The following is a 56,755-nucleotide window of genomic DNA, read 5'->3' as shown; positions in this document are numbered from 1 at the left end:
CTCCTGAATCAAACTTAAGGTTTTCTCAGGCAGTCTATCGACCGTCTTTCCCTCCAGATGCAATCGGGCATCTTCATGCACGGTGGTCATGAACTTGATCAGGCGCATTTCGTGTTGCATTTTTTCTTCAAAATCCTCGGCTTCCCACATCTGGTTGAGCAGGTATTTCGCGTGATGATGGATCGTGAAGGCGACCGCCTCGGGCAGATGCGCGTAACTCGTCCGGATTGAAGATTTAAGCTGATCAAGTGAATCCAGATACTGTTTGTAATCCTTGGTGTCCTGTTGGCACTTAGTTTTCAGCATGGCCAGTTCGGCATCATGCCGGGTTCTGAGCAAAGCGATGTCATGCTCCAGCTGCACGTTGCGCTTTTTCAAGTCGGCTTCCAGCGTTTTCTCGGCCAGCACTTGGGCGTGCCTGAGTTTGGCTTGCTGTTCCTGATTGGCACTCTGCCAGTCGAGGTTTTCTTTTTTTACCGTATGAAAAAGATTGACGAGGTTAAGTACCCAGTTTTTTAAAACAGACATAAGCGTTAGACGAGAGTGGCGATTTTTTGCTGAAGTTTTAACAGGGCTTCAATATCCTGCCGTTTGCGATAGCGGATATTGTCCTGCCGCAATTGCTTGAAAGTGGTTTTCGGCAATTCTTTTTTGATAGACAGCAGATCTTTATGAATGGATTTCGATAAAGACCGGATATGCTTGCGGTTGTTTGCCTTTAACAGGCGCTTCCTGCGCATTTCACTCAGGTATTTTACTTTTAACGTTCTGAAATGAAACAGCTGCCTAACGTGCTCCTGCCGGGTTTGAACGAACATCAGCCGGCGCTGCTGGCGCTCTCCAGCCGAAAAGTATTTGAGCGCGGCGCGTATGACTAATTTAGGTATGGCCAGCAATGCGGCCATGACCAGGATGAGCAGCGCGCTCAACAACATGGCTGATCCAAATCTGGCAATCAACTCAGGCAGACCGGGAATTTTCAGCCACAGCAACACTTCCGCCAGCACCAGGACTGGCAGCGAGAGCAGGAACAGTAAAAAGGAAACTCTGATAATCAAGCAGGCAACCGTAACAGACGTATTTTAAACGGCATTGTATCGGACTTTGCCGAAGCCGCGCACATGGCTGATGTAGTCCCCCGAATGGATGCGGGCCAGCCCGGCGACTGCGCGATTGTAAATATAGATCCATGCCTTGCTGACATCGCCGCTGTTTGTTGCTATATCCACCTGCTTTCTGACATACTCATGCGGCTTCGGGTACTTTGCCGAACACTGCTCATAGTCGTCCAGCAGCCGAAAAAGCTCATCTTTGTTGATGATGCGGTAGAGTTCTCCCTGCACCCGGCTGCGGCAATGGGGCGGCGCAATAACGCCGGGATAATCATCGACTTGATAAAGATGGCCGTATATGCTGCCCTGGCCGTGGAATCGGCAATGTTGTTTCATCAAATCATGCACGGGCAATGCAAATTCCTGCCTTAAAGTGCCATAAACAAATAAGAACTCATCAGGCATGATTAAAAAGGCACGTTTCTGGAAACCATGTTGTCGAATACCGTGGCAATACGCTCATCAAAAGCGAAATCTTCGGCGCGGCCCGTTTGTTGAAATAATCTGTCTTTCTCAGCATCTGCCCGGTTTTTTACCTAATGTCATTTAGTCACGCATCAGCTGGCGAGCGCCAGTCAAACGGATCATTATTCATCATGAATTCAATACATGCGAAGGCTTAGCGATGCATTATTGCCAAGCAATGTACTTAACCCTCGTATTTTACGCTAAATGGCATTATACATTGTAGCTTCTGTTGGCGGGCGGATTGACTTACAATCCTTTTAATTCATCGACTTCTATTTCAATCGGGTGCTTTCATGAGCGGTCGTCATTTGGCTACGAGGATCAAATGCGTTTTCACATTGCTGCTATTGATGATATTGGATATTGGCCCAGTTCCGATTACCGCGACTATAGGTCTGTTTATCGTGCTGTTTAGGCCCCGATGGTTTAAGAGTCTGGTTGATACAATCTATAGCGGTAAGGATACGAATTGATTATGGCTGTAGCGCGCCGCTGCACGGCTTATTTTGAATTAGCGGCATTCCGAGCAGTCATAGCGCTTGAAAAACATCGATATCGATTCAACGAAATTCGACAGCCATAGGCCAGCTCATGAATCTCAATATCATCGATTATTTCAAAGAAGACATCTGGGTTCGGCGCGAACAGCGGCTCTCGCCATTCAAGGCGAAAATGCTGAAATTCACAAAAATCATTCTCTTGTCTTATGAGGGATTCAATCGCGACCTAGGACCTTTGAGAGCGTCCGCCTTGACGCTTTATTCGCTATTGGCGATAGTGCCGGTTTTCGCCCTGTTGTTTGGCATCGCGAAGGGCTTCGGCTATGAAAAAACAGTGAAAGAACAACTGCTCGAGCAGATGCCCAGCCATGATACGCTGGCACTGAAGTTAATCGATTTTGCGGAAAATCTGCTGGCCAGTACGCAAGGCGAAGTGGTGGCCGGTATCGGTATCATTGTTTTGTTTTGGACTGTGATCAAATTGATCGGTCATATCGAGAGATCCTTTAACCGTATCTGGAAAATAGACAAAGACAGGGCGTTAGGGCGTAAGTTAACCGACTATCTGTCAATCATGTTGCTGGCTCCCATCTTGCTGGTCATTTCCAGCGGTATTACCGTATTTCTGAAAACACAGATAACCTGGCTGGTAGACGCCATCAACCTGCCGGAGATGGGTACATGGGCGGTGCTCAGGCTATTGGGGTTATTGCCGGTCGTTATTTTGTCTGCGCTCTTCGCTTTTACCTTCATTTTTATGCCTAACCTCAAAGTGGATTACAAGGCGGGCATCATTGCCGGCGTGATTACCGGCGTTGTCTATCAATTGGCACAATGGGGCTATCTGACCTTGCAAATCGGCGTGTCCAGCTATAACGCCATTTACGGCAGTTTCGCCGCCTTGCCCTTGTTCATCATCTGGCTGCAGATCGGCTGGATGATCGTCCTGTTCGGCTGCGAGATCAGTTTTTATTTGCAGAACTATGAGGATTACCAAGGCAAGAACAAGGTCGAGGATTTAAGTGTTTTTCTGAAAAAGGTTATCGCGCTGAAAGCGGCACATTTAATCATCAAGAATTTCGTGGCACGGCAAGATCCCTTAAGCGCACTTGAAATAGCATCCCGGCTGGCTCTTCCAGCCTATGTTATCCATGGCGCTTTAGCCGAACTGATGGCCTGCCAAATTGTTGTCCAGGTTAAAACCGAGGGTGATGCCGATGAGGTTTATCTGCCTGCCGTCGATGTCAATCAAGTGACGGTAGCCTATGTCATCAATGCGCTGGAGCGGCGGGGGCAGAATCATCTGCCGGATATCGGGGAGGATGAGCAGTTTATGAATGTCGTCAATGAATTCAGGCAGTGTATTGAAAATGCCGAGCAAAATCGCTTATTGAAAGACATCTAATTGTCCAGGATCCGGTCCACGTCCATAAGCAAACATTTTGAGAGCATTGACGAACGCGGCCTCAACGATATAAAACAAACCGTTGACCATCCTGATCAGAATTTTGGTTGTGATGGTGGTTTTAGGCAGCATCGGCAATAGCCTGCCTGATCTGTACAATCGCCTCTGTATCCAGTTGCGCGATGCGGTTATGCTGCTGGCATAATGCGCCTCTAAAGCCCAAGTAATCGGCTTGGTAGGGCATTAAGCCGGGGATATCCGCCAGCCTGAGGGAACCTGCCAGTCCGCACAGCAATTGGCAGGCTTTAGTTTGTTCCACAAACTGCCCGATAGTCGTTTCGTCCATGACTTGCATCAAGGAGCCTTTTTGCTTGTCCATAGTATCGAGCATGGCGCCTTTGAAGCCGGCGTCTTTGAGATAGGCAATAATGGATAGGTCAGGCTGCGCGTCGGCGAACAATACTGCAATCAAGGCATGCTGTCCGGTCAATGCCGATAATTTATCTACGGTTCCCAGCCAATCGCCGCCGGGGAAAAAGCCGATCTTTATGTAATCGACGCCCGTTTCGGCCATCGCTTTGACGGCCTCAAAAATGATCTCCGGCTGCATGGGCAAATCGCCGACCGTCGCGCTGACGGGGCGGCGCCTGTCTATGGCGGCCACGATTTGCCTGACGAGTCCCGTTTCCAAAGCGCCCAGGGCGCCTTGCTCAGGCTGCTTCAGGTCAATGATGTCGGCCTGTAAGTTCAGTACCAGTGCGGCTTCGTCCAGGCTGTTGACGCTGGCAAGCATTCCGGTCATGCATTCTTCTCCTTTTTATGCGCGTCGATAACGGTCATCAACCAGCTCCAGGCTTCCAGTTCCCGGTCGCCGGCGGTTTTCTCGAGGCCAATGCGCAGATAGTCGATTTCGGATTCAATTTTTTCCAACGGGAGCCTATGCAGGCGGCTGATCAGGATCGCGGCCTCCAATACCGAGAACTGGGCGCGGTTGAAGCCCTGAAACGGTGCATGATTAACGCTATGAATAACTTTGCAGAACAGTTTCGGCCTGACCGGGTCTTCTTCCACGCGCACTAGTTCGACTTCGGCATGGGCCAGGGCCGCCGCCAGCGCCTGGCCGTTGATTTTCTCGGCCGGCTTCAATGGCCAGTCGCGCCGTCCGGTCAGGCAGCCGGCAAAAATGCGCACATCATCGCAATAGTTGATCACGGCTGTTCGGCTGGACAGCAGGTTGTCGAGCGTTGTCGAAGGCCGGAACGGCAGGATAACTACTTCGTCGGCTTTCGGCCGGCTTGAAACATGGATGCCCATGGGTGCGATGTGCGCTGTCCCAGAGCTGTTTACGGTGGTGACTATGGTTTCTTGGATCATTATTTTTTTTGTAGGGTAGTGCCTGCCGGCTTGAAGGTGTGCAGGTCGACGGTAGGTTCTGTCGTGTTGGCGGCGCAGCCCCAGGTCAATGGTTGGTCCTGACTGAAGCGCTTGCCGAGCTGCCAGGCGATTTCGGCGCGCGCCAGCTCTACGCCTAAATAAAAGGCATGGCCGCCGTCGTTTTCAACCTGCAATTTGGGATACAGATCGAACGGATCGGTCGCGCTGTGAAAGCCGTCGCGGTTGAAAATATGCAGTCCTTCAGCGCTGATCTGGATGCGGAAACTGGGGTCGCGGATTTGCGCGGCGATTTCCTTGATTTCTTCCAGTTGATACGGGAACGGCGATATCTCGTGCAGGGCCATTAGGCCCGGATCGATATGCTTGGGCAACATGTTGTGCTCCTTGGCTGCAAACATGATGCGGCGCGCCAGATCGGCTTCCTTGACGGCGCGGCAGGCATGCTTGCTGACTTCGGTAGCCAGAATGCTGTTGATGTTGAGTTCAGAGCAAATGCCCAGCAGCAGGGCATTCATGCCTAGGGTGTCGGCATGCGTCAGCTCGGTTATGTTGCCGACGCCGAGCATCATCTCGATGTCGGGATATTTCTTTCTGACTTCATGATAGCGCATGATCGAGGCTGTAAAGCCGAAGTGGATTGGGTCCAGAATCGGGTCGACGATAAAGGCCCGGTTTTTGGCCTGCATGCCTTCAATGGCCCGGTCCAGAGAAGCCAGATCTTCATGTTTTTTGGGGATCAGAATCGGTGTTGACTCTACTTCATCGGCGATCCAGAGACTGCTTTCGTGCAGGCTGAGCAAGTAGTCCGCGCCGGCCTTGCCGCCTCTGAGCAGATCGTCTTCCTCGAGCGAGTCGATGCTGACCGTGAAGCCTTCCTGCTTCAGCGTGCCGATGACAGCCTCCATGTGCGGAAAATCGGTGCTCGGCAGGCAGCCTATGTCGATGACGTCAGCGCCGTTTTGTTTATAGTAATAGGCACGCTTGATGGCTTCTTCAACCGTAATATTGGGCGCGTCGGTAATTTCGGCGAAGATTTTGACGCTGTAGCGGCTTAAATCGATTTTGTGAGCTTCTTTTCCGAAAAACTGCGGCAAATCCTTCAATTCTTCCGGGCCGCGTTCCACTGGTATGCCCAAATCCTTCGATAACGCCTCCAGATCGCCGCGGCAGCGCCCCGGAACGAGGACGCGGTCGGCGCCGAACGTATCGGTCAGACGCCGGGCGATCATATCGGCGGTCATTAGAGCGGCGACTTTTAGGCCCAGTTCATGCACCGTATAGGTAAATTCCGGCTGCATTTTTTCGAGGATCGCATGCAGCTGTTTTTCCGCCAGCCTGCCGGTCAAAAAGAGTATATGTTCGCTCATTTTAGGGCCTTAAGCCGTTCATTCACTTTGATGATCAGTTCGTCGACACTGTCGACGACCGTCGTATATTCGAATGTGCGCAGTTTTTCGGTCGCTTCCAGATCGATCCGGCGCGGATAAACCATAACTTTTCCGCCCGGCGCCGTCGTTTCCATTTCCGGCGCGGTATCACAAGGATAGACAATGCTGGGCACTCTGCATTTCCCGGCCTGCGCATATAAATTGGTCGCGAGCGAATCGGCGATGCCCAGCACGCACTTGGCGACCGTATTGGACGTGGCCGGCGCCATCACGAAGGTATGGTAATGGCCCTTGTAGAAATGCCCGACCGGCGGCGCCGAGGCGGCTTTATCGCGATAGACCGGCATTTTCGCGCGGATATCGCTCAGATCGATGCTGTACATTTTTAATACTTCCTCGCCGGCCTGGCTGATATACAAGTCGACATCATCCAGGGTCAGCAGGAAGTTCAGGCATTCTTCTATGTAATGGCCGGAGCCGGTGATAGCCCAGGCTAAACGTGGTTTAATCATTACTCGGAGTCGGAAGATTTCGTATAATTAATGGTTTTTCTATTATACCTGAATAAATACACTGCAATACGCACAGGAGCTTAAGCATGTTCGGCCATATCGATAAACCGCTGATTATGGGGATTTTGAATGTCACGCCGGACAGTTTCTCCGATGGCGGCAAGTATTCGGACGTCGATGCCGCTGTCCGGCAAGCCCGGCGCATGCTGGACGAAGGCGCCGACATCATCGATATAGGCGGTGAATCGACCCGGCCGGGTTCGGAACCGGTTGCCGCCGATGAACAGATACGGCGCGTGGTACCGGTGGTTGAAGCGATCAGGCAGCAGGTGTCGGCCGATATTCCGATCAGTATCGATACGACGTTGAGCGCAGTAGCCAAAGCGGCGCTCGAGGCTGGCGCCGGCATCATCAACGATATTTCGGCCGGCCGCGATGACGAGGCCATACTGGCGCTGGCCGCAGAAACCGATGCGCCGATCATCCTGATGCACAGCCAGGGCACACCGAAAACCATGCAGGACAATCCCTATTACGATGATGTCGTGCAGGAAGTGCTGGCGGCACTGCATCAGCAGATTGATGCGGCATTAAAGGCGGGCATTAGAAGAGAGAGAATAGCCATCGATCCGGGCATCGGATTCGGCAAGCGCAGACAGGACAATATCGATCTGCTGGCGCATCTTGACTCGTTCGTGGCCACAGGTTATCCGGTGCTGCTGGGCACCAGTCGCAAGCGCTTCATGGGCGCTATCTGCGCCGTATCGGAACCGTCTGAATTGGTGACTGCCACCGCCGTAACTACGGCTTTAGGCATTATGGCGGGCGTGCAGATATTCCGTGTGCATGATATCAGGGAAAACCGTCAGGCGGCGGATGTGGCGTGGGCGATTAAGCAGAGCAGGCAAGGGTTGTAATTTGCAACAGATTTAAATTGAGAATTGGCACTTTGCGCTGCCTCTGCGTGAACAGAGAATCAACAACGATTGTTGGTTTTTCAACAAACTACCGCCGCTCGATAATCTGAAAGCATTGATAGAACTGAAGATACAAGTTGGCAAGATTATTGCTTTAACAATAATTAAGTCACGTCATGATGCGTTACTGGTGCAGGGAGCTGTTCGTAAGCAGAGGTTGTTTCCAGGCTGAATGGTAAACGGGTGTTTTCAAAATTACGAAAAGTGCTCATCATGGAAAAACGTGACTTTGGCTTTAGGTGCATGGAGAACTATCGCTAGACCTATCTGTAATAGAGTATACCTTCCTGGTGAAGAACAAGCGGGTCCTTGTTTGTTCAACTTTTTACCTGCCTTCGGGCAGGTTTTTTTATCTTGAATCTACATCAGTTATAATAATCTAATCGATTTACAGGGCGGCAAGCCCGGCAGTACGCATGATGTACTGTTTTCTGACAATTCCTTCTGAATTACTCACTGAATGCAACCACAAGACCGAAATTTTGATTCCCTAATAGAAAGATTTGAGCAAAGAATCTATGGTACGCGCAAGGGCGACTGGCGGCTTAAGCTGGTCAAGGAAGATCTTGACAGCTTTTACCGGAATGAGCCATTGACAGTATGGGACGCCGGCTGCGGATTTGCTCAAATTGGTCTGTGGCTTGCAGGGCAGGGGCATCAACTGACATTGTGCGATTTGTCGGAAAAAATGCTGGCACGGGCGCAGCAGCAGTTTTCCGAGGCCGGCTTGCCGGCGCAGTTTCATCATGCTGCCGCGCAGGAACTGGCGCAGCAATTGCCCCAATTTGATCTGGTGCTGTTTCATGCCGTGCTGGAATGGCTGGCCGATCCCATGCCGTCTCTGCAGACAATAGCGGATCGGGTCAAACCGGGCGGTTCATTATCGCTGCTGTTTTATAACCGCAATGCCATGATTTATACCAATGCCCTGAAGGGGGAATGGCGCCTGAAGCGCCTGCTCGACGGCTCTTATTTGGCCAAAGGCAAGAATTTGACGCCGCCCAATCCGCAGTATCCTCATGAGGTTATCGAACAGCTTCAGCAATGGGGCTTTACCGTAACGGCCCATACCGGCATTCGGGTGTTTCATGATTACATGACCAGGGCTATTCGCGAACAAAGTGATCTGGATGAAATATTCGAGTTGGAATACCGCCATTGCCGGATGCCCACCTATCGCGAGATGGGGCGTTATATTCATTTGGTTGCACGAAGGGACTGAATTTTAAGGCGATATTTTAATTTTCCATGCCGCCAACTGCTGCGTAATGACATAAAGCACGGGCACGAACGGTATGGCCAGAAGCGTTGACGACAACATGCCGCCAAAAACCACCGTACCGATAGCCTGCTGGCTGGCCGCGCCTGCCCCCGAGGCGCCAAGCAAGGGCACGACGCCAAGAATAAAAGCGAACGAAGTCATGACGATGGGCCGGAACCGCCGACGGGTGGCTTCCACCGCGGCTTCCGTTACGGACATCCCTTCGGCCTGCAGTTGCCGGGCGAATTCGACGATCAGGATGGCATTTTTGCAGGCCAGGCCGATCATCAGGACCAGCCCCACCTGCGTATAAATATTATTGTCGAATCCCCGAATTAACAGCGCCAAGAGCACTCCTACCAGGGCCATAGGTACGACCAGCACAACGGCCAGAGGACTGGTCCAGCTCTCGTACAGCGCAGCCAGAACCATGAATACCAGCGTGATCGAAAGGGCGTAGATAAAGTAGGCTTGATTGCCCACCTGTTTTTCCTGAAAGGATGTTGCCGTCCAATCGATACTCATTCCTTTGGGCAGAATATTTTGGGTTAACTGTTCCATCAGGTTCAAGGCTTGGCCGGAGCTGAATCCCGGAGCCGCCGCACCGTATATTTGCGCGGAAGGGTAGAGGTTGTAGCGCATCACCAGTTCGGAACCCAGGGTCCGCTTGGTGTCCAGCAGAGTGCCCAGTGGCACCATTTCGCCCTGCTCATTCCGGACATACAGGTTCTTGATGTCTTCCGGCCGCAAACGGAACGGCGCGTCAGCCTGAACATAAACCTGAAAGACCTGGTTGAATTTGTTAAACAAATTGACGAAGGAGGAGCCCAGGTAGGCTTGCAGTGTGGAAAACACATTATTTAACGGAATATTCAGCGATTCCACTTTGGTTCTGTCAATATCCAGGAAAAGCTGCGGACTCGTGGCGCTGAAGGTGGAGGTCAAATGCTGCAGGCCCGACTGCGAATTACCCGCGCTGATGACTTCATTGACCGCTTTCTGCAACTCGCCAAGGCCAAGACCCTCGCGGTCTTCCACGATCATCTGGAACCCGCCTCCCTGGCCCAGGCCGCGGATAGGAGGCGGGATCAGCACAATGGACATCGCTTCCTCTATTGATGAGAGTTGGTGGTGCAAGCTGTCGATGATCTTGTCCTGGCTTAACTCGCTGCCACGTTTGTCCCAATCCTCATAAACGATGAACGTCGTTAGCATATTCGGGACGTTCGCGCCGTCGATTATGGACAAGCCGCCGATGGTGACCCAGGCTTCCAATCCGCGTGTTTTGCCGAGAATGCCATCCAGCGCCTTGCTGACGGCGGCCACCCGGGGCTGCGAAGAGGCCTCGGGAAGCTTGGTGATCACCATCGCATAGCCCTGGTCTTCGTTAGGCAGAAAACCTGTCGGATGAACGGCGAACCGCCAGGCGCTCACAGCAATGATCAATATGAACAGAAGGAACATGAGAAAAGCCCGCTTCACCATCCAGGCGACTAATTGCACATAGGCGTGTTCGAGCCAGCCGTAAGCTTTGTTAAAGCCCCGTGAGAACCAATTGGCTTTCTTTTCCCGGACCGGGCGCAGCCAGAGCGCGCACTGGGCTGGCTTGAGCGTCAGGGCGTTGATTGCGCTGATGACGGAAGTGGAGGCAATGACCAGGGCAAATTGGCGAAACAGCTGCCCGGTAATCCCCGGAAGAAAAGCCGCCGGCAAAAACACGGCCGTCAGTACCAGAGTGATGCCCATGACTGCCCCGGTGATTTCCTGCATCGCCTTGACTGTTGCTTCTTTAGGCGCCATTCCCTGTTCGATGTGATACGAGGCATTCTCGACAATCACGATGGCGTCGTCGACCACGATGCCCACTGCCAGAATCAAGGCAAACAAAGTCATCAGATTGATGCCGAAACCGAGCATGAACATGGCGGCGAAGGCGCCAATGAGGGTGACTGGAACGGTTGTCGCAGGCACCAGCGTGGCTCGCCAGTTCTGCAGAAACACCACCACCACGATAAGCACCAGGATGCCGGCTTCGAATAGCGTCCTATAGACGTCATCGATCGCGCTGCGGACGAATTTCGTGGTGTCGTAATGAATGTCGTATTTCAGGCCCGGCGGAAAATCCTTGCTCATGACCGCCATGGCCTGCCGGATTTTGTCCGCGACATCCAGCGCGTTGGCGCCGGGCAAGGTAAACACCGGCATTAACGCCGCCTTGTGGCCGCTGGACTTGGAAAAATTGCTATAGCTTTGCCGGCTGAGCTCGACGCGCGCGACATCACGGACGCGCACGATATGCGCCGACTCAGCGCGCGCGCTCTTGATGACGATATGCTCGAACTGCGCCGCATCCTCCAAACGGCCCAGCGCATTAACGGTGAATTGAAAGCCCAGGTTTGCAGGCGCAGGAGGGGCGCCCAGTTGCCCGGCAGCGACTTGTAAATTTTGGCGCTGGATGGCGTTGATCACGTCAAGCGCGGTCAAGCTGAAATAGTTGAGCTTTTCCGGATTCAGCCAGACCCGCATACTGTAAGGCCCCGCGCCCCGCACGGCGATCTGGCCCACGCCGGGCAAGCGGGCCAGCGGATTCTGCAGGTTGATGACGGCATAGTTGGAAAGAAACGTTTCATCAAACCGCTCGTCATCCGCATAAAGCGATACCACCAGCAAAATATCCGTGGACACTTTTTTTACTGTCACGCCTTGAGGCTGCACCGATGCGGGAAGCTGGGGCAGGGCGCTGTTAACCAGGTTCTGTACCAGCGTCATGGAGGTATTCAGATCGGTTCCGACGTTGAAGGTGATCGTTAGGGTATAGCTCCCGTCGCTGGTGCTCGTAGAGGACATATAGAGCGAGTTTTCCACGCCATTGACAGCCTGTTCGATAGGTATGCCCACCGTGCTCGCGACCACTTCAGCGCTGGCGCCTGGATAGCGTGTAGTGACCTGAACGGTCGGCGGCACAATAGATGGATATTGCGCTACGGGCAGATTCATAAAGCAAATCAGGCCCAAAATGATGGTAATGATTGCGATAACGTTGGCAAAAATAGGCCGTTCGATGAAAAATTCAGAGATCATGGCGCAGAGGCCTTCGGCAGGGACCCGCTTGCATTGTTCTCGCCACCGGTTAAAGGCTGCTGTACGGGATTCACCTTGTTGCCCGGAATGGCGTGAAGGAGCCCGTTCACAATCACCCGGTCCTGATCGCCGAGCCCTTCTTCGATTACCCGAAGGTCGCCCGCTGCAATGCCCAGTTTGACTGAGCGGCGTTCAACGACGTCATTATCGTTTACTGTCAACAGGTACGAACCGAGTTGGTCATGGCCGACGGCTGTTTCCGGCACGAGCAACGCCATTTTTTCGGAGTTGACTACGAGGAGCCGCACGCGAGCGAACAGCCCGGGCAAGATCGTATTATCGGCATTGGGATAAATGGCGCGCAATAACAGGGTGCCTGTTGTCGGCGTCACGGAAATGGCAGTGAAATCCAAATAACCAGTGTGAGGATAGCCTTTCTCGCCGGAGAGCGCGAGAAAGGCTGGAATCTTCATTTTTTCCGCTTCGTATGGCCCAATATGGGTCTTTTTGATAACTCTCAGCAAGTCCGTCTCGTTGATCGTGAAGTAGGCGTAGATAGGGTCTACCTGGTTAATTTGAGCCAATGGCGTAAATTCACCAGCGCCCACGAGGTTGCCCGGATCTTTGAGGCGACGGTCGATGCGCCCGGCAAAAGGCGCGGAAACTTGCGTGTAGCTCAGGTCCAGTTTTGCCAGATCCCGATTGGCTTCAGCGGCGGCCAGTGCGGCCCGGGCGTTATCACGCTGAAACTGCCAATTGGTCACATCGGTCTGAGCCGCCGCACGTTGCCGGACCAGCTCTGTGAACCGCTCCAATTCAGTCTGCGCGTGATTGAGACTGGCTTTTTGCTGGAGCACCTGAGCCTCCGCCTGTTTTAGCTTGGCCTGATAAGTGTTCTGCTGGATCAGGAACAGCGGCTGGCCCTTTTTGACGCGATCGCCATCGTTGAAAAAAACCTTTTCCAGATATCCTTCCACGCGCGCCACAAGCTGCACTGTATTAAAAGCTTGGGTGTTGCCGGTAAGTTCCAGATAATCGCTGACCTGTTGATGAAGGGGGTGGCTCACTGTGACTTGTGGGGGAGGTGGGGGCGCATAGACGTTCTTTTCTTCACATCCCGAGATAAAAACCATCATCATTGATAGCCATCTTGCACTATTGCGCTTCAGCATGGCTCTTTACCTGACATAGAGGCCGCCTTACTGGTGATCTGACCGTAATTGAAAATATTCCATTGCAATGCTGGCCAAAGTTAGCGCTCCTGCTTTTCCAGAGAAACCTATCGCCCAGGCTGAATGTGCCGACATCGGTGGATGGCAAACCGAATGCGCCGGTGAGCGAGAGAGCGTGATGCAATTGCATTTTTATTGATAGGCTACGCATAGGTCCTCTTCTCTGTCTGCGACTTCCTGTTTCGATAATGAAGCCAGTGCGCTGCGGTAACGCTTTAAATCAGTGGCGGCAGCGCGCCATTGATATTTATGGCATGACTTCATTAGCACAACCTTTCAGTCATGCGTAGCCGCATCAGCCAAGGCCCAATTGTGGTGTAGGCCAGAATTTGGGCAACTTTTCGTTCAAATCGATAGATAATTTAAGCCTGATAATGGTTTGCGTGTTTTCTGAAATTGAAGATAGACAGTAGCAAGGGTTGAGATAGATAGTCAATACGGAAAAAACATTGCAATACCCGTAATTTGATCAAGACAGACCTTGCTGCAAGAGTGAAGATCATGCCTTCCTTGTAAAGGCTCGGTGGGAACTGGGAGTGACGCTTCTTTATCTTTCGATGCCGGCCTTTAAGACTTTTAAAATACGGCATCGTATTGAGGCGCAATCCTTGTGTTCTTGGCAATCATCTATTTTCTGCTCTTCGGTCTGATAATAAAGAATACTATGATTGCTTTGGTACATTCATAAAATTGAGCTTGAGTCTTGATAAATGTCATTTATCGTGTATAATGTTTGGATCAGTCGGGTGCTTAGCTCAGCTGGGAGAGCATCGCCCTTACAAGGCGAGGGTCGGGGGTTCGAACCCCTCAGCACCCACCAGACTTAAAAAGGTTTCTTATCGTTTGGAAGGTCAACCTTCCAAACGGCAAACATTTCCCCCGAACAATTCCTTCAAGACAAACAATCCGCATCATTATGCACGGGGTTGTTCACCCGATTGCTGACCGGCGTCAGCAGCATGTCGCGATAAGCCTCTGACTGATCAAAAGACAAAACATCGACCGCTTCGGTTTTTTTATCCAGCCAGTCAGCATAGTGTTCGGTCCTGACGATGACGGGCATGCGGTCGTGGATTGATGCGATTTTTGTGCCGGCGCCAGTGGTGATGATTGCGCAGGAATAGATCGTTTCCGATTCATTTTCCCAATGTTCCCAGATGCCTGCAAAAGCGAACAAGCGATTATCCGGATAATGGATGTGGTAAGGCCTCTTGCCTGATTCGGTACGCTGCCATTCATAAAAACCGGTCGCTGGAATCAAGCAGCGGCGTTTCCTGTAAGCCGATCTGAACGCTGGCTTTTCGGCCAATGTTTCTGCCCGTGCATTGATCATTCGATTGCCGATGCTGCGGTCTTTGGCCCAAGAGGGAATCAATCCCCAATGCAGATAGGCGGCCTTGTTGCTGCCGTCTTCCAATTGAACAATATTGAGAATTTTTTGTCTTGGGGGAATATTATAGTCAGGCTGATAATTGGCCAGACGCCGCAGGCTGAAATGCTCAATAATCTGCTGCTCTGAGGCTATCAATACAAAACGTCCACACATAATGCACCCGCAACTGATTCAACTGGAACAAACCTTCGACAAGTCCATTCTATCAAGAATTCATGATCCATTGCTTGAACGCCATGAAATCGAGTTGTGGATCAAACGCGACGATTTACTGCATCCGATCATCTCCGGCAATAAATGGCGAAAGCTCAAATATATTCTGGATCAGGCTTTGTCGTCAGGCGTGCATACGATCATCAGCATGGGCGGCGCTTATTCCAACCATTTGCATGCACTGGCTTATGCAGGGCGTGAATTGGGATTGAAAACGACAGGGCTTGTCCGTGGCGAACAGCCGGATGCATTAAACCCGACGCTGGCCGACGTGCAGAATTGGGGCATGGAGCTGAAATTCGTGTCTCGTTCCGATTACAGAGCGCTTCGCCACCATAAAGGCTGGCAGGATCTGCCAGGCATCGAGCCGCAGCAATACTGGCTGCCGGAAGGGGGCGCTCAGGCCTTGGCGTTGAAAGGCGTGGCGGAACTGGTTCAGGAAATCGACATACCTTATGACGTGCTCTGCGTGCCTTGCGGCACCGGCACGACGCTGGCCGGCATTGTTGAAGCCGTCCCGGAGAATGTAGCGGTTATCGGTTTTGCGGCATTGAAGAACGCGAATTTTTTAACGGGAGATGTCGAATCGCTGCTGAGTCGGCCCTATACTAATTGGCAAATCAATCTGGATTACCATTTTGGCGGTTTCGCGCAAGTCGATGCCGAATTGATGAACTTTATCGCCGCTTTCGAGCTTAAGGCACCTATTTCGCTGGAGCCGGTCTATAGCGGCAAAATGCTTTACGGGCTTTACAATTTGATTGCCAAAGGCTATTTCAAGCCCGGCCAGCGAATTATTGCTGTCCATACCGGCGGTTTGCAGGGAAAAAGAGGATTTTGCCAATGAAAAGAGTGTTGGAACCGGAATTGATGGAAGATGAAGCGCAGGTCAGGGCCTATGCCGAAGCCGACTTTGAAATACCGCACAGCCAGTTCATTGAGCGCCTGCAGGTTTTCGTTAACGAACCCGACTTCAGCGGCACGGCTTTGGATTTAGGCTGCGGCCCCGGCGATATTAGCCGCCGTTTTGTCCAAGCCTATCCATTGTCCGAAGTATATGCTGTCGATGGTTCGGCGGCGATGATAAATTATGGTAAGTTATCGATAACTGATGAACTGAAATCGCGCATCAAGTTTATTCATGGTTTATTGCCTTATGTAAGCTTGCCGCAAGCCAGCTATGGCATTATCTTCAGCAATAGCCTGCTGCATCACTTGCCGGACCCTATGGTGCTCTGGGATGTCATTAAAAAATATGCCGCGCCGGGAACGCGGATAGTGGTCATGGATTTATTGCGCCCGGACAGCATTGACGAGGCATTAGCGATGGTTCAGGCCTATGCAGCTGATGAGCCGGACATTCTCAAACGGGATTTTTATCAATCGTTGCTGGCGGCGTTTCGCATGGAAGAAATCGCCGAGCAAATAGCACAGGCTGGTTTGGATCTAAACATTGAACAAATCAGCGATCGACATGTTTTTATCACAGGTATTGCAACCTGACAGCTTAAGGTGTAGTAAAAAATGGACATAACTGAAACAGACGAAATAATAGATCTTCAAAAACCTGAGCTGTATATCAATCGTGAATTAAGTTTGCTGGAGTTTAACAAACGGGTCCTGGCGCAGGCAAAGGATGAAAAGGTGCCGCTGCTGGAGCGGCTCAATTATCTATGCATCTCCAGTTCCAACCTGGATGAGTTTTTTGAGGTCAGGGTAGCCAGCGTGTTGCAGATGGCGACTATGGACCCCAAGGCGATAGGGCCGGACGGCTTGACCCCGCATGAACAATTGGAGCAGATTTCGGTCAATGCCCATCAGCTGGTTGACGAGCAATATGAAGTCCTGAATGATATGCTTATCCCGCTGCTCAGCGAGCAGAATATCCATTTCATCCGCCGCAGCAAATGGACTGAAGCGCAGCGTAAATGGCTGGAAAACTATTTCAATGATGAACTGCTGCCGATTCTGACGCCTGTCGGCCTCGATTCGGCGCATCCTTTCCCGCGCATACTCAACAAGAGCTTAAATTTCATTATCTCTCTGACCGGCAAGGATGCGTTCGGCCGCAATAGCGGCAGGGCGATTTTACAGGCGCCCCGCGCATTGTCGCGCCTGGTGCAATTGCCTGCCGAGGAGACCGGCAGCGGGCCTGCTGATTTCGTGTTTTTGTCATCGATTATTCATGCCTTCGTGGGCGATTTGTTCAATGGCATGACGGTCAAGGGCTGTTATCAGTTCCGCGTGACGCGCAACAGCGATTTCTTTGTTGATGACGATGCGATAGACGATTTATTGCTGGCTGTTGAAGGCGAGCTGGCCATGCGTAACTATGGCGACGAGGTGCGTCTGGAAATCGATGCCAATTGCCCGGAAGAAACCGTGAATTTCTTACTCGGCCGCTTCGGCTTGACGCGCGACCGCCTGTATCTGGTGCACGGCCCAGTCAATCTGAACAGGGTGCAGGAGATTATTGACTTGGTGGAGAGGCCCGATCTCAAGTTCGTGCCGTTCAAGCCCAGCGTGCCGCCGCAACTGGCGCGCAACAAGGACATTTTTGCGGAGATCAAGCGCAATGACATCCTGCTGCATCATCCGTTCGAATCGTTCTCGCCGGTTGTCGAGTTTCTTCGCCAGGCGGCCGCCGACCCGGACGTATTGGCGATCAAGCAGACGCTGTATCGCACCGGCGCCGACTCGCCCATCGTCAGCGCTTTGGTCAAAGCGGCCAGAGCCGGCAAGGAAGTGACTGTCGTCATCGAATTGAGGGCGCGCTTCGACGAAAAAGCCAACATCAATCTGGCATCCAAGCTGCAGGAAGCGGCCGTGCATGTGGTGTACGGCGTGGTTGGCTATAAAACTCATGCCAAGATGTGCCTGGTGCTGAGAAGGGAAGGCAGTCAATTGTGCAATTATGTCCATCTGGGCACCGGCAACTATCATCCCAAGACGGCGCAGCTTTATACCGATTATGGCCTGTTTTCCTGCGATAAGGAATTAGGCGAAGATGTCCGGCGCGTGTTTGCCCAACTGACCAGCTTAGGCAAAGTGACCAAGCTGAATAAATTGTTGCAGTCGCCGTTCACCTTGCATAGCGGGCTGATCGACAAAATCGAACGCGAAATACGCCACGCCAAAAACGGCAAGCCGGCAAAAATCATCATCAAAGTCAACGCCATCGTTGAAGAGCAAAGTATTCAGGCCCTTTATCGGGCTTCGCAGGCCGGAGTTGTCGTTAAGCTGATCGTTCGGGGCGTCTGCTGTTTGACACCCGGAATTTCCGGAGTTTCTGAAAACATAGAAGTTCGATCCATTATCGGACGCTTTTTGGAGCATGGCCGTGTGTACGCGTTTGAGAATGACGGCAGCCGGGAAATTTATACCTCCAGCGCCGATTTAATGAATCGCAACATGTTCCGGCGCGTCGAGATCTGTTTTCCCATCGAAAACAAAAAACTACATGACCGGATTTTGCATGATCTGGATCTGTATCTGCAGGATAACACGCAGGCATGGATACTACAGCCCGACGGCAGCTATCAGCGGCTTACGCAAACGGCTGATGAGGAGCCAATACAGGCTCAGACCATGCTCCTGAACGAACTGCTGTCTTAAGAGGTTCACCATGCGCGAGATTGTCCAATTGGGTGCCGAGGTACTAAGAAAAAAGGCGGAAGCGGTTGGTGATGTGCATGACGATGATATCCGGCGGATAATCGCCGATATGCAGAGCACGCTGGCGGGTACGCAGGGCGTCGGCATTGCCGCGCCCCAGATCGGCGAGTCAAGACGGATCATCATCGTGGCATCGCGGCCTACGCCTCGCTATCCCCATGCGCCGCAGATGGAGCCAACAGTCATGATCAATCCGGCATTTGAACCCTTGTCGGATCATAAAGAAAAGGACTGGGAAGGCTGTTTAAGCATTCCGGGCATCCGCGCCTTGGTGCCGAGGTATCGGGAGATCCTGATCCGTTACACTGATCAGCAGGGAAATTTCGTGGAATTAAAGCTGGATGGCTTTGTTGCCCGGATTTTTCAGCATGAGTATGATCATCTGGAGGGCAGGGTGTATCTGGATAGCGTTGAGAATAATCGGGATATTTTTTCCGAGAAAGAATATTTCAAACTGATGGAGGGCCGTTAAGTAAAAAACGTATCCCTTTGCCAGTATTGGCTGGCTATCCACTCAAGTATTAATGCCAAAACTTAAGTCAGAAAATTTTTTGCCAGTTTCAGATTAACAATCGAAACATTAAGTAGTCTATGATGCCTAAGTATTAAGACCTAAGTATTAACACTGGGAGAACATCATGAGGACATTTAAACTTGACGATGGTACTGAGTGTTTGACGAAGGATTTTGTCGATGGCTATTCTAAATTTACGCTTGATGACGGTACTGAGTATTTGGCAGAAGATTTTATCGATGGGTATCTAATTGATCCGCTCTTGTTGGAGGAAAGACCGATACCAAAATCGCCTTTCATCATGCGTCATATCAGTCATAAATTTTCAGTGCATTATTTAATTAGGGGATGCATCATCTGTTTGGGTATATTTGATAATTTTGAAGATGCCCTGGGCTACGCTAAAAATATGCCTTTCAAGCACAATTAGGCCCAAGGCTTAGCACGGTTTTAAACTGCTTTACCCAACGGTAACTTCCGGGACGGTGCGGGAAAATAAAAACTTAAGTCAGTCAGCTACAGATTAACAATTCTGGGACTAAATGGTCATCATGATTATGACTAAGGTTAAGGCCTGGGGGTAATCATGACTAAGTTTAAACTTGACGATGATACTGAGTATTGGGCTGAAGATTTTGTTGATGGATATTTGATTAATCCACTCTTTTTACCCAATGTATTGACTCCCAAATCACCTTTCATCATTCGCACTGAACATGGATTTTCGGTTCATTACTTAAATACCGGCGCTGGTGAGCAGTTCATGTGTTGGGGCGTTTTCGAGAGTCTTGATGATGCTCTAGACTGCATCAAGAACGGGTCCATTTTTCGTAATGGACATTAATATTGGCGCAATTATTAACCACGTTTTCTCCTTTTCCTTCTTCTGCGTTTCGATGGTGCCGCCTGGCTAGACTTTAGCGGAGCAGAACTTGAATTGCAGATGTAATATCTATATCAAATCATCTTTTTTTAAAATAAACATCAAAAATGATGATATTATAAAGAGCTAATATTTGAAGCTCTTATTAAAGCTACAGCTCAATAAAAACTATAAAATACTTGGATAAAATTTCAGGAAATTGCATTGAATCCCAACCATTTACTTACTTTCGCCGTCGTTGCCCGTTTCAAGAGCATCACGCTGGCCGCGCAGCATCTGCATCTGGGGCAGCCGGCCGTCTCGGGACAGCTAAAGTTGCTGCAGAGCGAGGTCGGTGAGGCGCTTTACGAGCGCAAAGGCCATCAGATCGAATTGACGCCGGCCGGTAAAGGTTTGCTGGAATATGCCCAGAAAATGGATGCCGATTTTAATCAGGCCATTGATTATGTGCGTTGTTTGCAGCAGATCAATACCGGTTTTCTGCGTTTGGGCTCCACGACTACGATCGCCAGCTTTTATCTGCCTCAGCATGTCGTGCAACTGCAGAAGCTGTATCCGGGGGTACAGGTATTTATGAAGACCTGGGATACGGCGGAAATCATCCGCAATCTGGGCGACCTTGATCTGGGCTTTATTGAAGGGCCGGTGGACGAGGATGAATTGCCCGGAAACTATGAGGTTGTGCCGTGGCAGGATGATGAAATCGTGCTGGTTTTGCCGGAAGATCACAGCGTAGCACAGGAGTATCCGGAAAGCGTGCCTTTGGAGGTTTTTACCCAGCATCCGGTGATCTGGCGCGAACCCGGTTCGGGAGCCAGACATGTGGTCGAGCGAGCTTTGGCCACAGCCGGCATTGTGGCGCCTGTCAGTATCGAAGTGACCGGCGTTTCCGGCATCAAAGAGTCGGTCAGGGCTGGGTTGGGCATCGGTTTTGCCTCTTCGCAGGCGCTGCGCCATGAGGCGAAAGGCCTGGTGGCGCGGCGCATCAATCCGCCGGACGGTCTGTTCTGGCATTTGAATATTGTTGCGCCCAAGCAGATCATTCAGTCCAGGGTGACTAAGGCATTTCTGGAATTATGCCTTAAATGAATAAATTTCAGGTTTTTACCAGAGGATAATATGAGATTTTTGTTTGCTTTAATTCTGTCGGCAGGTAGTGCCTATGCAACAGCTGTACAGGTCCTGTCGGTAACGGAAGTTGCTCCCGGCATTTATACGCATAGGGGTGTGCATGAATTGCCCGATACTAAAAATCATGGCGCTATCGCCAACATCGGGTTTATTGTCGGTGAACGCTGTGTAGCGGTTATTGATACGGGCGGCAATCCGCAGCAGGGCGAGTCCTTGAAACTGGCGATCAAACACGCGACTTCCAAGCCGGTTTGCTATGTTATCAACACACATGTCCACCCGGACCATATCTATGGCAACAAGGCCTTTAAAGAAGCCGGGGTCAAGTTCGTAGGTCATGAAAAACTGGCCCGGGCCATGGCGACACGCGGCGCTTACTATATCGATAAGGCAGCCGACCAACTCGATGTCAAGCTGACTGCCGACGATATTATTCCGCCTGATATAGTCGTCAAAGATCACCTGGATATCGATCTGGGCGGACGCACATTAAAGCTGACAGCCCATTCTGCGGCGCATACCGATAATGATCTGACCGTCTATGACGAACAGACCGACACCTTATGGATATCGGATTTGCTGTTTATAGAGCATTTGCCCGTGATAGACGGCAGCCTGAAAGGATGGTTGGCCGAGCTTGAAATACTGGAAAGTCATCCTTACAAGACCGTGATTCCGGGGCATGGGCCGATAGTCAAGGATTGGCCGAAAAGCATGCAGCCTGAAAAAGACTATCTGGAAATGCTGCTGACGGAAATCAGGGCCATGATCAAGCAGGGCAAGTATCTGGAAGAGGCCGTGGAAACAGTCGGCTATTCAGCGAAAGGGCAGTGGCAGTTGTTCGATCAATTCCACCGCAAAAACGTCACGACCGCTTTTGCCGAGTTGGAATGGGAAAATTGATTTTTACGATATCGGCAAGAATCTTGCCGGTGTTTTATTTAGCGATTGGAGTTTTATAGCATGAAAAAACAGAAAACAAGATCCTGGCTTCTTGCTTTGCTGCTGATGCCGGCGCTGGCTTTGGCGGAAGGCGATGAGACCGAATGGACCAGCAAGATAAAGAATCAGTATTTTGCCGGCAAATCGATCGAGGAATCCAATGACATCATCGAAATCGAGGCGCCTTATCGGGCAGAAGATCCGGCGCTGGTGCCTATCAAGATTGTCAGCAAGATACCTCAAACTAAAGACAGCTACATTAAAAAAGTCCTGGTGCTGGTCGATAAAAACCCGTTTCCGTATGTCGGCGAGTTTGAATTTACGCCGGAAAGCGGCAAGGCCGATCTGGCGATGCGGGTTCGGGTCAATACTTACAGCAATATCCGCGCTATCGCTGAAATGAATGACGGCAAGCTGGTCATGACCAAGAAGTTCGTTAAAGCCAGCGGAGGCTGCTCCGCCCCGATAGGCGCCGATCTCGATGCCGCCATGCAGCGCCTGGGCAAGATGAAATTCAGGCTCGATGAAGGCGTTAAAATCGGCGAGCCGAACCTCACTCAACTGCTGATCAGTCATCCGAACATTACTGGCATGCAAATGGATCAGGTTACACGGTTCGTGAAGAAATCCCATTTCGTCAAGGAAGTGCGCGTTTCATTTAACGACAAGGCGATCCTGACCGCCAAAACCGATATCGCAATCAGCGCCGACCCTAATTTCAGGTTTTACTTTGTTCCGGACAAAGCCGGCGTGTTGAAGGCCGAGGTTTCCGATACCTCATGCGAGAGCCCGACCAGCCGCGATGCCTGTACGGCCGGCAACAGCTATAGTGAAACTTATACGCTCAATCCCTGATCTTGAGCTGTCGATAGATCGCTGATTAACCGCGAAGGTCACGAAGAAACTGTAAAAAACTTCGTGCCCTTCGTGGTTTCAAGCGTTGATCGGGTAATTTGCCCGGATTATTTTACGAAACAGCTTTTCTCCGCATATTCCTCGGCTTCTTTTAGCCGCTCACGCAGATCTTTGGCTCTCTTGGGATCGCGGAAAACACCGCCGCCCTCGCCGGGCATCTTGCGCAAATAGGAAACGGTTTGCGCTGCCTCGTATTCCTCGAATTTTAACTTTTCGGCAATTTTGTCGATTTTACAGCCGCAGGCGTATTGAGTGATGTAAGTCAGTCCCCCGTGTTTGGCAACGCAGTTCAGAACATATTCGACGCGATCACGGGTAGGATAATCGCTAACAAAAGGCGCGGGCTCGGCCGCCGCCTGCTCTGCGGGTTTTTCCGGGGTGGTGGTGCAGCCTGCAAGAACGGTCAATAATGCGGCGCTTAAAATTGAGTTGATGTTTTTCATTGATAGTTTCTTATTCCCATAAGTCAGAAAGTGAAAAAGCATGCTCTGCAAAAGGAGCGATGGCTATTGGATCTTCGTCGGCATAAGAACCGGTCAGCAGCCAATGCCGGTCACGCAGTTCATACGCCTCCAACGTTTGCAAAACCGGATCGATCAGCCAGAGATAGCCGACACCCAGTTCCGCATATATTGGCATTTTAACAATCCGGTCGACGCGTACTGTTGACGGCGACAGTATTTCGCAAGCCCAGTCAGGGACTATCTCAAACCATGCCGTTTCCGGCAGCGCCGGCATGATTTGCCGGCGCCAGCCGGCAAGATCCGGCACAAGAACATGCGGTCCCAGATGGCATTCCGGTTCATCCATGATCCACCAGCCGCCAGGCCCGCCTTTGCCTTTTTGAAACGGCGAGACTAATTCATCACCCAGCGATGAAGAAGCCAAAGCATGCTTGGGCGTGGGCCTTGGATGCGTTTCCAGGTGGCCATTGATAATTTCACCGACGATATTCTCCGGCAAATCAAGGATGTCCTGGTAGCTGGCTTGCTTAAAGGCTGTATTGGTCATGGTGTGCTATCGGCCTATTGTTCAACGGCAAAATCGACAATTTGTTTTAACAGCGCGTTCATTTTAACGGAGAATTCGTTCAATTCCGGATTTTCAGTGTCAGTCGGCAATAAATGCGTTGATACGATGGTTTTGCCCTGGTAATTATACATGACCACATTGCAGGGCATGTGTCTGACTGAATGCGGCGACATCAACAGCAGGGTTTTCGCATGCGTCAAATTGCAGAACTGTATCGTGTCATAGTCGGGAAAATCCTTGGTGCCTCGGTCGCGAATGACTTTACCGATGCGGCTGTGCCCGGTTATCCTGAAATTGTTTTCGGCGATGGCGCTTTCCAGTTCAGCCAGGACATCATCATAGGGTTTGGTTGTTTCCACCTGATAATACGGTATGAATTCGCCGGCCGGTTGCGACGCGCATCCTGCCAAGATCAGCAGGCAACTGAAAATAACGGATCGTTGAAACATCTGTAGGTCACCTGATTCAAGGATTAATAAGCTTAGCATCATGAACAGTCAAACAAAAGTCACAGGCGTGATTCTCGCTGGCGGCCTGGCCAGGCGCATGAACAATCAGGACAAGGGCCTGATCAATTTCAAAGGCAGGCCGATGATCAGTTATGCCATCGCCGCCATGACGCCTGTCGTCGATCAGCTCATCATCAATGCCAATCGCAACCGCGAGCGCTACCGGCAATTTGGCTTGCCGGTCGTGGCTGATCAGACCGATACTTTCGACGGGCCTTTGGCCGGCGTGTTGACAGCCATGATTCATGCCGATGCGGATGTGCTGCTCGTCATGCCCTGCGATTCGCCTTTGGTGAAGGCCGAACATTTGCGGAAACTGCTGTCTGCGCGCGCCGAACAGGATGCCGATGTTGCCGTCGCCTTTGACGGCGAGCGCCTGCATCCGGTTTTTATGGCAATCAGGATCACGCTGAAATCCAGCCTGGAAGCTTATTTGTCCAGCGGCGAGCGTAAGATCGGCCTGTGGCTGGAGCAGCTGAATAGGGTGAAAGCGGATTTCAGCGATACGCCCGGCATATTCACTAATGTCAATACGATGACCGAGCTGTCAGCGCTGGAGGCCGGCATTGATTAATTTTACCGATGCTATTAGCGGTAGATGTTGACTATCGGGACAGGAGCGCGTTTATCGCGGGCGTTGCCTTTGAAAACTGGCAGGATGCAATTGAAAAAAGCGTGTTCAGAAGCAGGCTCGACGATATCGAAGACTATATATCGGGGCAGTTTTACCGCAGAGAGCTGCCGTGCATACTGAAACTTATTGAAGAGCATGAGCTCGTTCCTGATTTAATCGTCATCGATGGATTTGTCTATCTGGACGGTAAATCAAGGCCGGGTTTGGGTAAGCATCTGTATGACGCATTACAAGGAAAAATCAGCGTGGTGGGCGTCGCTAAAAGACCGTTTAATGATATTGCTCAGGAATGTGAACTCTACAGAGGAGCGAGTAAAAAGCCTCTTTATATCACCAGCGTTGGAATACCGTTATCTGAGGCGAAGGATCACATTAAATCCATGCATGGTGAATACAAAATCCCTGCTTTGCTAAAGAAAGCCGACCGGATTTCCAAAACTATGCCATAGCCGGAAGTTAAGCATTCATTGATTATGATAGAAATATTTGGCAAGACTTATAAGAAAGCCGGACAGCGTACTGTCCGGCTTGGGTGAATAAAATCAGCGTTGATTTTGCAGCGCTGCAATACGCTCTTCCAACGGAGGATGGCTCATGAACAATTTTTGCACGCCTCCGCCGTTAATGCCGAAAGCAGCCAGTTGGCCAGGCAGGTCTTCCTGTTCTCCGCGTTGCAAAGCCCGTAACGCGCTGATCATTTTTTGACGGCCGGCCAGGTTGGCGCCGCCCGCATCGGCCCGGAATTCTCTGTAGCGCGAGAACCACATGACCAGCATGGTGGCCAGAAAGCCCAGCGCAATTTGCGCGACCATCTGCACGATATAATAAGCCGGGCCGTAGCCTTCGCCTTCCTCGTTCCGGAAGATCGTGCGATCGACGACATGACCGATCACGGTGGCGAAAAAGTAAACAAACGTGTTGACCACACCCTGCATCAACGCCATCGTGACCATATCGCCGTTAGCGACATGGCTGATTTCGTGGCCGACAACCGCTTCGACCTCGTCGGCGTTCATGTTTTGCAGCAGGCCGGTGCTGACGGCGACCAGCGCGCTGTTTCTGTTCGCGCCCGTAGCGAATGCATTCGGTTCATGAGCCTGAAAGATGCCGACTTCGGGCATGCCGATGCCTGCTTGCTTGGCCTGTTTGGCAACGGTGTTGACCAGCCATTGTTCAGTCTGGTTTTGCGGATATTCAATCACATGAACGCCCATGGCGCTTTTGGCGGTCCACTTGGACATGAGCAGAGAAATTATTGAACCTGTCATGCCGAAAACTGCCGAAATGATCAGCAAGGAGTTAAGATCCAGATTTACGCCGCGCGCATGCAGAGCGCCGCCCAGGCCTAAAAGATTAAAGATAATGCTGATGACCAGCATTACCGCGATATTGGTAGCCAGAAAAAGAAGAATACGCTTCATGATAAAAAGTCCTTGAAGATTGAGAGGTTGCCAATGATATAGGGACGGAATAAATTAATTCAATAGAGTTGGGGAATGAAAATATAAATATTAATTTAATAATGGAGGGCATCATCATGTTTTTTAAGAGAATAATGTTGTTCGGCTTGCTTCTGTTTAATGCCGGCCTGGTATTTCCACAATCAGGACGTTATCAGGATGTCGTCAAACAACTGCAAGTGCCGCCCGGTTTTCGTATCTCTATTTTTGCCGATGATGTTCCCAATGCCCGCTCTCTGGCGTTAGGCGACAACGGAACCGTTTTTGCCGGCACAATGCAGCAAGGTTATGTTTATGCTGTGCAGGACAGCAATCGCGACGGCGTCGCCGATAAACGTTACGTCATCGACAGGGAGTTGAACATGCCCAACGGCGTAGCCTATAAAAATGGCGCGCTTTATGTAGCTGAAGTCAATCGCATTATCCGCTTCGACAATATCAGTCAGCATCTGGACAATCCGCCCAGACCGGTCACCATCTACGATAAACTGCCCTCGGATCAGCATCATGGCTGGAAATACCTGCGCTTTGGGCCGGACAACAAGCTCTACACAGCGGTCGGCGCCCCCTGCAATATCTGTAACCCTCGAGAAGAAATGTATGCCTCTTTGGGACGGCTGAATCCTGATGGCAGCGGAGCTGAAATTATCGCTCGCGGCATCAGGAATACTGTCGGCTTCGATTGGGAGCCGGTCAAGAAAACGCTGTACTTTACAGATAATGGCCGCGACTACATGGGCGATGACATACCGCCCGATGAGCTCAACAAATGGTCTGTCAAAGGCGAGCATTTCGGCTTTCCCTATTGTCATGGCGATGATATACCGGATCCCGAGTTTGCCGGCGATAGAAAATGTCAGGAATTCACCAAACCAGTCTGGAAAATCAAAGCGCATATGGCTGCGATAGGCATGCGTTTTTATCAGGGCAAACAGTTTCCGGCCGAGTATAAAAATCAATTGTTTGTCGCCGAGCATGGTTCCTGGAACCGCAGCGCGCCAGTAGGCTATCGCGTTGCCCTGATAAAATTCAGCCAGGGCAAGCCTGTTACAGAACAGCCCTTTGTCAGTGGCTGGTTGACTAAACAGGGCAAGGTGCTGGGGCGTCCGGTGGATGTGCTGGAAATGCCGGACGGCAGTATACTGATCAGCGACGATAAACTGGGCGTTATTTACAGAGTGGAATACAAAAAATAATGAAAAAACAGTTTGAGATTATCGACAGGAAAGTCGGCTACCAGGGCTTTTTCCGGCTAGAAACGTACCGTTTGAGACATTCCCTGTTCGCCGGCGGTTGGAGCGACGAGATTGATCGCGAGCTGTTTATGCGCGGCAATTGCGTAGCCGTTTTGTTATATGATCCCGATGCCGATAAAGTCGTGCTGATCGAGCAATTCAGAGTGGGGGGAATTTTGCAGCCCGAGAAAGCCTGGATGCTGGAGATTGTTGCCGGCGCCATAGAAGAAGGCGAAACGGCTGAGGAAGTCGCTTATCGCGAGTCAATGGAAGAAGCGGGCTGTGAAATTCAGGAATTAATGTTGATTAATGGATTTTATACCACTCCCGGCGGCTCTTCCGAATGGATTACCCTGTTTTGCGGCAAGGTCGACAGCACTCATGTCGGCGGCATTCATGGCCTGGATCATGAGCACGAGGACATCATGGTGCGCGCCGTGCATTTTGATGAAGTCTATCAGATGCTGGAAGACCGCCTGATTGAATCCGCCATTCCCATCCTCGCCATCCAATGGCTGGCTTTGAACAGGCCAAAGCTTAGGCAGAAATGGGTCAAATAATTTTTGCTGTACGGCTTATTAAAGATATATACATCATTAAATTATTAATTATAGAAATAACATCAAGTTAAGTATCAACAAGTTGTGCAATTATTCGGTCAGCGATTTTTTATGTACTTATACTCAATAGTATAAAAAACAGAACACACCGGTCTGGCATGCCATATGCCCCAGATCAATCTCGTGCAACAGAGTGTGGAGAGTGGTATGAGCAGGAACAAGGTATTGATCGTCGGACTTTTAACCTTTCCTAGTGTATGGGGGCATGCGGCCGAAGCTGATCGGATGTCGGCAAGTGTGCGTAAACTGGCGGTCTCTTACGAACAAGGTCGCGGCATTCAACAGGATTGCAGGAAAGCCTTCAAGTATTACCGCAGGGCCGCTGATATGGGCGATGCCTATTCCCGCCGCATGGTAAAAGACTATCAGGATGCTGAAGCCTTTCATGATTCAGTCTGTAACCCAGCGCCAAAATTCACATCTTCGGCTTTTATTGACAGTCCCGGCCGAAAATTTGTCGAGTCCTGGGTTAATAAAATTGCGCCTGTCTATGGCATCGATCCCAATCTGGTACTGGCCGTCATCCAGACTGAATCGGCGTTCAATCAAAAGGCTCTGTCCAGTAAAAACGCGCAGGGACTGATGCAACTGATTCCGGCTACTGCTGAACGCTTTGGCGTCAGGGATGTATGGAATCCGGTTCAGAATATTACCGGCGGCACGGCTTATTTGAGCTGGCTGATCCATCATTTCTCAGGCAATGTCGAACTGGTGCTGGCCGCCTATAACGCGGGCGAAGAGGCGGTAGAGCGCTATCAGGGCGTGCCGCCTTATGAAGAAACCCGGAATTATGTCAGACGCATACAGGCCTTATATAAGAAAACGATGCATCCGATTCCTGCAAAACCTATTGGAAATATCGCTCCGATACATCAGGCCGTCTTAAGGAGCATGCCTGGGGGTGAAGGTGATCTATTTTATCTTGGCCAGCGTCAGCGATAATTCCCGGCTGAATTCACCGAGCAGAGCGCTCAACGCATTGACGGTGCCCGTATATGATGTATCGGAAAGCGGCTGCTCAATTCTGGAATGGCCGTGAGTCAGTATTTGGTGATTTTTCTCATTCATGATGGCCCAGCCGGCTTCCAGATTGGCGGAACGGCCGGGATGCGTGTCGAACCGGACGACATCCACGATAATGCGGTAATCCACTGAGCCGAATGCGCCCCAAGGATAGGACCGGACAACATCGTCAGGCATCAGCAGCGCAAGGTCGCGCGTCAATACCTGAGTGATATTTTCTTTTAACGGCGAAGCCCATTGGTGAAATTCGGCGATTTCTATATTGTTGTCCGCCTTTCGGGTCACTATCTTTTGACGTTCGATCAGCGCCGGAATAGAGACGGGGCCTACACCGATCAGGCGTTGTTTTTCCATGCCTGTCGCTGATGCAGGCGGCTTGCTGAAGGGTTCCAGTACATAAAAACTGGTCGGTGGCGTCGAGGCACAGGCCGACAGCAACAACAGACTGCCGATCAATAGCCAGTGTGAAATTTTCATAGGCATTTATTCCTCTTTCTTGCCGCGAATTAATGAATCCGGATGCTGTTCCAGAAAATCGGACAACTGCCTGACCGAACTGGCCGCCTGCGAAAGCTCGCGGAGCAGTTGTTCCAGTTCGTACCGCGCCGTGGAGCCGGGTTCAAAGGTGTTTAATACCTGCTGAGCCGAGGTAATGGTATGGTTAGCGTTGCCTAGCGTGCCTTTAGCCGACTTGAGCATGTCGGTTGCCGCTTTCGATGTGCCCTGCAGCGATATCAGCGTCGTGTCGATATCCTGGGTCAATTTGTCCAGCGGTAATTTGGCCACTTTATTCATGATGATATTGGCCGATTGTGTAAACTGATCCATGGAACTGGCCGTTGTTGGAAACTGGGGATGAGGCGTCGTGTTGTCGCTCAGGGCAATTTTGCTGTCCGGATAAAAGTCCAGGTCAACAAGAAGTTGGCCGGTCAGCAGGCTGCCCGTTTGCAATTGCGCACGCAAGCCTTTTTTGATCAGTCTTGCCATCATGTCCTCGTCGCTGACCCCTGGCTGACTGTTCACTTCCTTGATACGTTCGGGTTCCAGTTCCACGATGACCGGCACGCGTATTTCCATGGTTTTTTTGTCGACTTCCAGATTGATGCCGGTGACCTTGCCGATCGGGATGCCGCGCAACTGCACCGGCGCGCCTTCCGTCAGACCGCGTAGCGAGCCCTTGAAATACATGACATATTTCAGCGTGTTTTTGTAGACAGTCTGGGTTGATTGCTCATAGGTATCATACAGCTGAAACAGCGTGTTTTCAGGCTGGATGTCAGTGGTCTTATCCTGAGCCGATGCCCGGAAAGCGATGCCGCCGCTCAACAGGGAGATCAAAGGTCCGGTTCTGACTTTAAAGCCGTCGGCGCCGGCCGATAAGTCGACGCCGCTGTCTATCCAGAAACGCGTGTTTTTTCTGACAAACTGATCGTAAGGGGAATTGATGAATACGGTTAAGCGTATGGCATTGGCCTCGGCGGACAGCTCATGGCTGAGCACTTCGCCGACGATAATGCCGTGAAAATTAATCGGCGTGCCGGGGCGCATCGAGCCCAGATTGCTGGTTTCCAGTATGAATTGTTTGCCGTCGACATGGGTTTTCAGCAAGGGCGGTGTGGTGAGACCGGTAAAATGCTCCTGTCTGCGGCCATTGCCGGGCTTCATGCCTATATAAGGCCCGGACAGCAAAGTGCCCAATCCCGAGATGCCGCCCAGGCCGACCTGAGGCCTTACCACCCAGAAACTGGTGTTTTCCTTCAGATAGCCGGCGGCCGTGCTGTTCATCTGCGCCGTCACGCGAATGGTTTTGTTGTCATCATTGATCGAAATGGCCGTTACTTTGCCGACTTCGACATCAAGATAGCGTATTTTGGTTTTATCGACTTCCAGTCCTTCCGCCGTAGGGAAAGCGATCGTAATAACGGGACCTTTTTCCATGTGCGATTTATAGATCAGCCAGCCGCTGACCAACAACGCGATAACCGGCAGGAACCATACCAGCGGTAATTCGGATTTTTTGTTGAGCGCTACGTCTGTGGCGTCGTAAGAATCGTTAAAGCTGTTCATACTTAATGTTGGTTGTCCCAGATGAGGCGTGGATCGAAACTTTTGGCCGCAAGCATCGTAAGCACCACGACGGCCGCAAATGCCGTGGCCGCAGGCCCTGCAATAACACGGGCAATGCCGCCCATATCGACCAAAGAAACGAGGATGGAAATCATGAAAATATCGAGCATGGACCAGCGGCCGACAAAGGCGATAATACGATACATGACCGTCCATTTATGGGCGTCGACCTGCCAGCGGTAATGCGTGCACAGCAGCAGTAAGGCGATGCCGAGCAGTTTCAGCAGCGGCACCAGAATGCTGGCGACCAGGACCAGCATGGCGATGGGCATCATGCCGCCTTTGATCAGTTCGATAATGCCGCCGATAATCGTGTGCGGTTCGCCGGCAGTCAATTGGGTAACGGTCATGATCGGGTAAAGATTGGCCGGAATGTAAAGCAGAAATGCGCTGATCAACAGCGCCCAGGTGCGCTGCATGCTGTTCGGCAGGCGCGCATGCAGAGAGCTGCCGCAAAGCCGGCAGTGCGAAGGCCGGCCAGCCGCCGAGATATTTGTCAAACAGCCGCAGTCATGGCAGCGGATAAGGCCTTGCGCCAGTGCGCTTACTTCTTTTTTCATGGAGAATGCTTAGGGCGCAGCTGTTCTATACGGCGCCAGAACAGGTATTGATCCAGGCTGCTGGCCAGCATGGCGTTAACGATCAATAAAGTGACAAATGCATACAGGCCGAAGCCGAATCTGAGCTCAGCCATCGATGCCAGCTTGACGCAGGCAACAATAATGCCCAGCGTGTAAACCTCCAGCATGGCCCATTCTTCAATGTGTTGCAGCCATCGCATCCAGCGCGGCAGAAGCTGGTTCGGTTTCTGGAAATAAAGATGGCCGCTCACCAGCAGAGACAGCACAATATTAACCAAAGGGAACAGTATGCTGGATAAGAACACCAGTATGGCGACAGCCCACATGTCTTCCTGGTATAGCGTTGCCACGCCGGACCATAACGTACCGTCTCGCGTGTTGCCCAGCACTTTTATGCCGACCAGCGGCAATAGATTGGCCGGAAAAATCAGTATCAGTCCGGCGATCGACAGTGCGAAGGTGCGCTCGATGCTTTGTTTGCGCGGGCGCTGGAGCAAGTAACCGCAACGGGGGCATTGCGCTTTGTCGCCCATGGCTGGCTGGGCCGGATTCAATAACAAATCGCATTCGGCGCAGGCATCAAGTTCAATTCTACTCATGGTCCAACTGTTTTAAGTGGGTAAATTGGCGATCAAGCTGAGACATTAACTGCTAAGTATAACATGAACCTACAAGCAGCTTGAGTGACACATTGCCGTATTCTGCATTTTCGGCGGGAGAATTTTCCAGTGAATGCATACAGATAGCTTAAGTAGTCGCACTAATTGATAAAAATCGTCTTTTCATCATAATAAAATAACGGATTTTAGTTCCAGTTCTATTGTCGTTAAAGCAGAAATCCGGATTGTTAATCTGACTTGAGTTAGAAACATCATGAGAACAATATACTTTTTAGTTCCTGATATTGAAACGACCCATAAAATTGTCGACGAACTGCGTGCTGAAGGTATAGAAGAACGGCATATCCATGTACTCGCCAAACGGGATACGCCGCTAGAGGATATGCCTGAAGCCTCCCTATTGCAGAAAACGGATTTTATTCCGGCTTTGGAACGAGGCGCTCTCTTGGGCGGCACCGGTGGATTATTAGCCGGTCTGGCGGGTTTGGCTTTCTCCGGATTTGTGATCGCCGGAGGCGCCATACTGGGCGCCATCATGGCTGGCGCAACCATTGGTTCGCTGGGAGGCGGCCTGATGGGAATGAATGTCGGAAATACCAAGCTGAAACAGTTTGAAGATGCCATTGAAAAGGGTGAATTGCTCGTTCTAATCGATATCCCCCGCGAACGGATAGAGGATATTAAGCAAAAAGTTCTCAAGCATCATCCGACTGCCGAATTTGAGGGTATAGAACCGATCTTGCCTAGCGGATATTAAGCAAAAAGTTCTCAAGCATCATCCCACTGTCGAATTTGAGGGTATGGAATCGATTCTGCTTGGCGGATAAAGATGACTCCCATCCCGCACAGCAGAATGGGGGCCAAGTCCATCAATCCAAAATTACCACTGAGACTCGCCAGTTTCAGGATCGTACATCTCGTGAACAATTTTATTGCGGTTGGCAATTAATTCCTCAATGCTGGGCGAATTGCTCATGGCGCGCGAAATAGCCAACTTCATGGCTTCATAGTTGGTGCGGTATAAATCCTTGCGATCCACATCCGGGTCCGCCGCGCATTCAGGGGCGATCCAGAGCATCGCGATAATGCACAAATCATTGGCTTTATCAGCCGGAATAACGCCTTCAATCACGCTGTCCAGCACTGCGTCAGCCACGGCGGACTGCACAGGGCCGCCGAACAGATTTACATAAGCGCTGGATTTGATAGTGACTTTAGGCACCATGATAGTGGCAGGGCGCACCTGCTGATTGCAGGCGCGAATGGCGAACATGCGCGTATGGCCTTCGGTCTGTCCCATCAGATTGGCAAACGCCTGGCCTGCCGGCCCTTTAACATCGCCAATCAGGATCTCAGGCATCGCGTCCGTGCCTTGACCTTCGCTGGAAAATACCGTTGCTTCACCGGTTCTGAACCAAATTGTATCTGACATTGAAACCCCCAAAATTAAAAGTATAAGAAACGGGCATTCTATGACGGATAAAGAGAAGCCGGCAATAATGAAAATTAGATGAAGATGATTCAGCGTGCAGTAAGGATGGTTATAATAAGCTGAGACCAATCAGCAATCTATTTGACTGTTTCCAGAAATCCCACTTTTTTAATCACTATGTTATTAAAATTTTTACCCGTTATTTCCACGACGGTGTTTTATGCGCTGTATTATCTGATCAGCGTCTTTAAATTCGACGTAGAGTTCCACTTTAAAGCCATACCTTACGATTATCTGCTGCAAGTCATTATCGGTTACATACTCTTCGCTTTTTCAAGACGCCTATGGATCTTCCTGGTGATCCAGGCCCTGGTGATGGGCATACTCTATGTCGGCAATGCTATAAAGATATCTTTTTTCGGCGGCCCGATCATGCCGGACGATATACATGCGTTACGCTCCCTGTTGCTGATCCTCGAAGGCTGGCGGTTCTTTGCCGCGGCGGTGCCATTGGCCGCCATCGCTGGGTTGCTGTTGTACAACTTTACCATGCGGCATTGGACCTCTTATGTCGCCAGTTTCGTTGTATTTCTGTTCGGCATCACCATGACCTATGAGCCCAAGTTGATTGTCGATCCTCTCGATAAATTCTTTGGCAATTCAGTATGGGATCAGCGTTCCAATTATGTCTGGCACGGCGCGACGGTTTATACCATTCAGGAGAGCGCGCGCCGTATTGTCGAGGCCGATGTGGTGCCTGATCTGGACAGGGCTCAGGAAGCGGCTGAAAAACTGCGGATGGCTGCGCCGAAAAAAGTCGCCGATGCTCAGTCGTTTACGCCGCGCAATGTACATCTCGTCCTGCTGGAGTCTTTCTGGGACCCGAATGAACTGAAGAAAGCGAAATACAAGCAGAATCCGCTGTCGCCGGAATTTCGCAAGCTTTGGAAAAGCGCGGGCTATTCACATGCGCTATCGCCGGTATTCGGCGGCTTTACCGCCAATTCGGAATTTGAAGTCCTGTGCGGGTTTCCGGTTGTTAAGGATAACGTCAAATTCGAGCGCCAGTTGCTGAACGATGTGCCTTGTCTGCCGCATATTCTTGCCGAAAACGGTTACAAGACAATAGCATCCCATCCTAATGTGCCCGTCTTCTGGAATCGTGTAAATGCTTATCGGCGCATCGGTTTCCAGACTTACTATTCGATACAGGATTTCGTGCTGGATGACATGAACCGCGAATTTCTGTCCGACGTTTCGCTGTACCGCCAGGTTATGGAGAAAATCCAGCCGTCTCTGGATGCGAAGCAACCGATTCTGGATTATATCGTGACCTATTTCGGGCACTGGAATTATCCTTTAAGCGAAAACAGGCCCGATAAAGTGTCATCGCCTTCTCCTGTAGAGGAAGTATCGAGTTATGGTAATACAGTCTATTACAAGTCCAGGGAAATGATGGGTTTTATTGACGAAATGCGCAAACGCGATCCGGACGGCATTATTGTATTGTTTGGCGATCACTTGCCTTTTCTGGGCGAGAATTTTGCCGGCTATGTCGATTCAGGCGTGCTGGCATCCAACCGCAGCGACTTTACGCCCGATATGTTCAGGTTTTATGTCAGCACGCCGATGCTGATCATCGACGGCAAACGCGGGCCGGTTAAATTCGGCAGCATGCCGCTTTATCAGGTGTCCAAGTTCGTACTGAACCTGCTGAATTTCAACGAGCCGACCATCATGGATTATACCGACTCCATGCCGGATATGCGGGTGCGGCCATTGCCTGGCCTGCATTTCAACCTTGCACACGACGGGAAAGTGGATCTCTGCAAGGAGCCGCCTTATTCGGCTGGCTGCCAGGCTTCCGCCGATTGGCTGCGTGACGTGCTGGTGGTCGGTAATGATTTGTTCATAGGCCGCCAATTTACCCGCCCCAAGCATCCTGCCATTGAGGAGGATATTTCTGAGCCTGTAACAGCCGATGTTACGGCCAAGCAGGAAGAAGAGACCAAGAAAACGAAATAAAGCTACAAGCGTAGTAGGGCGGCTCGATGGCCGTCCATTGATTTTTCGGAGAAAACGCATGAAAAAATATTTTCCAATAACGATGCTCAGCCTCTCCGCGCTTTTTTCAAACAGCGGCTGGGCGAATCAAATCACCGTTCCGCTGCAGATTGATTACAGCATGATTGAGAAAGCGCTGGTTACACAGCTCTACAAAGGTGCTGGCCACAGCGCCCAGCTCTGGAACGACAAGCAGGGATGCAGTTATTTAAAGTTTTCCAATCCACAGGTCAGCGGACAAAACGGTCAGGTCCGGCTATTAAATGAAGTCCAGGCCCGGTTCGGGACCGGGTTTGGCGGTCAATGCGTACCCATGCTGGACTGGGCGGGGGTATTGGAGACTTTTCAGCAGCCGACCCTGAATGCCGAGCAGTCTGTCGTGACCTTTCCTGTGACTCGCGCCAACGCTTACGATAGTCAAGGCCGTCAGTTGACTATCGATAAATTGCAGGATCTGATCACCCGCGTCGTCGAACCCAGACTTGCTGCCGTGAAAGTGGATCTGAATGAATCCCGCGTCGATATTCAGCAAACCTTGGCCAAGTTTTTGCCAAGAGAGAACGCCACGCAATTTCAGGAGATAGTGAATACGCTGAGATTCAACAACGTTCAGGCGCAAGATAACGGCATTAACGTTAATCTCGCCTTCGATGCGCCGGCTCAAATGGCCGCGTCCAAGCAAGGTCCGGCTCCGGCCTTCAGCGAAGCGGAGCAACAGCAATGGGCGGCCACCTGGCAGCAATGGGATGAGTTTTTGTCATCAGCCATTAAAAAGGCGTCCGATGACACCCAGTCGCAGGAGGTGCGCGAAACCTTGATGCAAATTCTGCTGGATTCGCGAGCCGCCTTCCAGGCCGGCTTGAAAGGGCAGAGCGCGAACGGCGCCGATCCTGTCCGCGTATTCTTTACCGACACTTGGGAGCGTCTGGCGCCTGTCCTGAAAACCGTCGCCAAGGAAGTGCCCGGCATACAAGGCATGCAATATCTGACGTTCATAGCCGCGACCGACGTCATGTATGAGCTTGAGAATCTCGGCGCGCCTTTCGGCCTGGAGATTTCCTCGGAAGGTTTGCGCAGACTGGCGCGCATGCTGATCGCCGGCAGGCAGGAGCACATGGAGTCAAGGCCGGGAATATAATCTTAATGGGCCGGGCAGCAAAATATGAATACGCATGGACAAAGGCATCGAAGCGCGCACCTCGGCGATAAAGAGTTATTCAACGATGAGAATTTGCTGCACTTGCGCAAGGCCGCCTATGACCTTGACTGGCTACTCAATCGCGGCTATGCCCGGCATTCCGCCATCAAGCTGGTAGGCGACCATTACCAGTTGCCTAAACGCCAACGCCTGGCTATTTCCAGAGCAGCCTGCTCGGATGAAAGCAGGGCGATGAGAGCAGCGAAATGCCTGCCGATTGAGGCCATCAAAGAGCGGCAACTGGTTATCGATGGGCTCAATCTGGTCATTACAATCGAAACAATCATGGCCGGCGGCGTAGCGCTGCGTTGCCGGGATGGCTGCATCCGCGATATAGCCAGCATCCACGGCACTTACCGGCAGGTCCATGAAACCGGCAATGCCATAGTGCTTATCGGTCAGGCGCTTGAGTTTTTCGGGCCGGAAAACATCCTATGGGTTTTTGACAGACCTGTTTCCAATAGCGGCCGCTTGGCGGTCATGGTGCGCGAAATCGCTGAAGTTCAGGACTGGAACTGGCAGACGGCTTTAATGGACAATCCTGATCAATTCATCATCCGTTCCGGTCAAATTGCAATTACCTCCGATTCAGTTGTTTTGGACGAAGTCAGTCAATGGGTAAATCTAACTGATTACATCGTGGCGAATTTTTTTCCTGGAGCTTGGATTATTGACTTTTCCAATACCGATTGCCCGGTCTGATAATTGATGTTACGCATCAGCCGAATTGCGATGGGTTTAACAAAATTGGAGCAACTGTAGGATCGAATTCACTTGTGCCTTTTAGAGTGTATTCAACCCGGGACAAACGCCCGTGTACCGGTTTCTGTAGTGCGAATACCCGCAAGGGGCACAAGTAAATTTGCATCTACATGCGTGCATCACTATTCAGGCAACGATGTGCTGCGAGTTGAATGAAAAGCGCGGCAGGCAGGATAAAAACGGTCTATGCGCAACATCAGCTGATAATCTCATCAAGTAACTCTCCATGTTGCGCCTGCTTTTCACGAACTTTATGGAACACCTGCTGTTCAGGTCTTGCATAGTTCAGCTTGCGTAAATACATTTCCCAATCCCTATATTTGTTTTTTTGCCGGGCGGAAGTCTCCCTATTTATTTCCGCAAAACCAGTGCATCCAAAAGATATCTCGTTCGGATTACATCCTTGCTCATACCCTAGCTCATAAATACAGGATTTCCTTACATTGAAATACAGTGTTGACTGTAGTGTATAGGATTGACACTAAATATAACCTACTGCCGTAGTCAAGAATAGAACATCCTTCAGCTAAAGCAGAAGGATGTTTGAACCTGAAAATAATCTTGAGTAAGGAGTATGTAGTTATGACATCTGTATTTAGCGTAATTGTGATGCTGTTGCCAGGCGGCTTCTGGCCAGCGAGAACATATGCGGACCCCCTTCGAAGGCCTGGCCTGACGCCAAAGGGTTCCTCCAGATGGCAAGTCCATCCATCAATATGGGGAATGAAAAATGTTAATTAGAACTCGACGCAGGTTTGCTCCAAAAGGCAAGAGACCTTTAGCCGCATTGATATCGCTGCTCATGGCCATGCCGAATATCGGCGTAGCTCCATCGTTTGCCGCAGTAAATCCCGCACAGGTCGGTTCGGGCTTCACTGTCACTGCTTCCGATCTGGCCTATATCCTTCAACAGATTAAGATCTCTGAATATCACTCAACGAATACCACACCAGCAACAGGCCCCTGCGGAGCGCTTCTCGGCAACGGCCCTAACCAGATCGGCAGCCCGCTTCTTTCCCTCGGACTGCGAACGGTAGACGGGACTTGCAACAACCTCCAAGCCGGCCAAGAGAAATTCGGCGCCGCAGACCAGCCGTTCCCGCGCCTGACCACACCGAATTTCAATAAGCCTGCGGATAAGATCCCGCAAGGTTTCCCGGGAGCCGGGAGTAACACAAACTACAACCAGACCAGCGGTTCTGTTTTCGACTCCTCGCCCCGCGTGATCAGCAACCTGATCGTTGACCAAACTTCAACCAATCCGGCTGCCGTCAATGTGGCTGGTTTTCCCATTAGAACCCAGGGCAATGAAGGGGTTTTCCCATGCACGACGGAGCCGACAACGCCGGGTGGTACCGACGGGCTCCCTGCAGGATGTGTGCCTGCGCATCAAACCCTATTCATCCCTAACGTTACCACTGATGTCGGTCTTTCGCCGCCATTCAACTCGTTGTTTACAATCTTTGGTCAATTTTTCGACCATGGTCTCGATAAGATCACTAACGGAGGCAATGGACAGGTTTTCGTTCCGTTGAAGGAGGACGACCCGCTGGTCGCCGGGCCGGACCACATTTTCGGCAATGCCGATGATCTTCCGGCTCAACAGCGATTCATGGTCATGACCCGCGGCACTATCATACAAGGTCCTGACGGCTTTCGTAATGCCCCGAACACTGACACCCCGTTCGTAGATCAAAGCCAGACCTACACTTCACATTCATCGCACCAGGTCTTCACCCGCGAGTATGTTCTCAATGCTGAGGGCAAGCCAGTTGCGACCGGCAGGTTCTTCGAGCAAGCCGATGGCGGTTTGCCCACTTGGGCGATGATCAAGGAGCAGGCGGCAACTAAGCTTGGTCTTCAGCTTGTCGATGCGGACGTCAGCGACATCCCAATGATAGCGGCCGATCAGTACGGCAACTTCCTGCCCGGCCCGAACGGTCTTCCTCAGTACGTGACGGCTACCGGCCTCGTCGAGGGCAACTTGAGCGCTCCGGTTGCCGCTCCGTCTAACGTGGAACGTATCAAAACGGCATTTCTGAACGACATCGCACATAGCGCAGATCCGGGAACTGTCACTGCTCCCAAGACGCCTGATGCCGATGATACGGCGGGCGGCAGCCTCGATCCGGTCGCGACCGGCGAGTATGATGATGAACTGCTGGATCTGCACTTCATCTGCGGCGATGGGCGCTGCAACGAGAATATTGCGCTGACTGCGGTCCATCAGGTCTTCCACTCCGAACACAATCGCCTGGTCGATTACTACAGCAATCCGACTGATGGCGTGCTGACCCGGCCCGAGAACGCCGAGCTGTTGGCGGATTTCAAGAACGTCAATCTCACTCCAGGACCGGACAAGACCTTTACCTATGAAGAGCGTCTGTTCCAGGCCGCCCGTTTCGTCACTGAGATGGAATATCAGCATCTGGTGTTCGAGGAGTTTGCGCGCAAGGTCCAGCCCGCCATCAACCCTTTCGAGCCTTTTGCCTTCAACCAGACGGACCTCAACCCGGCAATCACGGCTGAATTTGCCCATGCGGTCTACCGCTTCGGCCACTCGATGCTGACCGATACGATTCCGCGCTTAAATTCGTCTGAATCTGTGGCGCTTGGTGCGCCGTTGCACAATGATATACCACTGTTCGACGGATTCCTTAACCCGGCAGTCTACAATGACGGAGGCAACGGCGTCAGGCTCAACTCCAGGGAAGCGGCCGGCGCCATTCTCATGGGCTTATCGGATCAGACCGGTAACGAGATAGACGAATTCGTCTCTGAAACGATGCGCAGCCATCTGCTGGGCCTGCCTCTCGACCTGCCCAGCATCAACATGGCGCGCGCCCGCAGTGAAGGTATTCCTTCTCTGAACAACGTTCGCAAGCAAATTTTCGCGACAACAAACGATGGTCAGTTGGCGCCTTATGCAAACTGGATTGATTTCGACCAGGTGCTTAAGCACCATGCGTCGTTACTCAACTTTGTTGCCGCGTATGGTAAACATCCAACCATTGTTGCTGCGACGACTCTAGACGGTAAACGTAATGCCGCTGACCAGATCGTCAACGGTACAGTTCTGCCCGGACCGGACGGCGTCCTGGTTGACGATCCTAATACACGTGTAGATGAAAGCGCCGACAACATCTTCCCTCCCGATGACAGCGCTGACTTCATGTTCAGTACGGGTTCCTGGGCGAATGATGCGAATGGCGTATCCAAAACCGGGGTTGATGATATCGACCTCTGGGTGGGCGGTCTTGCCGAAAACACTAACCTGTTTGGCGGCCTGCTGGGTCCTACTTTCAACTATGTGTTCGAGAAACAGCTCACCGATCTCCAGAACGGCGACCGGTTCTATTATCTGGCTCGCACGCCGGGTATGAACCTTCGGACCCAGCTCGAGGGCAATTCATTCGCCGAGTTGATAATGCGCAATACGCCAGCCCACACCCTGAAGGCTGATCCGTTCGCGACAGCCGACTGCAAGTTTGAGCGTGGCAACCTTACTTTCCCTGCGGCTGCAGGCAGTGCTATTACCGGCCCAGGTTCGGTCAATGATGATCCGGCTTCGGAATGTAACGAAAATCTTTTGTTGCTGCGAGAACCTGACGGCACGATACGATATCGCTCAATCAACAGTGTCGATCCGACGGGTATCAACGGCCAAAGTGTTTACAATGGCACTGATTTTGCCGATGACTTCTACGGCGGCAACGACAACGACACTTTCTGGGGCGGCCTTGGCAATGACAGAATCGAAGGCGGCGGCGGAGACGACGTTGCTCTCGGCGGCGAAGGCAATGACATCATTACTGACTTCGGCGGTGCTGACGTCCTCAAAGGCGGTCCTGGCAATGACGCCATTGACGGCGGCATCGGTGATGACATCATTATGGGCGGAGATGGTAAGGACTTCACCAACGGCGGTGGCAATATCAATGAAACTTTTGCCGGCCCCGGTGATGACTTCTCTATTGCTGGGCAAGGTACAGATGCCGTCTTCGGTGACAGTGGCGACGATTGGGAAGAGGGTGGCGATCAGCCAGACCTCCTGATCGGCGATAGTTCCACTTTGTTTTTCGATGACCACAACCTGCCCGGACATGACATTCTGATCGGTCAGGGCGGAGACGACGACTATGACATGGAGGGCGGTGACGATATTGGCGTGGCTGGTCCTGGTGTCGAGAAGAATGCTGGAGCCGCTGGCTATGACTGGGTGATTGGTGTGGGAGATCCACAGCCTCAAAATGCTGATTTGGCTCTGCTGATTCTCAACACACCACCGGTGAATGAAACTCGCGACCGGTACAATGAAGTTGAAGCGCTGTCCGGCTGGAAGTTTAACGATACCCTGCGCGGCGATGACATTATCCCTAGCCAAGTCGGCGGTGGCGGCTTCATTGGCTGTGATGCGTTAGACCAGGCTGGTCTGGATCGCATTGCCGGCTTAGATGCTCTGGTTCCACCGCTGGCTGCGGGTACGGCTACACCGTTGGCTTCGGTCATTGCCAATTCCGTAACCAACTTTTGTTTGCTAACCGGAGACTTCGTCTGGGGTGAGGGCAATATCCTCCTTGGCGGCGATGGCAGTGATCAACTCGAGGGACGCGGCGCCAATGACATCCTCGATGGCGACCGTTATCTGAACGTCCGGCTCAGTATTCGTGCTAATCCGGACGGCACAGGCGCCGAGATCGGCAGCACCGACCTCATGGAGAACAAGGCCGTGACAGGAAACTTTGGCTCCGGCACTACCAATATGACCTTGCAACAAGCTGTGTTTGCCGGGCTGGTCGATCCAGGTCAGATCGTGGCTGTTCGTGAGGTCCTGACTCCGGCCGTTCCAGCACCTGACTGCGGCGCTGCAACACCGCTCAACTGCGACACGGCGTTATTCTCAGGGCCAGAGGTCAATTACACTATTGCCGCTAATGCCGATGGCAGTGTAACTGTACGCGATAACACTGCCGCTGGCGGCGGTGGAGGCGGCGGTGGCGTCGATGACGGCACTGATATTCTGTGGAATATCGAGCAGATCAGCTTCTGTGATGTTCCTGGTGCTCTTAAAAACACCTGTGATGTTCGTGCCACTCCAGTTTCCATAGCTGGATTGACCGCTCCGGTAGCCGAACTGTCGCCTGCTTCACCAGTGCTGGGCTTCGCAGATCAGGTTGTAGGCACCAGCTCGGTGGCTCAGACTATCACGGTCACCAACACTGGGCTTTCTAACCTCATCGTATCAGGCATCACATTGACGGGTGCCGACGCGTCACAGTTCTTGTTAACTAACAATAACTGTGCGACTGTCGCGCCCAACAATTCCTGTACAGTCGATGTGCAGTTCGCGCCCACTGCGGCCGGCAATAAGACAGCTACTGTCTCCATTGCCCATAATGCAGCGGGATCACCCTCCAGCATCACGGTGAGTGGTACAGGTCTTCCGGCAGGTCCTATCGCCGCACTATCGTCTACTTCGCTGACTTTCCCGAACCAAGCCACCGGGACTACCTCGGCAGCTCGAACCATCACTGTCTCCAACACCGGAGGGCAAAATCTTATCGTATCCAATGTTTCAATGACAGGTAATACGACACAGTTTTTGTTAACTAACGGCTGTACGACTGTGGCAGCGGGCAGTTCTTGCGCCATCAGTGTGCGGTTCAGGCCTACTACGGCTGGTAGCAAGACAGTCACTATTAATATCGTGCACAATGCGGCGGGGTCACCCTCCAGCGTTACGGCAAGCGGCACCGGCATAATCCCGCCCACGACTGCTACTGTCGCCGACACGAGCTTCTTTGCTGGCCTGGCTGTACCGGTGGGTACTACTGTCAACGCGCCTGTTCTGGTGAGAAACACGGGCACCGCCCCGCTCTTCATCACCTCGGCGAGCGCGACTGCGCCGTTCGGGATCAGCAGTCTGAACACCTGTGCCACACGCGTTCTTCCGGGCAGTTCCTGCACGCTTATCGCCACCTTCAGGCCGACTGCCGCCCAGCTGTTTACAGGAACGTTATCAATAGTGAGCAGCGCCAGCAATAACCCAACCGGCACCTTAACGGGCAGGGGGCGATAACTCAGAAAACGCACTATTAAAATCGTAGTTCGCTGCACGGATGCCTGTGGGACGGTTCCAAAGCCGCTCCCACAGCCACCATCCTGAAAAAAGGGCGAAACAGGACGCCGTCAGCTCAAGAAGCATCGACGATATTCGATCTTGATTTAGAAATTTAAGGCATTTTTATGAAATATTTCGCAACAGCATTACTTGTAATCACTATTTTTGTTTCAGCAATCTTTGCCTCCTCATCCGTAGACAATATCCTCGGTAAAAGCATGCAAATTGCAAAAGCACTGACAGGAAAGGAAGGAAACCAGGCTGCGGAAGGTCAGCAAGCTGCAAAAAGAGACAGCTTCACGGTAGGAAAGTCTTTCGCTGAAGAAAAAGGCGGTCTCGACAATGTGGAGGCCATGGTTGGCAGAGGGAAAAATTATCTTTTAACTCAAGTCAACAATCGCCTGAAGCAACTGGGCCCTTTCAGAACCAGGGTAGGCAACATGACTACGCTGAGCGATTCAGAAAGAAAAACCCTGATCTCTGAGCTTGATGCCGAAATTATCGCGTTTGATGCATTCAAATCAGAGATTAATAAGAGCGCAACAAAGCAGGATATCAAAAACGTCGCCGATAAAATAAAGGCTGAATGGATAAAGAGCAGGCACACGGTTGCGCGTGCAGAAAAGCAGTTTCTTGCAGCAAAGGAAAACCAGCTGGTATCGGATGCCGATGCAGCTTCTCTGGGAATTCAAAAACGCATAGACGCCCTTAAAGCCTCGGGGAAAAATGCCAAGATTCATGAGGAATTGCTTTCAGCCTATGGCAAAAAGATTGCCTCGGCAAAACAGGATCTGGCATCTGCTCAAGAGAAAATTGACGCAATTGCCAGCGCCCCGACAAACGATAAAAAAGAAAAGTTGATTAAAGGGAAGGACCTTTTGCTGCTGAGTGCTCAAGACAGCATAAAAGATGCTTATAAGATGCTGGGCGACGAAGCGCGCAAGGAGTTTTCGCAGAGGTACAAATAGGATAGGCTCTACATTAACAGCGAAAAATAACATGGCGCTTAACTCAAGCGGTTAATCGACAAGAATCGGAAGAGGAGCACCGATCATGACATTCCTACGGATTTTCATCGATCTGAAAGTTTTAACACTGGCTCCTGTAACGAGGTGGCTTATTACATTTAAAAAATGATATCGGCCCGAATGCGGACGCTAATTCATCACCAGCAGCATGACCAATGAGGAGACTGGGCAAGCGCTTATTTAAGCTGACGTTCCAGTACAGCTATAAGAACTAAACGGAGGTTATTGTGTGTAAGAAGATTATCAATGCAGTGAACTTCAATAAACGCGAGAAGATTTTGACTCGTTATTCATGTGTCATGTCCAGGAAAGCTATTAATCATTATTGCGTTATTAATGAAAAAGATAATGCCGGTAATTTGAAGCTGTATTTCGATAGAGCTACACAATTGGTTTGCCTTCTCAGTATGACAGTCGGGGCAGCTTATGCAAAAGATTTCGATGTTCCGACGGGCGTGGCGGATGGGATTGCATCGCCCAGCCCATTGTTTGGCGCCACGGCATTCAGTGCGCCACTGCTGATGTTTGAGGAGTTCGGCCTGCAGCCGATGCCGGCCGGCCAATCTTCAAGCACCAGTTCTCTGCCTGCAACTTCAGACTGCCAAAGTATGCCGGACGGCAAGGAACTCGACGACTTCCTGAAAGAACCTCTTCACCCTCTTCCCACTATGGAAGCGAATGATTTGCTGCCTAATGCCTGGGAGGATAAGGTCAAGGATTGCGTTGGCACGTTCAATCAGACCGTTCTGGAAGGGCGGCCATCAGGAGAGTTCTTTGCCCATCAGCGGTGGGATGAGTTCTTTCCAAAGGTTTACTTCCAGAGCGCGCAGACCGGGGCGCGCACGAACCAGGGACTGCGCGATCAATATCAGCTGCATGGGTACAGCAAAGGGGAATTCGGCAGCGGAGGACTTTATCATCTTAACGGAACCACGAAAGGAATCGAAGCCAGAATTCATCCGAAAATGCCTGTCCAGAATCCGAAAGCGCTTTGGACCTTCGACGGAACCTTTCCGCCAAAACTTCTTATGGCGCGCTATGGGCAACCTGTTCTGTTCCGCCATTACAACGCACTGCCGTTGAATGCCGGGGCAAACTTCGGTTTTGGCAGCCAGACTATCAGTACGCATGAGCATAACGGTCACAATCCAGCTGAGAGCGATGGTTATACTGCCGCTTATTTCTACCCTGGCGAATTCTACGACTATCATTGGCCCATGATTCTTGCCGGGCACGACAGTATTAATCCCTTTGCCAGCGATCCGGCAGCCGGCACCCCGGATGGCAATGGCGGCATTACTAAAATTCCCGGCGATTGGCGGGAAACAATGAGTACCCATTGGTTTCATGACCACATGCTCGACTTCACAGCGCCGAATGTTTATAAAGGCAATGCCGCGATGATGAACTATTACAGTGCTGTTGATCGCGGCCGAGAGCCCGCCAGCGTGCTGGAAGCAACGGGCGGCGCGAAGCCCGGCTATGGCTGTCACTACGCCAATCCGAAAAACGTAAATCTTTGCTTGCCCAGCGGCAAGGCCCTCGATTGGGGAAACCGCGACTATGACGTCAATCTGATGGTCGCTGACAAGGCCTGGGATAAAAACGGCCAACTTTATTTTAATATTTTCAACACGGACGGCTTTGTCGGCGACCAGATCACCGTCAATTGGCAGTGGAAGCCGTATATCGAAGTGCGCGCGCGCCGTTATCGCTTCCGCATCCTGAACGGCAGCGTATCGCGGTATTTCAAGATCGCCCTAGTGAACGCGCAAGGCCAACGCGTGCCGTTTCACATGATCGCCAACGACGGCAACCTCATGGAGCATGCGGTGCCGTTCCCCAATGCCCAGTCAGCCGATCTGCCTGTACAAGGCATTGCCGAGCGTTACGACATCGTTATTGACTTCAAAAACTTCAAGGAAGGCGACAAGCTCTACTTCGTCAACCTGCTGGAGCATGAAGGCGGCAGAGGCCCGAGGCAAGCAATACCGCTCGGCGATGTCCTGAGCGGACGGTACAAAGCCGATGGCATCAATGGCGACCCGGGCGTTGGCAAGTTCCTTGAATTCCGCGTGAAAAGCATGCCAGCGGGTCAGGCTGACTTCAGCATGAATCCGGCTGATTACGTCGAAGGCAAAAAGAAAATGATCCCGCTGCCGACGTTTACGACGACGGAACTCCAGAACGCGATTCACAGGGAATTCGAGTTCGGGCGCAGCAGCGGCACCGATGACAAACCCTGGACCGTCAAGACCGACGGCGGTAAGGGTTTCACCATGGACCCTCATCGTTTATCGGCGGCTCCGGACAAGGATACTGCCGAGATCTGGCACATCAAGAACGGAGGCGGTAGCTGGAGCCATCCGGTCCACATTCATTTCGAGGAGGGGCAGATTCTCAAACGGGACGGCAATCCTCCACCCGTATGGGAAAAGTGGGCGCGTAAGGACGTTTATCGCATAGGTGATGCGCCGGACAGTTCCGATACTGTGGATGTGGCCATTCGATTCCGGGAATTCGCAGGCACTTACATGGAGCACTGCCACAACACCCAGCATGAGGATAAGGCCATGCTGTTGCGGTGGGATATCCAGCATCCGGGCCAGACCTTAGCCTTGCCTACGCCTGTTACAGGATGGGAGGGGGTTGAATATGATCCCACTAACACTACAGACGTGCCGACTTTTAAAACCGGTATTAGTGCATCAGATAACACCGGAAGCGGCTCAAACACTGCGCCGACGATCAATGCGATTGCAAATCAGACTGCAACCGTAGGACAGGCATTCAGCTTGCCGGTGCAGGCGAGCGACGCCGAAGGTGACGCTCTTACTTTCTCATTGACGGCTGCACCGGCCGGCATGAGCATTAACAGTGCGTCAGGGGTGATCGCCTGGATGCCGGCAAATGGGCAGGAAGGATCTCACTCGGTAACCGTGCAGGTTTCTGATGGTCAAGCGTCGACCACCGCAAGCTTTAACGCGACAGTCAAGCCTGCTCCCGTTGCAAACACCGCGCCGGTGATTACTTCAACACCCGTGACTACGGCGACCCTCGGTCAAACTTATAGTTACAGGGTTACGGCGACAGATGCGCCGGGCGATACACTGACGTTCTCCTTGGTCTCTGGCCCTGCGGGCATGAGCATTAATCCTTCAACAGGTCAGATTACCTGGAGGGTCTTGCAGCGAGGTCCTCAATCTGTATCAGTGCGGGTAACAGACCAGGGCGGATTGTCGGCTACCCAAAACTTTACGATTACGGTCAATTTACCCAGAAGATGATTGCCCGGTTTTTGATATTTTGAATCAAACCAATCGGCAGTCCTCCATCGGCGAGGTTGCGATGGAGGACTGACTAAATGTAATAACAACCATAAGGCATAGCATGAAAGATAGGAATATGATTATTATCTCTCTGTTAGTCTCCATCGTCCTGATGTTTGGATGCGGCCCAGCTTGGGCCGTTTCTGCCGGTTCCCGCTGGGGAGCGGACTACTTTCCCAATATTTCTCTGGTGACGCAGGATGGAAAAACAGTTCGCTTCTATGACGATCTCATCAAGGATAAGGTGGTAGCGATCAATTTCATTTTTACGCATTGCTCGGATTCCTGCCCGGCAGAGACAGCCAGCCTGCGCCAGGTCCAAAAGGAACTGGGAGATCGCGCAGGCCGCGACGTTTTCTTCTATTCCATCAGTATAGATCCTGAACACGATACGCCGGCGGTGCTTAAGGAATATTCGCAAAGATTCAGGGTAGGGCCGGGCTGGACATTCTTGACCGGAAACAAGGCAGATATCACGCTTTTGCGCAAGAAGTTGGGGCTTTATAACAAAGATGAGTCAGGTCAGGTAACCAGTAACCACTCCATTAGCCTCATTGTCGGAAATGAAGCCACCGGAAAGTGGATCAAGCGGTCGCCTTTTGATGAACCTAAGACTCTGGTTAGGTTGCTCGGCTATTCGCTGCAACAACATGCGTATAGGACGAACCCAGGGGCGATGCGTTATGACAAGGCGCCGCGCTTGCCAGAACTTAGCCGGGGAGAAGATCTCTATCGTTCGCGTTGCGACTCCTGTCATAGCCTGGGCGCTGAAGGCGGACTGGGGCCGGGATTGTCAGGCGTAACCGAGAAGCGGAAACACGCCTGGCTTGCACGCTGGTTAAAAGAACCAGATCAGATGCTGGCAGAAAAAGACTCCGTCGCGATGCAATTGTTTGATAAGTATAATGAGGTTCCTATGCCGAATCTGAGGCTGAGCGATGCCGATGTGGAAGCGCTCATTGCCTATATGGCCGGCTCGGCTGGGCATGCCGAAGACGTCATGACGACCAATGGCGAAGGCGGTGCTGGACATTGACCCAATTCAATAACGGTGCTGTTTTTCCTGCCTGTAAATTACTCCTTGATCACAAGCCTTAACCCTGATGTCTTGAACCAGATTAATCGGCAGTTCTCCATCGGCTAGGTTACGATAGAGGATTGACGAAATCTAATTACACTCATAAAAGGCGGTTTTGCTTTCGCGAAACCACCTTGCCATTAAGCTCTTTCTGCTTCTTTCATGCAAAAACAGCCAAGTAAAACCGGCCTTGCGCGATAACTCAATAAGGACGGTTTTTAATATGAAACCGATACAGAACAGGCGATAGAAAAACGTCGAGCAGAAAAAAAGTAAAGGCAACGGCTAAAATATCTGTAACACTCAGGCCCAATTGCTCATGCAGCACCAGCGCAGGCATGATTGATTCAGGGATCGTATCGATGCAGCGGACGCGGCTGCTTTCGGCATGGCCCTGCCGGCGCTTTATAAAGCTGGCCAACAGATCACCCGACATGGCTGTCAGGCTGAACACAGCGCCCACAAGCGCAGACATTCCCAACACCATCGCTACAAGAGAAGTGAGAATGACCGAAGCAATAATGCCGCGCCAGGTTTTGCTGCTGCCAAACAAAGCGCGGCCATCGCCTAGTTTTAACCCCATATCCACCGGCAGGTTGAAACGGTCTTTCAGCCAATGGCGGGCTAAAACCGGCGCGCCATTGGCGGCCAGCAGCAACAAAACGGTTTGGCTGATGCAGTTCAGGCATAGCGCAGTGTAAGTCATAAACAATTCCCGAATTGTAAGTCATAAATTTGACCAGTTTTTTTTGAACAAGTCTCAGGAAGAAAGTATCCAATTTTAAAGTTTTGGATTCTGTGAAACTCGGCATTGAAAGCCAAACCGATGCCGCGTTCAGATAGATTCTTTGGCTAATTTTCTCAGGAGATCGACGATGAAACTCTATTACAGTCCCGGCGCCTGTTCGCTCTCGCCTCATATTGTCTTATGCGAGGCTGACCTGCCGTTTGAGCTCATTAAAGTTGATTTGCAGGAAAAACTGACAGAAACCGGCGAAGATTTTCGCAGCGTCAGTCCTAATGGCTATGTGCCGGTTCTGGTACTGGACGATGGCAACAAACTGACTGAAGGGCCTGCCATTATTCAATATCTTGCCGATAGGGTGCCCGCTAAAAAACTGGCGCCCGCAGCCGGTACATTCGAGCGTTATAATCTGCAACAATGGCTGAATTTTATTTCCACTGAACTGCACAAGACTTTTTCACCGCTCTTCAATGCCAATATGCCTGATCAGGCAAAAAATCTGTTTCGGGAAACGCTGTCATCCCGGTTTAAATGGGTCGCAGACAATGTCTCTGCGCAGCCCTATCTCATGGGCAATGATTTCACAATCGCAGATGCATATTTATTTGTCGTGCTGCGATGGGCGAAACTGATGTCGATCGACATTTCACGCTGGCCCTCGCTGGTGCAATATAAAAAAAGAATCGCCGATAGGCCTGCGGTAAAAAGAGCGCTGCAGGAAGAAGGGCTTAATGTCGACTAACAAGAGATAAAGCGGATCTGCATGGGCGGTAAGGAGTATTCAGGCATCTCTTCCAGCCTGCTTAAACCGGTCATTTATTTGATAAGAAACTGGCAGGAGCAATCGTTACATGTCATGCACTTTGTTTGTTCAATCGGGCGGTCCAGCAGGGCAGATATCAATGCGCGATCAAATTCGCACAATTCCGGATATTGCTGAGCCAGATCGTGGTAAACGCAATTGAACGCTTGTATGGTAGAGGGGGAATTGTTCTGGTCTTCTATCGCATGATAGCCTAACGTCTGCATTATCTCGATAAGTGCGGTGATTCGCTCGGCAGGCTCTTTGCCGTTGAATTGCGGCATAAGCGTTTGGGCGAATTTAGCGCCGAGCCTTGCCATGTAGCGTCTGAAAGCGTCTTCACCCATCTCTGCTTTGAGTTCCGATAGTATTAAGTTACAGAACCAGGCATATTGTTTGGGAAACCGGTTGATGCCTTTTTCAGTCAGCACATAATTGCGTGACGGCCGCCCACCGGTGATCTTGAATGCGTCTTTTTTGATGAGATCGCTGTTTTCAAGACCGACGATATGCTGTTTAACGGCATTTCTTGAGATATTCAATGCAGCGGCGATTTCGTCAAGGCTCATGCCTTGCCTTGAGTTCAGCAGCAGTTTCAATATCTGATCTTGTCGAGAGCTCGTTCCGTCAGTCATATAAATTTCTTGTTGCCATTTCGTTAATGTTTAAGACGATAAAATGAAATGAAAAACCATAATAAAATTAGGGAAAAAATCGATAAGGCTTGTAAAATTGTAGTGTATACAAGCGCCTTTTGTCATATAAATATTGCAAAAGTTCTGTATCGATACTAAACTAATTTTCGAGCACCAATGCTCCTAGGTTTTTAATAATAATTTTTAAAGGTACCAAGAGATGAGTGAAACAGCTACAGCTACTCCAACCCCTACACTTTATGAACAACTTGGTGGCGAAGCGGCAGTTAATGCGGCGGTCGATATTTTTTATCGCAAGGTTTTGAGCGATCATCGAATCAACCGTTTTTTTGACAATACTGATATGGAACAACAGGCCGCAAAGCAAAAAGCTTTTTTGACAATGGCTTTTGGCGGACCCAACAATTACAACGGCACCGATATGCGCAATGCCCACGCCAGATTGGTCAAGATGGGGCTGGATAACTCCCATTTTGATGCTGTTATGGAACATCTAAGTGGAACTTTACAGGAACTGAATGTTCCACAGGAATTAATCGCGCAAGTTGCCGCTATTGCGGAAAGCACGCGCAATGACGTTCTGGGTAAATAATTAAAGACAGCTTGGGTAGTGACCATGAAAAAAATATCGTTAGGCGATCAAGTCAGTATTTGTTACGAAGGTGAAACCGTTCTTGATGCCTTACTACGCGATAATATCGATATTCCGAACAGTTGCCGGCAAGGCGCCTGCCAGAGTTGCATGGCGCGCAGCCTGGACGTTGAACCGCCTGCAGCTTCGCAGAGCGGTCTGAAAGATGTGTTGCGCAAGCAGAAGCATTTTCTGGCCTGTTTATGCTATCCGGAACAAGACATGGCCATTACCCTAAGCCAACAGCCGGCGTTTTTTACCGAAGGCATGGTGATCGATAAAAAACCGCTGAACCAAGAAACACTGTTATTGGCAGTCGAATGCAAGGATCCGCTGGATTATCATGCAGGCCAATTTGTCAATCTCAAAAGAGCCGACGGCCTGACGCGCAGCTACTCAATCGCAAATAGCCGTGCACATGACAAAAAGTTGACATTTCATATCCGCCGACTGGCGGGCGGACGTTTCAGTGAGTGGGTTCATCAGGAACTGCTGGTCGGCGATAAGATTGCAGTCTCGGACCCGCAAGGGCTTTGCTATTATCTGCCAAACAAGCCCGAACAAAACATGCTGCTGATCGGTACGGGCAGCGGACTTGCTCCGTTAGCCGGTATTATAGCCGAGGCGCTGCAGCAGGGGCATACTGGAGATATTTATTTATTTCACGGCAGCCGCGAGATGGATGGACTTTACTGGATTGAAGAAATGCTGGAACTGGAGCGGCAATACTCAAATTTTCATTATACGCCTTGCGTGTCGCGCGGCGATTCGCCAGCAGGTGTGGCGGTAGGGCGTGCCAATGATGTCGCTTTAAGCCAATTGCCTAATTTGAAAGGCTGGCGCGTTTATCTGTGCGGCCATCCCGAAATGGTTAACCAGACCAAAAGACAGGCTTATCTTAATGGCGCGAGTTTGCAGGATATTTATGCGGATGCGTTTCACGTCGCTTCCACATCGCTTGATTAAACGGGTCTTCAATGAGAGCCGATTTTACGGCGCAGGCTTTCTAAAAAGGAAAAGCTGTTTTAACCCACCTGTGGGGCGACTTTAATCGCCTTCAGGCAAGATATAAAAGGGCGCCTGCCTAACCAACCAGTAGGCGCTGCATGCGACGTTACCTCCACCAGTATCTAGTCCGGTGGGGTTTGTTAATCATTGATCTCGCTTTAATCGGCTATGATTGAACCTGTTGCTTTAAAAGACTTCTTTATCACATTCTTTTCCTCGGCACTGATCATTCTGGCCGGGGCCTCTTATGCGTTGTTGTTCGCGTGGTCCAGAATCAATGCGCATGCGGGCATCAAAATTGCTGCGTTAGCGTCCTATACGGTGCTGGTTGTGTCAGTGCTTGAACTGACCCAGCTCGCGCAATTCCAAGGATATTGGTTGATTATTTCCGTAGCGATGGTGATCGGCTATTTCTTTGCACCGATCGGCATCTGGCATTTGTGCGTTAAAACGCATGGGCATCATGATGATTGTCAAAAAGTACGGGAGGACGAGTAATGAACGAAACACCGCTGTGGGCTTCGGAATCATTTTGGAAGAAAACGGCCATCTGGGTTACTGGCGTATCGTTTGTGATTTTGATCATATTGACGATGGACTCGTTGAGCCAGACGGCGGCAGGCGGCAAGAGGGTGCCGGCTTACGCCGTCATCAATAAAAAAATTGACTATCAGTTCAATAAGGACCTCAATAAATCAGTGCCGGTTATCGGTGAAGATGAGTTTTTATTCGGCAAGCAACTGACTGAACAGGAAGCTGCGGAACTGGTCGATCTCGGCAAAAAAACCGCGCAGACCAGAAACTGCATGAATTGCCACACCATTCTGGGCAATGGCGCTTATTTTGCGCCTGACTTGACCAAAGCCTGGCTGGATCAGGGCTGGCTTTCGAAAGACTTGCGCGAGGATTTGATGGTTAAGTTTCTGATGGACCCCGAGAACAATGCCCGTACCTTCGGCAGCAATCGCAAAATGCCCAATCTGGGCATCACCGAGCAGGAAGCGAAAGGCCTTGTCGCGTTTTTAAAGTGGATGTCCAGCATCGATACCAATGGCTTTCCGTATAACTTTAAAACCATTGAAGCAGAGGAGGAATGATCATGAGCACAACCAAACTAGACGACATTCTTCCTAAGCCGGCTTCGGTACTGGATAAGGCGCGCAATTTACTAAAAGATTTCAAAGCCTGGGTAAATCTGGACATTAATAATCTGACCGCCGGGCAACAACTGGCCGTTAAATATTTCTGCGTGGCGATTATTTTATTTGTCGCCCAAATTTTATTCGGATTGCTTTCGGCCTTACAGTTTATCTATCCGGGCTTTCTGTATAACATTCTGGATTTCAATGTTAATCGCATGGTGCATATCAACGCCATGATTGTGTGGATGTTGTATGGCTTTATCGGCTCTATCTATTGGCTGATCGAAGACGAAAGCGGCACCGATATTGTTGGTTTAAAACTGGCGAATATCGCCTTCTGGGTGTTGACCGGCGCGGTTACGCTGGTGGTGCTGGTTTATTTGTTTATTCAGACCGGGCCGGGCAAGGATTCCAGTCTCTGGCTCATCAATGAGGGCCGCGAGTATATCGAAGCGCCGCGCTGGGCTGATCTCGGCATTACAGCAGTGATGCTGGTCTTCTCCTACAATGTGGTGGCGACGTTCAGCAAGGGCAAATGGTCCGGCATCGCCGGGGTTTTAACGCTGGACCTGATTGCCCTGGTCGGGCTTTACCTGGCCGGCATGTTTTACATGACCAACATCACGCATGATCAGTACTGGTGGTGGTGGGTGATTCATTTATGGGTTGAGGCGACCTGGGAAGTGCTGGTTGGCGTGATTATGGCCTGGTCGCTGATAAAACTGCTGGGTGCCAGGCGCAAGATCGTGCAGACCTGGCTGTATATCGAAGTCGCATTGATGTTCGGTTCCGGCATTTTGGGATTAGGGCATCATTACTTCTGGATCGGCATGCCCGAATACTGGCTGTCGGTAGGCGGTTTCTTCTCAGCGCTGGAGCCGATTCCACTGGTCGCGATGGTGGTGCATGCCATTTACGATTCTGGCGTGCACGCGTTCAAAACTGTCAATCATCCGGCGTTGGCCTGGGTCATCGCCCATGCCTTCGGTAATTTTTTCGGCGCCGGCGTCTGGGGCTTTATGCATACTTTGCCGCAAATCAACTTATATACGCATGGTACGCAGTGGTCTGCATCGCATGGTCATCTGTCGTTCTTCGGCGCTTACGCCACGATCAACATCGCCTTCTTTTATCTGGCGATTCAGCACTGGCGCGGCGGTGTCTGGATGGCAGCGGGCACGCCTAATGCGTGGCGCTGGAAATGGGCCTTGGGCTTGCTGAATGCCGGCGTGGTAGGCATGACTGTCGCGCTGCTGATCGCCGGTTACGAGCAGTCGTTTATCGAGCGGGCCGTGGAAGGCTCGACCTGGGCCGGCTATTTTGCCGCGCAGAACCAGCCCTCGTTTCAGTGGGCTATGAAATGGCGTATGATTTTTGGTTGGGTAACAACGGCCGGGTTGGGGTTGTTGGTATGGGATTTACTGACAATTGGCAAGAGCGAAGAGCGTAAAGCCGAAAAAATTGTTATCCATTAGTTTGCTGTTTATCAGATCGGCTGGCCGAGCCCATTGACTGTCTACCAGATCGTTCCATGTTCTTGGTAATGGCTCGGCAGCTAATTTTAATAGGCTCTGGAGATGGCATTAATCGAATACAGCGGATTTGATGCCTTTGCTGGAGTCCAGGCCGCGAAACGTTGCTTTATCTTTAACGCCGGTAAATTTGGTGCCCGTCAATGTGCTATTTGTAAAGTCGGCATCCTTCAAGTGTGCACCAGACAAATCTGCGCCTGTTAAATCGGCTCCGGAAAAATTCGCCTTGGAGAGGTCGGCATCATACAAAATCGCTCCTTTCAGATTGGCTCCGGAAAGATTGGCCATGCGCATCAGTGCCTTATTCAGGTTGGCATTGGTCAGATTGGCGCCCGATAAATTGGCATTGTTCAGGCTGACTCGCATCAAACCCATCGGCTGATTTTTCA

General features: G+C 51.1%; 53 protein-coding genes and 1 tRNA gene (2 of these 54 running past the window's edge). 32 read left to right on the top strand and 22 right to left on the bottom strand.

Going from position 1 to position 56,755, the window contains the following annotated elements; translation table 11 throughout:
- The 3 genes in view from ACTNE6_RS11160 to ACTNE6_RS11150 are tightly spaced (at most 24 nt apart) and all read right to left on the bottom strand, a layout consistent with a single transcriptional unit that may run on beyond the window.
- Window positions 1–528 carry the 5' portion of a hypothetical protein gene (locus ACTNE6_RS11160; protein ID WP_194971941.1) on the bottom strand. It extends 6 nt beyond the left edge of the window, so only the first 528 of its 534 coding nucleotides appear in the window; the start codon lies at window positions 526–528; its stop codon lies beyond the left edge, outside the window.
- 5 nt (window positions 529–533) lie between these two features.
- A complete protein-coding gene (locus ACTNE6_RS11155) occupies window positions 534–1,058 on the bottom strand; it encodes a hypothetical protein (RefSeq protein ID WP_194971942.1) in 525 nt (174 codons plus the stop codon).
- A 24-nt stretch (window positions 1,059–1,082) separates the two neighbouring features.
- Window positions 1,083–1,517, bottom strand: coding sequence for a gamma-glutamylcyclotransferase family protein (locus ACTNE6_RS11150; RefSeq protein ID WP_442496741.1), 435 nt, complete (start codon window positions 1,515–1,517; stop codon window positions 1,083–1,085).
- Window positions 1,518–2,171: 654 nt separating this feature from the next.
- On the opposite strand from ACTNE6_RS11150, the gene ACTNE6_RS11145 reads away from it, so the two are divergent.
- On the top strand, window positions 2,172–3,485 hold the full coding sequence (locus ACTNE6_RS11145; RefSeq protein ID WP_442496740.1) for a YihY/virulence factor BrkB family protein: 1,314 nt from the start codon (window positions 2,172–2,174) through the stop codon (window positions 3,483–3,485).
- Window positions 3,486–3,606: 121 nt separating this feature from the next.
- Here ACTNE6_RS11145 and ACTNE6_RS11140 read toward each other — a convergent pair whose 3' ends face one another.
- From ACTNE6_RS11140 to ACTNE6_RS11125, 4 genes are read right to left on the bottom strand one after another with little or no spacing between them, the layout of a single operon-like run.
- A complete protein-coding gene (locus ACTNE6_RS11140) occupies window positions 3,607–4,287 on the bottom strand; it encodes a (5-formylfuran-3-yl)methyl phosphate synthase (RefSeq protein ID WP_442496739.1) in 681 nt (226 codons plus the stop codon).
- Complete coding sequence (locus tag ACTNE6_RS11135) at window positions 4,284–4,859, bottom strand: DUF447 domain-containing protein (protein WP_442496738.1); 576 nt, start codon at window positions 4,857–4,859, stop codon at window positions 4,284–4,286. Before ACTNE6_RS11135 ends, ACTNE6_RS11140 begins: the two co-directional genes overlap by 4 nt.
- Window positions 4,859–6,247, bottom strand: a complete 1,389-nt coding sequence (locus ACTNE6_RS11130) for a DUF6513 domain-containing protein (RefSeq protein WP_442496737.1) — start codon at window positions 6,245–6,247, stop codon at window positions 4,859–4,861. The genes ACTNE6_RS11135 and ACTNE6_RS11130 overlap by 1 nt, the downstream gene beginning before the upstream one ends.
- Window positions 6,244–6,780, bottom strand: coding sequence for a flavoprotein (locus ACTNE6_RS11125; protein ID WP_434485487.1), 537 nt, complete (start codon window positions 6,778–6,780; stop codon window positions 6,244–6,246). Before ACTNE6_RS11125 ends, ACTNE6_RS11130 begins: the two co-directional genes overlap by 4 nt.
- 86 nt (window positions 6,781–6,866) lie before the next feature.
- Here ACTNE6_RS11125 and folP point away from each other — a divergent pair, with 86 nt between their 5' ends.
- Entirely contained in the window at window positions 6,867–7,697 is an 831-nt protein-coding gene (folP, locus tag ACTNE6_RS11120; protein WP_442496736.1) for a dihydropteroate synthase, read from the top strand.
- 520 nt (window positions 7,698–8,217) lie between these two features.
- Entirely contained in the window at window positions 8,218–8,979 is a 762-nt protein-coding gene (locus ACTNE6_RS11115; protein ID WP_442496735.1) for a methyltransferase domain-containing protein, read from the top strand.
- 3 nt (window positions 8,980–8,982) lie between these two features.
- Here ACTNE6_RS11115 and ACTNE6_RS11110 read toward each other — a convergent pair whose 3' ends face one another.
- Together ACTNE6_RS11110 and ACTNE6_RS11105 are read right to left on the bottom strand one after the other, a co-directional pair.
- The gene (locus ACTNE6_RS11110; protein ID WP_442496734.1) at window positions 8,983–12,099 is read right to left on the bottom strand and encodes an efflux RND transporter permease subunit; all 3,117 of its coding nucleotides are present in this window, start codon (window positions 12,097–12,099) and stop codon (window positions 8,983–8,985) included.
- Entirely contained in the window at window positions 12,096–13,271 is a 1,176-nt protein-coding gene (locus ACTNE6_RS11105) for an efflux RND transporter periplasmic adaptor subunit (RefSeq protein WP_442496733.1), read from the bottom strand. Before ACTNE6_RS11105 ends, ACTNE6_RS11110 begins: the two co-directional genes overlap by 4 nt.
- A gap of 804 nt (window positions 13,272–14,075) precedes the next feature.
- Between ACTNE6_RS11105 and ACTNE6_RS11100 the strand changes: the two genes are divergently transcribed.
- Window positions 14,076–14,151: transfer RNA gene (locus ACTNE6_RS11100), tRNA-Val, on the top strand.
- Between the two features lie 72 nt (window positions 14,152–14,223).
- Here ACTNE6_RS11100 and ACTNE6_RS11095 read toward each other — a convergent pair.
- Window positions 14,224–14,877: an SOS response-associated peptidase gene (locus ACTNE6_RS11095; RefSeq protein ID WP_442496732.1), complete on the bottom strand. Its 654-nt coding sequence runs from the start codon at window positions 14,875–14,877 to the stop codon at window positions 14,224–14,226.
- 1 nt (window position 14,878) lies between these two features.
- On the opposite strand from ACTNE6_RS11095, the gene ACTNE6_RS11090 reads away from it, so the two are divergent.
- The 9 genes from ACTNE6_RS11090 to ACTNE6_RS11050 all read left to right on the top strand — a co-directional run bounded on the left by ACTNE6_RS11090 (window position 14,879) and on the right by ACTNE6_RS11050 (window position 22,937).
- On the top strand, window positions 14,879–15,784 hold the full coding sequence (locus ACTNE6_RS11090) for a 1-aminocyclopropane-1-carboxylate deaminase/D-cysteine desulfhydrase (RefSeq protein ID WP_442496731.1): 906 nt from the start codon (window positions 14,879–14,881) through the stop codon (window positions 15,782–15,784).
- Window positions 15,781–16,440 carry a class I SAM-dependent methyltransferase gene (locus tag ACTNE6_RS11085; RefSeq protein WP_442496730.1) on the top strand — a complete coding sequence of 220 codons (660 nt, stop codon included), beginning with the start codon at window positions 15,781–15,783 and terminating at the stop codon, window positions 16,438–16,440. The genes ACTNE6_RS11090 and ACTNE6_RS11085 overlap by 4 nt, the downstream gene beginning before the upstream one ends.
- A gap of 21 nt (window positions 16,441–16,461) precedes the next feature.
- Window positions 16,462–18,552, top strand: coding sequence for a polyphosphate kinase 1 (ppk1, locus tag ACTNE6_RS11080; protein ID WP_442496729.1), 2,091 nt, complete (start codon window positions 16,462–16,464; stop codon window positions 18,550–18,552).
- Between the two features lie 10 nt (window positions 18,553–18,562).
- Window positions 18,563–19,084 carry a peptide deformylase gene (gene def / locus ACTNE6_RS11075; protein ID WP_442496728.1) on the top strand — a complete coding sequence of 174 codons (522 nt, stop codon included), beginning with the start codon at window positions 18,563–18,565 and terminating at the stop codon, window positions 19,082–19,084.
- A gap of 166 nt (window positions 19,085–19,250) precedes the next feature.
- A complete protein-coding gene (locus tag ACTNE6_RS11070) occupies window positions 19,251–19,556 on the top strand; it encodes a hypothetical protein (protein ID WP_442496727.1) in 306 nt (101 codons plus the stop codon).
- A gap of 156 nt (window positions 19,557–19,712) precedes the next feature.
- Window positions 19,713–19,970: a hypothetical protein gene (locus tag ACTNE6_RS11065; protein WP_194970751.1), complete on the top strand. Its 258-nt coding sequence runs from the start codon at window positions 19,713–19,715 to the stop codon at window positions 19,968–19,970.
- Window positions 19,971–20,213: 243 nt separating this feature from the next.
- Entirely contained in the window at window positions 20,214–21,098 is an 885-nt protein-coding gene (locus ACTNE6_RS11060; protein WP_442496726.1) for a LysR substrate-binding domain-containing protein, read from the top strand.
- Window positions 21,099–21,128: 30 nt separating this feature from the next.
- The gene (locus ACTNE6_RS11055) at window positions 21,129–22,043 is read left to right on the top strand and encodes a quinoprotein relay system zinc metallohydrolase 2 (RefSeq protein WP_442496725.1); all 915 of its coding nucleotides are present in this window, start codon (window positions 21,129–21,131) and stop codon (window positions 22,041–22,043) included.
- A 60-nt stretch (window positions 22,044–22,103) separates the two neighbouring features.
- Window positions 22,104–22,937 (top strand): quinoprotein dehydrogenase-associated SoxYZ-like carrier, encoded by an 834-nt coding sequence (locus ACTNE6_RS11050; protein WP_442496724.1) that lies wholly within the window; start codon window positions 22,104–22,106, stop codon window positions 22,935–22,937.
- 107 nt (window positions 22,938–23,044) lie between these two features.
- On the opposite strand, the gene ACTNE6_RS11045 is transcribed toward ACTNE6_RS11050, so the two are convergent.
- From ACTNE6_RS11045 to ACTNE6_RS11035, 3 genes are read right to left on the bottom strand one after another with little or no spacing between them, the layout of a single operon-like run.
- The gene (locus ACTNE6_RS11045; RefSeq protein WP_442496723.1) at window positions 23,045–23,440 is read right to left on the bottom strand and encodes a hypothetical protein; all 396 of its coding nucleotides are present in this window, start codon (window positions 23,438–23,440) and stop codon (window positions 23,045–23,047) included.
- 10 nt (window positions 23,441–23,450) lie between these two features.
- Window positions 23,451–24,008, bottom strand: a complete 558-nt coding sequence (locus ACTNE6_RS11040; RefSeq protein ID WP_442496722.1) for a Uma2 family endonuclease — start codon at window positions 24,006–24,008, stop codon at window positions 23,451–23,453.
- Window positions 24,009–24,022: 14 nt separating this feature from the next.
- A complete protein-coding gene (locus ACTNE6_RS11035; protein WP_194970756.1) occupies window positions 24,023–24,478 on the bottom strand; it encodes a DUF302 domain-containing protein in 456 nt (151 codons plus the stop codon).
- Window positions 24,479–24,518: 40 nt separating this feature from the next.
- Here ACTNE6_RS11035 and mobA point away from each other — a divergent pair, with 40 nt between their 5' ends.
- The gene (mobA, locus tag ACTNE6_RS11030; protein ID WP_442496721.1) at window positions 24,519–25,112 is read left to right on the top strand and encodes a molybdenum cofactor guanylyltransferase MobA; all 594 of its coding nucleotides are present in this window, start codon (window positions 24,519–24,521) and stop codon (window positions 25,110–25,112) included.
- Window positions 25,113–25,120: 8 nt separating this feature from the next.
- Window positions 25,121–25,621 carry an endonuclease V gene (locus ACTNE6_RS11025; protein ID WP_442496720.1) on the top strand — a complete coding sequence of 167 codons (501 nt, stop codon included), beginning with the start codon at window positions 25,121–25,123 and terminating at the stop codon, window positions 25,619–25,621.
- 93 nt (window positions 25,622–25,714) lie between these two features.
- Here the strand turns inward: ACTNE6_RS11025 and htpX are convergent, their stop codons facing one another.
- Entirely contained in the window at window positions 25,715–26,593 is an 879-nt protein-coding gene (gene htpX / locus ACTNE6_RS11020) for a protease HtpX (protein WP_194970759.1), read from the bottom strand.
- 116 nt (window positions 26,594–26,709) lie between these two features.
- Between htpX and ACTNE6_RS11015 the strand changes: the two genes are divergently transcribed.
- The 3 genes from ACTNE6_RS11015 to ACTNE6_RS11005 all read left to right on the top strand — a co-directional run bounded on the left by ACTNE6_RS11015 (window position 26,710) and on the right by ACTNE6_RS11005 (window position 29,429).
- The gene (locus tag ACTNE6_RS11015) at window positions 26,710–27,828 is read left to right on the top strand and encodes a PQQ-dependent sugar dehydrogenase (RefSeq protein ID WP_442496719.1); all 1,119 of its coding nucleotides are present in this window, start codon (window positions 26,710–26,712) and stop codon (window positions 27,826–27,828) included.
- On the top strand, window positions 27,828–28,427 hold the full coding sequence (locus tag ACTNE6_RS11010) for an NUDIX domain-containing protein (protein WP_442496718.1): 600 nt from the start codon (window positions 27,828–27,830) through the stop codon (window positions 28,425–28,427). The genes ACTNE6_RS11015 and ACTNE6_RS11010 overlap by 1 nt, the downstream gene beginning before the upstream one ends.
- A gap of 207 nt (window positions 28,428–28,634) precedes the next feature.
- Window positions 28,635–29,429 (top strand): transglycosylase SLT domain-containing protein, encoded by a 795-nt coding sequence (locus ACTNE6_RS11005; RefSeq protein WP_442496717.1) that lies wholly within the window; start codon window positions 28,635–28,637, stop codon window positions 29,427–29,429.
- Here ACTNE6_RS11005 and ACTNE6_RS11000 read toward each other — a convergent pair.
- From ACTNE6_RS11000 to ACTNE6_RS10985, 4 genes are read right to left on the bottom strand one after another with little or no spacing between them, the layout of a single operon-like run.
- On the bottom strand, window positions 29,400–29,987 hold the full coding sequence (locus ACTNE6_RS11000; RefSeq protein WP_442496716.1) for a PqiC family protein: 588 nt from the start codon (window positions 29,985–29,987) through the stop codon (window positions 29,400–29,402). The genes ACTNE6_RS11005 and ACTNE6_RS11000 overlap by 30 nt on opposite strands.
- Before the next feature lie 6 nt (window positions 29,988–29,993).
- On the bottom strand, window positions 29,994–31,577 hold the full coding sequence (locus tag ACTNE6_RS10995; protein ID WP_442496715.1) for a PqiB family protein: 1,584 nt from the start codon (window positions 31,575–31,577) through the stop codon (window positions 29,994–29,996).
- Between the two features lie 2 nt (window positions 31,578–31,579).
- The gene (locus ACTNE6_RS10990; RefSeq protein WP_194970765.1) at window positions 31,580–32,197 is read right to left on the bottom strand and encodes a paraquat-inducible protein A; all 618 of its coding nucleotides are present in this window, start codon (window positions 32,195–32,197) and stop codon (window positions 31,580–31,582) included.
- Window positions 32,194–32,817 (bottom strand): paraquat-inducible protein A, encoded by a 624-nt coding sequence (locus ACTNE6_RS10985; protein ID WP_194970766.1) that lies wholly within the window; start codon window positions 32,815–32,817, stop codon window positions 32,194–32,196. Before ACTNE6_RS10985 ends, ACTNE6_RS10990 begins: the two co-directional genes overlap by 4 nt.
- 274 nt (window positions 32,818–33,091) lie before the next feature.
- On the opposite strand from ACTNE6_RS10985, the gene ACTNE6_RS10980 reads away from it, so the two are divergent.
- Window positions 33,092–33,595, top strand: a complete 504-nt coding sequence (locus ACTNE6_RS10980) for a DUF1269 domain-containing protein (RefSeq protein WP_194970767.1) — start codon at window positions 33,092–33,094, stop codon at window positions 33,593–33,595.
- Between the two features lie 123 nt (window positions 33,596–33,718).
- Here the strand turns inward: ACTNE6_RS10980 and fae are convergent, their stop codons facing one another.
- Window positions 33,719–34,270, bottom strand: a complete 552-nt coding sequence (gene fae / locus ACTNE6_RS10975) for a formaldehyde-activating enzyme (RefSeq protein ID WP_194970768.1) — start codon at window positions 34,268–34,270, stop codon at window positions 33,719–33,721.
- Window positions 34,271–34,447: 177 nt separating this feature from the next.
- Between fae and ACTNE6_RS10970 the strand changes: the two genes are divergently transcribed.
- The 7 genes from ACTNE6_RS10970 to ACTNE6_RS10940 all read left to right on the top strand — a co-directional run bounded on the left by ACTNE6_RS10970 (window position 34,448) and on the right by ACTNE6_RS10940 (window position 49,808).
- Complete coding sequence (locus ACTNE6_RS10970) at window positions 34,448–36,295, top strand: LTA synthase family protein (protein ID WP_442496714.1); 1,848 nt, start codon at window positions 34,448–34,450, stop codon at window positions 36,293–36,295.
- Window positions 36,296–36,353: 58 nt separating this feature from the next.
- Window positions 36,354–37,472 (top strand): hypothetical protein, encoded by a 1,119-nt coding sequence (locus ACTNE6_RS10965; protein WP_442496713.1) that lies wholly within the window; start codon window positions 36,354–36,356, stop codon window positions 37,470–37,472.
- 24 nt (window positions 37,473–37,496) lie between these two features.
- Entirely contained in the window at window positions 37,497–38,234 is a 738-nt protein-coding gene (locus tag ACTNE6_RS10960) for a DUF434 domain-containing protein (RefSeq protein ID WP_442496712.1), read from the top strand.
- A 790-nt stretch (window positions 38,235–39,024) separates the two neighbouring features.
- Entirely contained in the window at window positions 39,025–44,373 is a 5,349-nt protein-coding gene (locus ACTNE6_RS10955; RefSeq protein ID WP_442496711.1) for a peroxidase family protein, read from the top strand.
- Between the two features lie 167 nt (window positions 44,374–44,540).
- Window positions 44,541–45,383 carry a hypothetical protein gene (locus tag ACTNE6_RS10950; RefSeq protein ID WP_442496710.1) on the top strand — a complete coding sequence of 281 codons (843 nt, stop codon included), beginning with the start codon at window positions 44,541–44,543 and terminating at the stop codon, window positions 45,381–45,383.
- Window positions 45,384–45,850: 467 nt separating this feature from the next.
- Window positions 45,851–48,730, top strand: coding sequence for a putative Ig domain-containing protein (locus tag ACTNE6_RS10945; protein WP_442496709.1), 2,880 nt, complete (start codon window positions 45,851–45,853; stop codon window positions 48,728–48,730).
- Window positions 48,731–48,833: 103 nt separating this feature from the next.
- Window positions 48,834–49,808 (top strand): SCO family protein, encoded by a 975-nt coding sequence (locus tag ACTNE6_RS10940; protein WP_442496708.1) that lies wholly within the window; start codon window positions 48,834–48,836, stop codon window positions 49,806–49,808.
- A 244-nt stretch (window positions 49,809–50,052) separates the two neighbouring features.
- On the opposite strand, the gene ACTNE6_RS10935 is transcribed toward ACTNE6_RS10940, so the two are convergent.
- Entirely contained in the window at window positions 50,053–50,556 is a 504-nt protein-coding gene (locus tag ACTNE6_RS10935) for a CDP-archaeol synthase (protein WP_194970776.1), read from the bottom strand.
- Window positions 50,557–50,725: 169 nt separating this feature from the next.
- Here ACTNE6_RS10935 and gstA point away from each other — a divergent pair, with 169 nt between their 5' ends.
- Window positions 50,726–51,337 (top strand): glutathione transferase GstA, encoded by a 612-nt coding sequence (gene gstA, locus ACTNE6_RS10930; protein WP_194970777.1) that lies wholly within the window; start codon window positions 50,726–50,728, stop codon window positions 51,335–51,337.
- A 74-nt stretch (window positions 51,338–51,411) separates the two neighbouring features.
- On the opposite strand, the gene ACTNE6_RS10925 is transcribed toward gstA, so the two are convergent.
- Window positions 51,412–52,032, bottom strand: a complete 621-nt coding sequence (locus ACTNE6_RS10925; RefSeq protein WP_434485526.1) for a helix-turn-helix transcriptional regulator — start codon at window positions 52,030–52,032, stop codon at window positions 51,412–51,414.
- A 220-nt stretch (window positions 52,033–52,252) separates the two neighbouring features.
- On the opposite strand from ACTNE6_RS10925, the gene ACTNE6_RS10920 reads away from it, so the two are divergent.
- From ACTNE6_RS10920 to ACTNE6_RS10900, 5 genes are all read left to right on the top strand, one after another.
- Entirely contained in the window at window positions 52,253–52,645 is a 393-nt protein-coding gene (locus tag ACTNE6_RS10920; protein WP_194970779.1) for a group I truncated hemoglobin, read from the top strand.
- A 24-nt stretch (window positions 52,646–52,669) separates the two neighbouring features.
- Window positions 52,670–53,650, top strand: a complete 981-nt coding sequence (locus tag ACTNE6_RS10915) for a 2Fe-2S iron-sulfur cluster-binding protein (RefSeq protein ID WP_194970780.1) — start codon at window positions 52,670–52,672, stop codon at window positions 53,648–53,650.
- A gap of 210 nt (window positions 53,651–53,860) precedes the next feature.
- Window positions 53,861–54,190 (top strand): hypothetical protein, encoded by a 330-nt coding sequence (locus ACTNE6_RS10910; RefSeq protein WP_442496707.1) that lies wholly within the window; start codon window positions 53,861–53,863, stop codon window positions 54,188–54,190.
- Window positions 54,190–54,789 carry a c-type cytochrome gene (locus tag ACTNE6_RS10905; RefSeq protein ID WP_442496706.1) on the top strand — a complete coding sequence of 200 codons (600 nt, stop codon included), beginning with the start codon at window positions 54,190–54,192 and terminating at the stop codon, window positions 54,787–54,789. The genes ACTNE6_RS10910 and ACTNE6_RS10905 overlap by 1 nt, the downstream gene beginning before the upstream one ends.
- Window positions 54,786–56,309, top strand: a complete 1,524-nt coding sequence (locus ACTNE6_RS10900; RefSeq protein ID WP_442496705.1) for a cbb3-type cytochrome c oxidase subunit I — start codon at window positions 54,786–54,788, stop codon at window positions 56,307–56,309. The genes ACTNE6_RS10905 and ACTNE6_RS10900 overlap by 4 nt, the downstream gene beginning before the upstream one ends.
- 108 nt (window positions 56,310–56,417) lie before the next feature.
- Here the strand turns inward: ACTNE6_RS10900 and ACTNE6_RS10895 are convergent, their stop codons facing one another.
- Window positions 56,418–56,755: the 3' end of a pentapeptide repeat-containing protein gene (locus tag ACTNE6_RS10895; RefSeq protein ID WP_442496704.1), read on the bottom strand. Its footprint extends 451 nt past the window's final position; 338 of the gene's 789 nt are visible here — the last part of the coding sequence; its start codon lies beyond the right edge, outside the window; its stop codon occupies window positions 56,418–56,420.

It is taken from the genome of Methylobacter sp. sgz302048, assembly GCF_052162025.1.
In the GTDB taxonomy this organism is placed as follows: domain Bacteria; phylum Pseudomonadota; class Gammaproteobacteria; order Methylococcales; family Methylomonadaceae; genus Methylobacter.
This window is presented reverse-complemented; position numbering and strand designations above follow the sequence as displayed.

What these genes read in the sequence shown, in the direction of transcription:
- ACTNE6_RS11150 (WP_442496741.1), bottom strand. Translation starts at nt 1,517, where the DNA reads ATGCCTGATGAGTTCTTATTTGTTTATGGCACTTTAAGGCAGGAATTT.
- ACTNE6_RS11145 (WP_442496740.1), top strand. Translation starts at nt 2,172, where the DNA reads ATGAATCTCAATATCATCGATTATTTCAAAGAAGACATCTGGGTTCGG.
- ACTNE6_RS11140 (WP_442496739.1), bottom strand. Translation starts at nt 4,287, where the DNA reads ATGACCGGAATGCTTGCCAGCGTCAACAGCCTGGACGAAGCCGCACTG.
- ACTNE6_RS11135 (WP_442496738.1), bottom strand. Translation starts at nt 4,859, where the DNA reads ATGATCCAAGAAACCATAGTCACCACCGTAAACAGCTCTGGGACAGCG.
- ACTNE6_RS11130 (WP_442496737.1), bottom strand. Translation starts at nt 6,247, where the DNA reads ATGAGCGAACATATACTCTTTTTGACCGGCAGGCTGGCGGAAAAACAG.
- ACTNE6_RS11125 (WP_434485487.1), bottom strand. Translation starts at nt 6,780, where the DNA reads ATGATTAAACCACGTTTAGCCTGGGCTATCACCGGCTCCGGCCATTAC.
- folP (WP_442496736.1), top strand. Translation starts at nt 6,867, where the DNA reads ATGTTCGGCCATATCGATAAACCGCTGATTATGGGGATTTTGAATGTC.
- ACTNE6_RS11115 (WP_442496735.1), top strand. Translation starts at nt 8,218, where the DNA reads ATGCAACCACAAGACCGAAATTTTGATTCCCTAATAGAAAGATTTGAG.
- ACTNE6_RS11110 (WP_442496734.1), bottom strand. Translation starts at nt 12,099, where the DNA reads ATGATCTCTGAATTTTTCATCGAACGGCCTATTTTTGCCAACGTTATC.
- ACTNE6_RS11105 (WP_442496733.1), bottom strand. Translation starts at nt 13,271, where the DNA reads ATGCTGAAGCGCAATAGTGCAAGATGGCTATCAATGATGATGGTTTTT.
- ACTNE6_RS11095 (WP_442496732.1), bottom strand. Translation starts at nt 14,877, where the DNA reads ATGTGTGGACGTTTTGTATTGATAGCCTCAGAGCAGCAGATTATTGAG.
- ACTNE6_RS11090 (WP_442496731.1), top strand. Translation starts at nt 14,879, where the DNA reads ATGCACCCGCAACTGATTCAACTGGAACAAACCTTCGACAAGTCCATT.
- ACTNE6_RS11085 (WP_442496730.1), top strand. Translation starts at nt 15,781, where the DNA reads ATGAAAAGAGTGTTGGAACCGGAATTGATGGAAGATGAAGCGCAGGTC.
- ppk1 (WP_442496729.1), top strand. Translation starts at nt 16,462, where the DNA reads ATGGACATAACTGAAACAGACGAAATAATAGATCTTCAAAAACCTGAG.
- def (WP_442496728.1), top strand. Translation starts at nt 18,563, where the DNA reads ATGCGCGAGATTGTCCAATTGGGTGCCGAGGTACTAAGAAAAAAGGCG.
- ACTNE6_RS11070 (WP_442496727.1), top strand. Translation starts at nt 19,251, where the DNA reads ATGAGGACATTTAAACTTGACGATGGTACTGAGTGTTTGACGAAGGAT.
- ACTNE6_RS11065 (WP_194970751.1), top strand. Translation starts at nt 19,713, where the DNA reads ATGACTAAGTTTAAACTTGACGATGATACTGAGTATTGGGCTGAAGAT.
- ACTNE6_RS11055 (WP_442496725.1), top strand. Translation starts at nt 21,129, where the DNA reads ATGAGATTTTTGTTTGCTTTAATTCTGTCGGCAGGTAGTGCCTATGCA.
- ACTNE6_RS11050 (WP_442496724.1), top strand. Translation starts at nt 22,104, where the DNA reads ATGAAAAAACAGAAAACAAGATCCTGGCTTCTTGCTTTGCTGCTGATG.
- ACTNE6_RS11045 (WP_442496723.1), bottom strand. Translation starts at nt 23,440, where the DNA reads ATGAAAAACATCAACTCAATTTTAAGCGCCGCATTATTGACCGTTCTT.
- ACTNE6_RS11040 (WP_442496722.1), bottom strand. Translation starts at nt 24,008, where the DNA reads ATGACCAATACAGCCTTTAAGCAAGCCAGCTACCAGGACATCCTTGAT.
- ACTNE6_RS11035 (WP_194970756.1), bottom strand. Translation starts at nt 24,478, where the DNA reads ATGTTTCAACGATCCGTTATTTTCAGTTGCCTGCTGATCTTGGCAGGA.
- mobA (WP_442496721.1), top strand. Translation starts at nt 24,519, where the DNA reads ATGAACAGTCAAACAAAAGTCACAGGCGTGATTCTCGCTGGCGGCCTG.
- ACTNE6_RS11025 (WP_442496720.1), top strand. Translation starts at nt 25,121, where the DNA reads ATGCTATTAGCGGTAGATGTTGACTATCGGGACAGGAGCGCGTTTATC.
- htpX (WP_194970759.1), bottom strand. Translation starts at nt 26,593, where the DNA reads ATGAAGCGTATTCTTCTTTTTCTGGCTACCAATATCGCGGTAATGCTG.
- ACTNE6_RS11015 (WP_442496719.1), top strand. Translation starts at nt 26,710, where the DNA reads ATGTTTTTTAAGAGAATAATGTTGTTCGGCTTGCTTCTGTTTAATGCC.
- ACTNE6_RS11010 (WP_442496718.1), top strand. Translation starts at nt 27,828, where the DNA reads ATGAAAAAACAGTTTGAGATTATCGACAGGAAAGTCGGCTACCAGGGC.
- ACTNE6_RS11005 (WP_442496717.1), top strand. Translation starts at nt 28,635, where the DNA reads ATGAGCAGGAACAAGGTATTGATCGTCGGACTTTTAACCTTTCCTAGT.
- ACTNE6_RS11000 (WP_442496716.1), bottom strand. Translation starts at nt 29,987, where the DNA reads ATGAAAATTTCACACTGGCTATTGATCGGCAGTCTGTTGTTGCTGTCG.
- ACTNE6_RS10995 (WP_442496715.1), bottom strand. Translation starts at nt 31,577, where the DNA reads ATGAACAGCTTTAACGATTCTTACGACGCCACAGACGTAGCGCTCAAC.
- ACTNE6_RS10990 (WP_194970765.1), bottom strand. Translation starts at nt 32,197, where the DNA reads ATGAAAAAAGAAGTAAGCGCACTGGCGCAAGGCCTTATCCGCTGCCAT.
- ACTNE6_RS10985 (WP_194970766.1), bottom strand. Translation starts at nt 32,817, where the DNA reads ATGAGTAGAATTGAACTTGATGCCTGCGCCGAATGCGATTTGTTATTG.
- ACTNE6_RS10980 (WP_194970767.1), top strand. Translation starts at nt 33,092, where the DNA reads ATGAGAACAATATACTTTTTAGTTCCTGATATTGAAACGACCCATAAA.
- fae (WP_194970768.1), bottom strand. Translation starts at nt 34,270, where the DNA reads ATGTCAGATACAATTTGGTTCAGAACCGGTGAAGCAACGGTATTTTCC.
- ACTNE6_RS10970 (WP_442496714.1), top strand. Translation starts at nt 34,448, where the DNA reads ATGTTATTAAAATTTTTACCCGTTATTTCCACGACGGTGTTTTATGCG.
- ACTNE6_RS10965 (WP_442496713.1), top strand. Translation starts at nt 36,354, where the DNA reads ATGAAAAAATATTTTCCAATAACGATGCTCAGCCTCTCCGCGCTTTTT.
- ACTNE6_RS10960 (WP_442496712.1), top strand. Translation starts at nt 37,497, where the DNA reads ATGAATACGCATGGACAAAGGCATCGAAGCGCGCACCTCGGCGATAAA.
- ACTNE6_RS10955 (WP_442496711.1), top strand. Translation starts at nt 39,025, where the DNA reads ATGTTAATTAGAACTCGACGCAGGTTTGCTCCAAAAGGCAAGAGACCT.
- ACTNE6_RS10950 (WP_442496710.1), top strand. Translation starts at nt 44,541, where the DNA reads ATGAAATATTTCGCAACAGCATTACTTGTAATCACTATTTTTGTTTCA.
- ACTNE6_RS10945 (WP_442496709.1), top strand. Translation starts at nt 45,851, where the DNA reads ATGACAGTCGGGGCAGCTTATGCAAAAGATTTCGATGTTCCGACGGGC.
- ACTNE6_RS10940 (WP_442496708.1), top strand. Translation starts at nt 48,834, where the DNA reads ATGAAAGATAGGAATATGATTATTATCTCTCTGTTAGTCTCCATCGTC.
- ACTNE6_RS10935 (WP_194970776.1), bottom strand. Translation starts at nt 50,556, where the DNA reads ATGACTTACACTGCGCTATGCCTGAACTGCATCAGCCAAACCGTTTTG.
- gstA (WP_194970777.1), top strand. Translation starts at nt 50,726, where the DNA reads ATGAAACTCTATTACAGTCCCGGCGCCTGTTCGCTCTCGCCTCATATT.
- ACTNE6_RS10925 (WP_434485526.1), bottom strand. Translation starts at nt 52,032, where the DNA reads ATGACTGACGGAACGAGCTCTCGACAAGATCAGATATTGAAACTGCTG.
- ACTNE6_RS10920 (WP_194970779.1), top strand. Translation starts at nt 52,253, where the DNA reads ATGAGTGAAACAGCTACAGCTACTCCAACCCCTACACTTTATGAACAA.
- ACTNE6_RS10915 (WP_194970780.1), top strand. Translation starts at nt 52,670, where the DNA reads ATGAAAAAAATATCGTTAGGCGATCAAGTCAGTATTTGTTACGAAGGT.
- ACTNE6_RS10910 (WP_442496707.1), top strand. Translation starts at nt 53,861, where the DNA reads ATGATTGAACCTGTTGCTTTAAAAGACTTCTTTATCACATTCTTTTCC.
- ACTNE6_RS10905 (WP_442496706.1), top strand. Translation starts at nt 54,190, where the DNA reads ATGAACGAAACACCGCTGTGGGCTTCGGAATCATTTTGGAAGAAAACG.
- ACTNE6_RS10900 (WP_442496705.1), top strand. Translation starts at nt 54,786, where the DNA reads ATGATCATGAGCACAACCAAACTAGACGACATTCTTCCTAAGCCGGCT.